The organism is Shewanella cyperi, assembly GCF_017354985.1.
Lineage (GTDB): Bacteria > Pseudomonadota > Gammaproteobacteria > Enterobacterales > Shewanellaceae > Shewanella > Shewanella cyperi.
In genome coordinates, this window is record NZ_CP071501.1 from 3,762,654 (window position 1) to 3,820,324 (window position 57,671).

The 57,671-nt window shown below is 58.2% G+C and carries 48 protein-coding genes (2 of these 48 cut by a window edge); 29 read left to right on the top strand and 19 right to left on the bottom strand.

From position 1 onward, the window contains the following. Positions 1 to 957 carry the 3' portion of a diguanylate cyclase domain-containing protein gene (locus JYB84_RS16655; RefSeq protein WP_207321127.1) on the top strand. The gene continues 1,662 nt to the left of window position 1, outside the view, so only the last 957 of its 2,619 coding nucleotides appear in the window; its start codon lies off the left edge, out of view; the stop codon is at positions 955 to 957. 3 nt (positions 958 to 960) lie between these two features. Here JYB84_RS16655 and rep read toward each other — a convergent pair whose 3' ends face one another. Both rep and JYB84_RS16665 read right to left on the bottom strand, forming a co-directional pair. After that, entirely contained in the window at positions 961 to 2,973 is a 2,013-nt protein-coding gene (gene rep, locus JYB84_RS16660; protein WP_207321128.1) for a DNA helicase Rep, read from the bottom strand. 168 nt (positions 2,974 to 3,141) lie between these two features. Further along, positions 3,142 to 3,453 (bottom strand): hypothetical protein, encoded by a 312-nt coding sequence (locus JYB84_RS16665; protein WP_207321129.1) that lies wholly within the window; start codon positions 3,451 to 3,453, stop codon positions 3,142 to 3,144. Between the two features lie 196 nt (positions 3,454 to 3,649). Between JYB84_RS16665 and ubiK the strand changes: the two genes are divergently transcribed. The 9 genes from ubiK (at position 3,650) to JYB84_RS16710 (ending at position 9,859) form a co-directional block, all read left to right on the top strand. After that, positions 3,650 to 3,901 (top strand): ubiquinone biosynthesis accessory factor UbiK, encoded by a 252-nt coding sequence (ubiK, locus tag JYB84_RS16670; RefSeq protein ID WP_207323277.1) that lies wholly within the window; start codon positions 3,650 to 3,652, stop codon positions 3,899 to 3,901. Between the two features lie 148 nt (positions 3,902 to 4,049). After that, entirely contained in the window at positions 4,050 to 4,454 is a 405-nt protein-coding gene (locus tag JYB84_RS16675) for a GFA family protein (RefSeq protein ID WP_207321130.1), read from the top strand. 1,530 nt (positions 4,455 to 5,984) lie between these two features. Then, positions 5,985 to 6,542, top strand: a complete 558-nt coding sequence (locus JYB84_RS16680) for a hypothetical protein (protein WP_207321131.1) — start codon at positions 5,985 to 5,987, stop codon at positions 6,540 to 6,542. Between the two features lie 18 nt (positions 6,543 to 6,560). Beyond that, positions 6,561 to 7,010, top strand: a complete 450-nt coding sequence (locus tag JYB84_RS16685) for a GNAT family N-acetyltransferase (RefSeq protein ID WP_207321132.1) — start codon at positions 6,561 to 6,563, stop codon at positions 7,008 to 7,010. Positions 7,011 to 7,075: 65 nt separating this feature from the next. Continuing rightward, the gene (locus JYB84_RS16690; protein WP_207321133.1) at positions 7,076 to 7,552 is read left to right on the top strand and encodes a hypothetical protein; all 477 of its coding nucleotides are present in this window, start codon (positions 7,076 to 7,078) and stop codon (positions 7,550 to 7,552) included. Further along, positions 7,542 to 8,387 (top strand): PhzF family phenazine biosynthesis protein, encoded by an 846-nt coding sequence (locus tag JYB84_RS16695; protein ID WP_207321134.1) that lies wholly within the window; start codon positions 7,542 to 7,544, stop codon positions 8,385 to 8,387. Before JYB84_RS16690 ends, JYB84_RS16695 begins: the two co-directional genes overlap by 11 nt. A 131-nt stretch (positions 8,388 to 8,518) precedes the next feature. Further along, positions 8,519 to 8,722: a hypothetical protein gene (locus JYB84_RS16700; RefSeq protein WP_207321135.1), complete on the top strand. Its 204-nt coding sequence runs from the start codon at positions 8,519 to 8,521 to the stop codon at positions 8,720 to 8,722. A 119-nt stretch (positions 8,723 to 8,841) separates the two neighbouring features. Continuing rightward, a complete protein-coding gene (locus tag JYB84_RS16705; protein ID WP_207321136.1) occupies positions 8,842 to 9,384 on the top strand; it encodes a DUF4256 domain-containing protein in 543 nt (180 codons plus the stop codon). Between the two features lie 169 nt (positions 9,385 to 9,553). Then, positions 9,554 to 9,859 carry a panthothenate synthetase gene (locus JYB84_RS16710; RefSeq protein WP_207321137.1) on the top strand — a complete coding sequence of 102 codons (306 nt, stop codon included), beginning with the start codon at positions 9,554 to 9,556 and terminating at the stop codon, positions 9,857 to 9,859. 72 nt (positions 9,860 to 9,931) lie between these two features. Here JYB84_RS16710 and JYB84_RS16715 read toward each other — a convergent pair whose 3' ends face one another. From JYB84_RS16715 to ilvC, 7 genes are all read right to left on the bottom strand, one after another. After that, the gene (locus tag JYB84_RS16715; protein ID WP_207321138.1) at positions 9,932 to 10,651 is read right to left on the bottom strand and encodes a substrate-binding periplasmic protein; all 720 of its coding nucleotides are present in this window, start codon (positions 10,649 to 10,651) and stop codon (positions 9,932 to 9,934) included. A gap of 68 nt (positions 10,652 to 10,719) precedes the next feature. Further along, on the bottom strand, positions 10,720 to 11,850 hold the full coding sequence (locus tag JYB84_RS16720) for a pyridoxal-phosphate-dependent aminotransferase family protein (protein ID WP_207321139.1): 1,131 nt from the start codon (positions 11,848 to 11,850) through the stop codon (positions 10,720 to 10,722). 155 nt (positions 11,851 to 12,005) lie between these two features. Continuing rightward, positions 12,006 to 13,580 (bottom strand): threonine ammonia-lyase, biosynthetic, encoded by a 1,575-nt coding sequence (ilvA, locus tag JYB84_RS16725; protein WP_207321140.1) that lies wholly within the window; start codon positions 13,578 to 13,580, stop codon positions 12,006 to 12,008. Between the two features lies 1 nt (position 13,581). Next, positions 13,582 to 15,438, bottom strand: a complete 1,857-nt coding sequence (gene ilvD / locus JYB84_RS16730; protein WP_207321141.1) for a dihydroxy-acid dehydratase — start codon at positions 15,436 to 15,438, stop codon at positions 13,582 to 13,584. 45 nt (positions 15,439 to 15,483) lie between these two features. Then, positions 15,484 to 15,738: an acetolactate synthase 2 small subunit gene (ilvM, locus tag JYB84_RS16735; RefSeq protein WP_207321142.1), complete on the bottom strand. Its 255-nt coding sequence runs from the start codon at positions 15,736 to 15,738 to the stop codon at positions 15,484 to 15,486. A gap of 154 nt (positions 15,739 to 15,892) precedes the next feature. Further along, positions 15,893 to 17,563 (bottom strand): acetolactate synthase 2 catalytic subunit, encoded by a 1,671-nt coding sequence (gene ilvG, locus JYB84_RS16740; protein WP_207321143.1) that lies wholly within the window; start codon positions 17,561 to 17,563, stop codon positions 15,893 to 15,895. Between the two features lie 742 nt (positions 17,564 to 18,305). Continuing rightward, positions 18,306 to 19,787, bottom strand: coding sequence for a ketol-acid reductoisomerase (gene ilvC, locus JYB84_RS16745; RefSeq protein ID WP_207321144.1), 1,482 nt, complete (start codon positions 19,785 to 19,787; stop codon positions 18,306 to 18,308). Between the two features lie 194 nt (positions 19,788 to 19,981). On the opposite strand from ilvC, the gene ilvY reads away from it, so the two are divergent. Continuing rightward, a complete protein-coding gene (ilvY, locus tag JYB84_RS16750; RefSeq protein WP_207321145.1) occupies positions 19,982 to 20,866 on the top strand; it encodes an HTH-type transcriptional activator IlvY in 885 nt (294 codons plus the stop codon). A 13-nt stretch (positions 20,867 to 20,879) separates the two neighbouring features. Here ilvY and JYB84_RS16755 read toward each other — a convergent pair whose 3' ends face one another. Then, on the bottom strand, positions 20,880 to 22,178 hold the full coding sequence (locus JYB84_RS16755; protein WP_207321146.1) for a hemolysin family protein: 1,299 nt from the start codon (positions 22,176 to 22,178) through the stop codon (positions 20,880 to 20,882). 423 nt (positions 22,179 to 22,601) lie between these two features. Beyond that, positions 22,602 to 22,991, bottom strand: a complete 390-nt coding sequence (locus JYB84_RS16760; protein ID WP_207321147.1) for a YkgJ family cysteine cluster protein — start codon at positions 22,989 to 22,991, stop codon at positions 22,602 to 22,604. A 126-nt stretch (positions 22,992 to 23,117) separates the two neighbouring features. Between JYB84_RS16760 and JYB84_RS16765 the strand changes: the two genes are divergently transcribed. Then, positions 23,118 to 23,960: a GGDEF domain-containing protein gene (locus tag JYB84_RS16765; RefSeq protein WP_207321148.1), complete on the top strand. Its 843-nt coding sequence runs from the start codon at positions 23,118 to 23,120 to the stop codon at positions 23,958 to 23,960. Here JYB84_RS16765 and JYB84_RS16770 read toward each other — a convergent pair. Both JYB84_RS16770 and JYB84_RS16775 read right to left on the bottom strand, forming a co-directional pair. Next, positions 23,957 to 25,750 carry a diguanylate cyclase domain-containing protein gene (locus JYB84_RS16770; RefSeq protein WP_207321149.1) on the bottom strand — a complete coding sequence of 598 codons (1,794 nt, stop codon included), beginning with the start codon at positions 25,748 to 25,750 and terminating at the stop codon, positions 23,957 to 23,959. The genes JYB84_RS16765 and JYB84_RS16770 overlap by 4 nt on opposite strands. After that, on the bottom strand, positions 25,747 to 26,745 hold the full coding sequence (locus JYB84_RS16775; protein WP_207321150.1) for an ABC transporter substrate-binding protein: 999 nt from the start codon (positions 26,743 to 26,745) through the stop codon (positions 25,747 to 25,749). The genes JYB84_RS16770 and JYB84_RS16775 overlap by 4 nt, the downstream gene beginning before the upstream one ends. 89 nt (positions 26,746 to 26,834) lie before the next feature. On the opposite strand from JYB84_RS16775, the gene JYB84_RS16780 reads away from it, so the two are divergent. The 6 genes from JYB84_RS16780 (at position 26,835) to JYB84_RS16805 (ending at position 35,045) form a co-directional block, all read left to right on the top strand. Continuing rightward, positions 26,835 to 28,355, top strand: coding sequence for a YifB family Mg chelatase-like AAA ATPase (locus JYB84_RS16780; protein ID WP_207321151.1), 1,521 nt, complete (start codon positions 26,835 to 26,837; stop codon positions 28,353 to 28,355). A 170-nt stretch (positions 28,356 to 28,525) separates the two neighbouring features. After that, positions 28,526 to 31,219: a cytochrome c peroxidase gene (locus tag JYB84_RS16785; RefSeq protein WP_228290820.1), complete on the top strand. Its 2,694-nt coding sequence runs from the start codon at positions 28,526 to 28,528 to the stop codon at positions 31,217 to 31,219. A 13-nt stretch (positions 31,220 to 31,232) separates the two neighbouring features. Beyond that, entirely contained in the window at positions 31,233 to 31,760 is a 528-nt protein-coding gene (locus JYB84_RS16790; protein ID WP_207321152.1) for an O-acetyl-ADP-ribose deacetylase, read from the top strand. Between the two features lie 210 nt (positions 31,761 to 31,970). Continuing rightward, positions 31,971 to 33,074: a hypothetical protein gene (locus tag JYB84_RS16795; RefSeq protein WP_207321153.1), complete on the top strand. Its 1,104-nt coding sequence runs from the start codon at positions 31,971 to 31,973 to the stop codon at positions 33,072 to 33,074. A gap of 134 nt (positions 33,075 to 33,208) precedes the next feature. Next, on the top strand, positions 33,209 to 34,114 hold the full coding sequence (locus JYB84_RS16800; RefSeq protein ID WP_207321154.1) for an acyltransferase: 906 nt from the start codon (positions 33,209 to 33,211) through the stop codon (positions 34,112 to 34,114). Next, positions 34,107 to 35,045 carry an acyltransferase gene (locus JYB84_RS16805; protein WP_207321155.1) on the top strand — a complete coding sequence of 313 codons (939 nt, stop codon included), beginning with the start codon at positions 34,107 to 34,109 and terminating at the stop codon, positions 35,043 to 35,045. Before JYB84_RS16800 ends, JYB84_RS16805 begins: the two co-directional genes overlap by 8 nt. 100 nt (positions 35,046 to 35,145) lie before the next feature. On the opposite strand, the gene JYB84_RS16810 is transcribed toward JYB84_RS16805, so the two are convergent. After that, entirely contained in the window at positions 35,146 to 35,610 is a 465-nt protein-coding gene (locus tag JYB84_RS16810) for a DUF523 domain-containing protein (protein WP_207321156.1), read from the bottom strand. Positions 35,611 to 35,909: 299 nt separating this feature from the next. Between JYB84_RS16810 and JYB84_RS16815 the strand changes: the two genes are divergently transcribed. From JYB84_RS16815 to JYB84_RS16845, 7 genes are all read left to right on the top strand, one after another. Continuing rightward, positions 35,910 to 36,662: a GntR family transcriptional regulator gene (locus JYB84_RS16815; protein WP_228290821.1), complete on the top strand. Its 753-nt coding sequence runs from the start codon at positions 35,910 to 35,912 to the stop codon at positions 36,660 to 36,662. Further along, entirely contained in the window at positions 36,659 to 37,537 is an 879-nt protein-coding gene (prpB, locus tag JYB84_RS16820) for a methylisocitrate lyase (protein ID WP_207321158.1), read from the top strand. Before JYB84_RS16815 ends, prpB begins: the two co-directional genes overlap by 4 nt. 115 nt (positions 37,538 to 37,652) lie before the next feature. Then, positions 37,653 to 38,786 (top strand): bifunctional 2-methylcitrate synthase/citrate synthase, encoded by a 1,134-nt coding sequence (prpC, locus tag JYB84_RS16825; protein ID WP_207321159.1) that lies wholly within the window; start codon positions 37,653 to 37,655, stop codon positions 38,784 to 38,786. Between the two features lie 72 nt (positions 38,787 to 38,858). After that, entirely contained in the window at positions 38,859 to 41,462 is a 2,604-nt protein-coding gene (gene acnD / locus JYB84_RS16830) for a Fe/S-dependent 2-methylisocitrate dehydratase AcnD (RefSeq protein ID WP_207321160.1), read from the top strand. A 412-nt stretch (positions 41,463 to 41,874) separates the two neighbouring features. Next, positions 41,875 to 43,068: a 2-methylaconitate cis-trans isomerase PrpF gene (prpF, locus tag JYB84_RS16835; protein ID WP_207321161.1), complete on the top strand. Its 1,194-nt coding sequence runs from the start codon at positions 41,875 to 41,877 to the stop codon at positions 43,066 to 43,068. Between the two features lie 160 nt (positions 43,069 to 43,228). Beyond that, positions 43,229 to 43,834, top strand: coding sequence for a LysE family translocator (locus JYB84_RS16840; RefSeq protein ID WP_207321162.1), 606 nt, complete (start codon positions 43,229 to 43,231; stop codon positions 43,832 to 43,834). 298 nt (positions 43,835 to 44,132) lie between these two features. Continuing rightward, positions 44,133 to 48,623 carry an EAL domain-containing protein gene (locus tag JYB84_RS16845; RefSeq protein ID WP_207323279.1) on the top strand — a complete coding sequence of 1,497 codons (4,491 nt, stop codon included), beginning with the start codon at positions 44,133 to 44,135 and terminating at the stop codon, positions 48,621 to 48,623. Between the two features lie 64 nt (positions 48,624 to 48,687). On the opposite strand, the gene JYB84_RS16850 is transcribed toward JYB84_RS16845, so the two are convergent. Continuing rightward, positions 48,688 to 49,776: a branched-chain amino acid aminotransferase gene (locus JYB84_RS16850; protein WP_207321163.1), complete on the bottom strand. Its 1,089-nt coding sequence runs from the start codon at positions 49,774 to 49,776 to the stop codon at positions 48,688 to 48,690. Between the two features lie 137 nt (positions 49,777 to 49,913). Further along, positions 49,914 to 50,708: a choice-of-anchor H family protein gene (locus tag JYB84_RS16855; RefSeq protein ID WP_207321164.1), complete on the bottom strand. Its 795-nt coding sequence runs from the start codon at positions 50,706 to 50,708 to the stop codon at positions 49,914 to 49,916. A 219-nt stretch (positions 50,709 to 50,927) separates the two neighbouring features. Between JYB84_RS16855 and JYB84_RS16860 the strand changes: the two genes are divergently transcribed. From JYB84_RS16860 to JYB84_RS16870, 3 genes are read left to right on the top strand one after another with little or no spacing between them, the layout of a single operon-like run. After that, positions 50,928 to 51,236 carry a PepSY domain-containing protein gene (locus tag JYB84_RS16860; protein WP_207321165.1) on the top strand — a complete coding sequence of 103 codons (309 nt, stop codon included), beginning with the start codon at positions 50,928 to 50,930 and terminating at the stop codon, positions 51,234 to 51,236. Position 51,237: 1 nt separating this feature from the next. After that, a complete protein-coding gene (locus JYB84_RS16865) occupies positions 51,238 to 51,927 on the top strand; it encodes a response regulator transcription factor (protein ID WP_207321166.1) in 690 nt (229 codons plus the stop codon). Further along, complete coding sequence (locus JYB84_RS16870; protein ID WP_228290824.1) at positions 51,920 to 53,269, top strand: ATP-binding protein; 1,350 nt, start codon at positions 51,920 to 51,922, stop codon at positions 53,267 to 53,269. The genes JYB84_RS16865 and JYB84_RS16870 overlap by 8 nt, the downstream gene beginning before the upstream one ends. A gap of 737 nt (positions 53,270 to 54,006) precedes the next feature. Here JYB84_RS16870 and JYB84_RS16875 read toward each other — a convergent pair. Genes JYB84_RS16875 through JYB84_RS16885 form a run of 3 tightly spaced genes read right to left on the bottom strand, consistent with a single transcriptional unit; the run spans position 54,007 to position 57,228 of the window. Further along, on the bottom strand, positions 54,007 to 54,708 hold the full coding sequence (locus JYB84_RS16875) for a LytR/AlgR family response regulator transcription factor (RefSeq protein ID WP_228290826.1): 702 nt from the start codon (positions 54,706 to 54,708) through the stop codon (positions 54,007 to 54,009). A gap of 1 nt (position 54,709) precedes the next feature. Continuing rightward, positions 54,710 to 55,789 (bottom strand): sensor histidine kinase, encoded by a 1,080-nt coding sequence (locus tag JYB84_RS16880; protein WP_207321169.1) that lies wholly within the window; start codon positions 55,787 to 55,789, stop codon positions 54,710 to 54,712. Further along, positions 55,786 to 57,228, bottom strand: a complete 1,443-nt coding sequence (locus JYB84_RS16885; RefSeq protein ID WP_207321170.1) for an alpha/beta hydrolase family protein — start codon at positions 57,226 to 57,228, stop codon at positions 55,786 to 55,788. The genes JYB84_RS16880 and JYB84_RS16885 overlap by 4 nt, the downstream gene beginning before the upstream one ends. A gap of 388 nt (positions 57,229 to 57,616) precedes the next feature. Between JYB84_RS16885 and JYB84_RS16890 the strand changes: the two genes are divergently transcribed. Continuing rightward, positions 57,617 to 57,671 carry the start of a helix-turn-helix domain-containing protein gene (locus tag JYB84_RS16890; RefSeq protein WP_207321171.1) on the top strand. Its footprint extends 926 nt past the window's final position, so 55 of the gene's 981 nt are visible here — the first part of the coding sequence; it begins with the start codon at positions 57,617 to 57,619; its stop codon lies off the right edge, out of view.

Below are 57,671 nucleotides of genomic sequence, written 5' to 3' on the forward strand. Positions count from 1 at the left end.
GAAGTGAGTGAGCGCATACTCTCGGAGCTCAGCCGCCCGTTTTTGCTCGGTAATCAGGAGTTCCAGTCTGGCGCCAGCATAGGCATAGCCATCAGCAATCAGCAGCGAGTAGCCACCGCGGAATCCCTGCTGCGGGATGCCGATGCGGCCATGTATCAGGCCAAATTCCGTGGCAAGGGCTGCTATGTGAAGTTCGATGACAAGGCCCGTGAGGCCCTGACCCACGAGTTGGAGTTGGAAAACGAACTGCGCCAGGCCATGGGCTCCAACGCATTGCAACTGCAGTTCAGCCCCGTCAGCAGCAATGCAGATGAAGCCGCTTCGGCACTGGCCCTGTCATTGACCTGGGAGCACAGGGATTTTGGTCATATGGGCGCCAACGAGCTGAGAAAGCTGGCGCGTTGCTGCAATCTGGAACTGGAACTGGACAAGCACCTGATTGCCAATTTAAGTCAACACGCGGCCGCGCTGGAACTGCCCTGCCATGTACAGCTTGCCAGCGGTCACCTTAAACACAAACACGCGCTGCGCAGCCTGAAGAACAGTCTCAAAACCCTGCCGCTAAGCAAGCTGGACCTGTGGTTGTTTTTTGATGAGAAGGCCATGGTCCAGGATACCAAAAACCACATCAGTGGCCTGGCCTTGTTGCACAAACTGGGGGTCAAGCTGGGACTGTCCGGCTTTGGGACCGGCGTCAGCCCGCTTAACAACCTGACGTTGCTGCCCGTCTCCAGCCTGAAGTTGGCCGAGTCTTTGGGCCAGAGTGGTGGAAATCCGGAGCAGGAGCGGCTGCTGCAAGCCATGGTGGCGGCGGCCAATGCCCTGGGTCTGACGCTGATCGCCAGCGGCGTGGAGGATGCCAGACGCTGGCACAGGCTGCAGAAATTGGGGATCGTTCTTGGCCAAGGCAAGCTGTTCGGCACGCACCCCGAGGGCAGGATCCCGAACTGCGCCTGAGCGCTACTTCTTCAGCATGGCCCTCAGGTTGGCGATATTGCTCTTACCCGTTTCCTGACGCTGCTCGGCGCTTTGGGGCGGTTTGCGGTGTTCCCACAGCAAATCGTCCTGGGGCAGCTCGTCGAGGAAGCGGCTGGGTTCACAGCGCATGGTTTCACCAAACTGGCGCCGTTCCCGGCACAGGGTAAACCAGAGTTCGCGCTGGGCCCGGGTGATGCCCACATAGGCCAGACGCCGCTCTTCCTCGACATTGTCCTCATCTATGCTGGTCTGGTGCGGCAGGATGCGCTCCTCCGTTCCCACCATAAATACATAGGGAAACTCCAGGCCCTTGGAGGCATGCAGGGTCATCAGCTGAACCTGATCGCCGCCCTCTTCCTCGTTGTTGCGCTCCATCATGTCCCTCAGGGTCAGACGGGTCACCACCTCGGGCAGGGTCATGGGCTCATCCAGCTCGTCGCCCTGGAGCATTTCTGTCACCCAGCGGTACAGCTCGGAGATGTTTTTCATCCGCATCTCGGCCGCCTTGGCACTGGGGCTGGTCTCGTACAGGTAATCTTCGTAGTTGATCTTGCGGATCAATTGCTTGATCGCGTCCACCCCTTCACCACGCTCGGCAATTTCCCCTGTGTCGACGATAAAGCGGCCGAACTCATACAGGGTCGCCATGGCGGTCGCCCCCAGATGGTGGTTGAGGTCTGGCTCAAAAATGGCGGCAAACATGGAAATATGCTTTTCGTTGGCAAAGTTGCCAAGCCGCTCCAGGGTCGCCGGACCTATGCCGCGCTTGGGCAGGTTGATGATCCGTAGCAGCGCATTATCGTCATCGGGATTCACCACCAGCCGCAGGTAGGCCATGATGTCCTTGATCTCCGCGCGGGCGAAGAAGGAAGTGCCACCGCTGAGCTTGTAGGGAATGCGGTTGGTCATCAGTGCCCGCTCCAACAGCCGTGACTGATGGTTACCGCGGTAGAGAATGGCGTAATCACCAAACTGGGTGCGGCCGACAAACTTGTGGCGCACTATCTCCGCCACCACCCGCTCGGCCTCCTGTTCCTCGTTGGCGGCGATCAGCACCCGCATGGGCTCGCCGTAGGGCAGCTCGGAAAACAGCGCCTTGTCGTACACGTGTGGATTGTTGGCAATCAGTATGTTGGCGGCCCGCAAGATGCGCTGGCTGGAGCGGTAGTTTTGCTCCAGCTTGATAAGCTTGAGGCTGGGAAAATCCTTGCCCAGCAACACCAGGTTCTGTGGCTTGGCGCCACGCCAGGAATAGATGGATTGGTCGTCGTCACCCACCACGGTAAAGCGGGCCCGTTCACCCACCAGCAGCTTCACCAGTTCGTACTGACTGGTGTTGGTATCCTGGTATTCGTCCACCAACAGGTACTGGATGCGCGCCTGCCAGCGACTGCGCACTTCGGCATTGTGGCGCAGCAACAGGGTTGGCAGCAGGATCAGGTCGTCAAAATCGAGGGCATTGTAGGCCTTCATATGCTGGGCATAACGCTGGTACAAGAGGGCAAACAATTGCTCCCGTTCGTCCCTGGCCAGCTTACGGGCCTGCTCGGGGATCACCAGCGCCCCCTTCCAGTTGGAAATGGCGGTCGCCAGCAGCTTGAGCAGATCCTTGTCTTCCTGCAGTTCCTTTTCGGTCAGTTCCTTGAGCAGCGCCAGGGTGTCCTGATCGTCAAACAGGGAAAAACCGGCCTTAAGCCCCACCACCTTGTGCTCGCGCTTGATGATCTCCAACCCCAGGGTATGGAAGGTGGAAATCCACAGCCCCCTGGCCTCCTTGCGTCCCATGGACTGGGCCACCCGCTCCTTCATCTCCCGCGCCGCCTTGTTGGTAAAGGTCACGGCGGCAATATTGCGCGCCTGGTAACCGCATTTCTGCACCAGGTAGGCAATCTTGTTGATGATTACCCGCGTCTTGCCACTGCCCGCTCCCGCCAGTACCAGGCAGGGACCAGAGACATAATGGACGGCATCGTTTTGAGCGGGGTTGAGCTTCATGGGTGTTGGGGATCTCGGCAACCAATATCAAAGGCCGGGATCATAACAGACCGGGCGCCGCAGAGGCGATAGCAAGAGCGAAAGGAAACCGCAGAGTGAAGGGCAATACAGGAACAAAAGAAACCACAGCCCCGCTCGCTGGCGGGACTGACATCAGCGGGTCAGCCGCTAACCGGCTGCCAATTCGTATATCTTGCCTGCGCCCTGCCAGCCATTGTCCTTGGCGGCCTGCACCAGATAATCCAGCCCCAAACGACAGGCGGCCGGCATTTCGGCCTCATGGGCGTCGATATGACACTGAAAACTCTGGCTGACTTCGTCCCAGGCCACAGAGACCACGGGTTCGCTGGCACCATTGGCCTGTGCCAGGCGCAAACCGATAAAGGGCACAAAGGGCAGGCTCATCTGCCTCGACAGAAAGGCTGCGGCTTTACCGTCGAAACTTCTTATGGTTAATGAAAAATGTACCTGGTAATCCATATCCTTATCCTCCGGCTAATTTCCTTGGCTACTCCTCTTTGAACAATAGACCAAGGGCTGTCGCAGCGACTTGATCCAGGTCGAAAATTTGCACAAATTGCCTCTGACTACCGTCCCGGAAGCAAGCCCGGCGGTTTGTTTTGGCGCCGACTCCTGAGTTACAATCCGGTAATAGAAGACAAAGGTGGAACACGTGATGATCAACCCGAAAAAAATCGAAGAACTGGCCAAGCAATTGAGCGATAACCTGCCGGCCGGGCTGAAGCAATTTGCCGGTGAGTTCGAGGAGCGCAGCAAGCAGGTATTGCAAAATCAGCTGCTTAAGCTGGATCTTGTCTCCCGGGAAGAGTTTGAGGTCCAGCAGCACGTACTGCTGCGTACCCGCGAGAAACTTGAAGCCCTGCAGGCCCAGGTCAACGAACTGGAAAAGCGCCTCTCAGGTGAATAATCCTCAGGCCGGCCCAAGGGCCGGCCTTGTTTTTCCGGCTCGGACCAGCCGTTTTAGGTTACATTTATTCCCTTTCAATGACGTCACTCTGTGTTAGTTTTGGCAAATCCTTTGCCTATATTCGGCCCAACCAGAACAAGGAATTGCCATGAAAGGAAGCTGCCTCTGCAAACGGGTGAGTTACGAGATCCAGCATTTTTCTCCCCATCTGTCCCACTGTCACTGCTCCATGTGCCGCAAGTTCCACGGCGCCGCCTTCGCCACCTATGGCACAGTATTGCAGCAGGATATTCAATTCCATGTGCTTGAAGACGCCCTGAAAACCTTCCGCTCCTCCGAGATAGCCCAGCGCGGCTTTTGCCAACATTGCGGTTCCAGCCTGTTTTACCAGTTCCTCGATGGCCGCGGCACCTTCGACATCGCCCTCGGCACCCTGGATGATGAGCCCAACCTGCCGGTTGAGGCGCACATTTTCTACGGCAGCAAACCCCAATGGTCGGGCGAGTTTGCCGACGCCCTGCCCAAGTATGACAAGGAACACGATCTCCCCTGATTGGGCCATTTTCGGGCAAAAGTGAGCTTGCCCAGGCGGCAATCTTTCGTTCACGAAGCAACTTTCGACATCGGATGCAATTAATCACTTGCAGTGCCAAGTTCATGGAGTTCCGCTTCGATAAGATTGCTTTATTGGAAAGCAGAGGCCTGAATGTTGCACCGTTTCCCCCTTCGGAGCCGCCGAGGGTGTTGGGCAAGAAACGGCAACAACCGAGGCAGGGTGAATGCTCGTCTACGACGAGCGAGCTTATGAACGCGAACCATGGATGGTGAGCTGGCTGTTATCCACGGATGGATTTGGACGCCGAAGCAGCGACAGTCGAGCTGGGTGAGTGTCGCGCAGCGACAAGCCCACGAACGCGAGGCATGGAGCCGAGCTGGGGTGGATTTACATGGACGTAAATCCGAGAGTCTGTCGCGTTGGCCGTTTCGCCCATAAACCCGAGGAGCTTTCGGCTCCGGCTGGGGGCATCCTTTGGGATGCAAGGGCGAAGCTCGCAAGAGCGCTATGAGCGCAAGCCATGGATGGCGAGCTGGTCATTAAACAAGGAAGTTGTTCGTGGATAAGCAAAGCCCCTTGCCCAGGTGTGAGTTGGAGACCCACGACTTTCTGCTGCTTGAAAAGCGGCTATCTCTTTACTTTTATGCAACTTCCAGCACGAGAAGTACTAAATCACCTGCGGTGCGCTTTCGCACTGCCACTCCAGTGACACGGCGTGAATATATCCCTATAGCCTCCCCTCGCCATCCATGGCTCGGACGGTCACTGGTGCGGCAGTGCTATCAATTGGTGTTCCCCTTTGGTTATTAGAGTTCATCCAATACCAATTTGAGAAACCGAAGCCTGACGGTTGCACCCGAATGCTCCCCCTTCGGAGCCGCCGAGGACGTTGCTGAAAATGGCGTGGCGAGGCATGGATGCCGAAGCAGCGCCAGTCGAATCAGGGATGAGCGTCTGGCGCGTTAGCCAATTTTCAGCATAAGGCCGAGGAGCTTTCGGCTCCGGCTGGGGGCATCCTTTGGGTTGCAAGGGGCTTTGGATGAGCAAAGCCCCTTGCCCGGGTGTGGGTTGGAGACCCACGACTTTCTGCTGCTTGAAAAGCAACTATCTCTTTGCTTTTATGCAACTTCCAGCACGAGAAGTACTAAATCACCTGCGGTGCGCTTTCGCACTGCCACTCCAGTGACACGGCGTGAATATGTCCCTATAGCCTCCCCTCGCCATCCATGGCTCGGACGGTCACTGGTGCGGCAGTGCTATTAATTGGTGTTCCCCTCTGGCTTTAAAGGCAACCAGATAATTCAATTGAATCAATATATTGACCATCTAGTGAGCCTCAAGGATTATCGGAACAGAACGACTGGATCAAACCAAGCTGATCTATTAAGAAGGATGATGGGAACTAAGAATAAGGAGATTGTGTTTGCAAAAAAGACTTTAATTTGATTGCCTTAGAGGATAGTTATTAACCTATCAAACCAAAAATGTATTGTGGTTCTGCTTATTACTGCATTTAGAGAACATAGGATGAAGTTTGCTCAATTATTTCTGATATTAGCTATTGCCAGCACTGTCAATGCACAAGAGGCAGCAGATCCTGTTACCGAGCGGACAAGTATCATTTCTGAGTGGGCGCTTACATTGCTTGAAATCGAGCGCTGCCTTCCCGAAAGTGATGTTTGTGGTATTGAACTTTACATACAAGGCCCTAAGGAAAAACACCAACTGGGCGCGAACCTCACTGGACCATTCTTTCCTTTGCTGAAAGCAAAGAAAATATTCGCCTGCGAAAACAATGACGTCATGGAGACTAAAGGCCCAGAACTGATAGATTTGAATGGCAATCAGACATTACTCCAACCCCATCCCGGCTATTTGCGAGATTGCAGCTTGGTTGGTACTGGAGAGGAAGTCTTAATGCATTACAGCCTGGTTGATACGAAACCCTTTAACCTAATTCGTATCTTCAGTTCCAATGGTGAAATACTGCTCGAAAAGCGCATGGACTCAGAAGGCGTTGTTGAGTTTACTTTGCTGGGTCAATCATACCAAGTTCTAGTTCCAGCACCGGAATGGCCGGGCTAATGCTAGGAAAATAAGACTATGAATCCCATGCAAGAAGTCTTCATCAGAGTCGCCACCAGCGAGGATGCAGCGGCGATTGCGCTGCTGAGCAATGAGCTGGGTTACCCGGCTTCGGCGGAGGCGATACAGGAACGGTTGGCAAGACTGCTCAACAACAGCAGTCACAAGATCTATGTGGCGACGCAGGAGGACAATATCCTGGGTTGGATCGCCTGCGAGCAGCGTCTGTTACTGGAGTCCGGTGAGGTGTTTGAAATAGTGGGTCTGGTGGTGGGCAAAGCCGCCAGACGTAAGAATGTTGGCCGGCAACTGGTGAGGGCAGCAGAGCAGTGGGCCGAGGCTTTGTCGGCCAGGGCTTTAAGGGTGCGCTCCAATGTTCAGCGGCAAGAATCGCATCCCTTTTACCGGGCCCTGGGCTTTGAAAAGAGCAAGACGCAGCATACCTATGTGAAAAGCCTGCTCAGCTGAGAACGGTGCTAAGCACGCAGCCAAGTTCCCAGCCGGATAACCGGCTCAACAACAGGATCTGACGTATGAACTGGTATGCCTTTGCCGTGGGGATAATCACGGCCATGCTTATCATGGGGCACTTCAAACGAACCGGTCTGGAACGCGGCCGCCTCGCTTATCCCCTGCTGCTGGCCTCCTTCCCCTGCTACTATTTTGCCTTTGCCCTCTATGGCCTGGATATGTCCGCCTTGGGCCTGGAGCTGCTCACCAGCCTGGTGTTTCTGGCCTTGGTCTGGTGGGCCATCCGCGCCAGCCGCAGACTGGCAGCGAGCCTGATTGCGCTTGGCTGCCTGCTGCACGGCGGCTACGATGCCTTGCACCAATTCCTGTTTCTGAATCCGGGAACACCAGCTTGGTGGCCGGAGTTTTGCGGTGCCGTCGATATGATTCTCGGTGGCTATCTTGTTTATTTGGCTATCAGGGCACCCGCCCTTAAGGCTGCGCAAACAGGCCATGGAGCCCTTTTGCCCTCAAACGGAGAACGGGATTGTGAAATGTGAACTGGTGGACGTATTTGCCAAGGAAAAACTGCAGGGTAACGGCCTGACCATATTCTCCGATTGCGACGCCTTAACAACAGAGGAGATGCAGGCCTGGACCCGGGAGATGCGCCAGTTCGAGTCCATTTTCCTGCAGCGCAGGCAGGATGGGTTCCATGTGCGGATTTTTACCGTCGAGGAAGAGCTGGACTTTGCCGGTCATCCCCTGCTGGGGCTCGCCTTGCATCTGCATCAGCAATACGGCACAACCCATGCTCATGATTGGCTGGTGCATACCAAAAGCCGTCCCATCCACCTCAGCAGCCGAGAAGAGGGTGGCGAGTTTATCGCCACCATGGATCAGGGCAAGCCCGAGTACCTGCGCACCTTAACGGACGCGGAATCCGAACCTCTTTACGCCGCACTCAGCCTGTCGCCACCCGGCAATCCGGCACTGCGGGCAGAAGTCATATCTACCGGCTTGCCCTATGTCATTTTGCCGGTTGAATCCGGGCTGGATAAGGTCAGCTTCCAGGTCCGGGATCTCACGCCGCTGCTTGCCCCTCTGGGCGCCAAGTTTCTTTACCTGCTGGATGTGGTAAATCTGGAGGGCCGCACCTGGGATAACCAAGGTCTGGCCGAGGACGTGGCGACCGGCAGTGCCGCCGGTCCGGTAGCTGCCTTCCTGTATAAGCAGGGGCGGCTTGATACACCAGACCTCGTCATCAAACAGGGGCGCTTTTTAGGACGCCCCAGTGAAATCAAGGTGCAGCTTGAACTCAGTGGCCCGGACATAGCGACCATCCTGGTCAGCGCCAAGGTGGTCAAGGTCGCCGATATCCAGCTGCTGAGCTAGAGCTCGTCCAAGCCGGGCGGGAAGCCCACCTGGTATTGGGCCAGCTCAGTCCCGACTGTAGCCGCGAATAACTTTCGCCATCATGACTTTTTCGGTCCCCTCGGGAAAGGCAAAGGCGTTGGGAAACACCTGTGGCATGGCTTGTCACAGGTGTGCTTCTATGGCGGCACCTGCCCCATGCCTTGCTGGCAAGGGATCTCGCCCGGGACACCCTGGTGGATTGGGGCCGTTTGCCGGGACGACCGGTGGATATGCGGGCCCTGCTGGATTTTCTCGGCGAGCAGTCTACTCCGGCGCTCCAGACCGCCGCCCTATGCGGGCGGCAATCGGCTTGACTTACAACAGGGTATTTTTGAATATGGGCAACCTGGCTGAATTTTAAACAAGCCGCAATTCACCTCCAACCGTAAAAGCAGCCAGTAACTATCAGTAAATGGCAACAGGGAGCAAAGACATGGACGCCACACACCAAGCACTGATCCAAACCCTCAAGACCCGCTTCGAGCAACATCCCCGGCGCCATCCGGATATCGACTGGATGCGGGTGCAGGACAGGTTGGAGACCTGTCCGGACAAGCTTGACGCCCTGCAGTACATGGAACAGAGCGGCGGCGAGCCCGATGTTATCGGCTTTGATGCAACCCGCTTTGAGTTCATCTTCTGTGATTGTGCGCCGGAAAGCCCCACGGACAGACGCAGCCTCTGTTACGACGCCCAAGCGCTGGAAGCGCGCAAGCAAAACAAGCCCGCCGGCAGCGCCGTGGCCATGGCCGCCGCCATGGGCATTGAGCTGCTAACCGAAGCCCAGTACCAGGAGTTGCAGACCCTGGGTGAGTTCGATCTGAAAACCTCCAGCTGGCTGGCGACCACCGCAGACATTCGCGATCGCGGTGGTGCCATCTTTGGCGATCGCCGCTTTGGCCGGGTGTTTGTCTACCACAATGGCGCCGAGTCCTATTACTCTGCCCGAGGTTTTCGGGGCCGTCTGTTGGTCTGAACCTGGCAGAAGATCTTGAGCAACAGGGATTGAATTTCCCGCCGCAACTGGACAAAGCCGCCTTGGACTACAACTGTTAAGAGACTGAACCGCGCCGGTATTGAGCAATTGCCAGCGCATTTTTGTTTCCTGTGACCCGTTCAGGGTCGCTGACAATTGGAGTCCCGCGATGAAAATGTTGCTTACCGTCGAGTTTCCCCATGAGCCCTTCAATACCCTGGTACGCACGGGTCAGGTGGGTGAGTTGATCGGCAATATCATGGACAGTATCAAGCCCGAGGCGGCCTACTTTACCGAGCAGAATGGCTGCCGCTGCGGTGTGTTTGTGGTGGAGGTGGCCGAGCCCTGGTCGGTACCCGCCATTGCCGAGCCCTTCTTTCTCAACTTCAAGGCCAACTGTCAATTCCGCATCCTGATGACGCCGGATGATTTACAGCGCGCCGGTCTGGCAGAACTGGGGCGTCGTTGGGGCTGAGCGCCCGTCTGAAAAAATGAAAGCCGGGCATCTGCCCGGCTTTTCAACATGCTAATGTCGTTTAAAAACTGTTTAGTTTAAAAACTGCTTCACCAAGCGGTCGTATTCGCCGTTTTTGCGAATTTCCGCCAAGCCACGGTTAAAGGCATCGCGTACCACTGAGTTGTGGAACATCACCCGGTAGGGGGTACGCGGAAACACCTCGTGAAATTGCAACGGTTGGGTACTGTCGATATCCGGGCCGACGAACTTGTTGTTGGCGAGAAACACATACTTGTCGGCCACGGCCACATCAATGCGCCCCAGATACAGCATGCGATTTTGCAGCTCCTGGGGATCCACCTCACGGTAGATGGTCTTGTTGCTCAGGCGTTGGAACGTCTCACCCAGCATGTACTGGGCTCCCTCATAGGCCACCAGGCTGTAGCCCTGCAATTGATTGAGTTCACTGAACGTGAGCTGCCGTGATGCCAGGGTCACGGCAACGTCCTGGTAATAGATGTAGTAATCGGAAGGATAACCTGAGAGACCGGCAGCGGCATTGACCGACATGGCCGCCTCAATCCTGTCTTTCATATAGTAAAGTTGCAGCCGCTTCTGGGAATAGAATTTGAATCTGGCATCAAACCCCGATGCCTTGAGCGCCGCCCGCACTATCTCCAGCTCCAGTCCCGACTCACTGTCTTCGAGTATGTAGGGGGGGCGGTTAAGGGCGCTGCCAATCACCACTTCGGTGGCAGCATGCCCGGACAGCGTCACCAACAAGGCGCAGACGCAAACAATAAAGCGCATAGTAACCCTTCGAAATATCGTTGTTTTTACTATAAACGCTGACATCAGAAGGGGGCAAATCCTCACCCCTATCTCAGCACTTCCTCCATAGCCTTTAGGCACAGTGCCACATTTTCCCGTCGGGCGCCATAGCCCATCAAGCCGATGCGCCAAGCCTTGCCCGCCAAAGCCCCCAAACCGGCACCTATCTCCAGATTATAGTTTTGTAACAGACGGTTACGTACCGCAGCATCCTCTACGCCTGTCGGGATATAAACCGCATTCAGCTGCGGCAGCCTATGGGCCTCATCCACCACAAACTCGAGCCCCAGGCGTTCCAGCCCGGCCCTGAGTTCCTGATGCATGGCGGCATGGCGCTGCCAGGCATTTTCCAGGCCTTCATTGGCCAGCAGCCGCAGCGATTCATGCAGGGCATAGAGGGCATTGACCGGCGCCGTGTGATGGTAGGCACGCTTGCCGGCGCCACTCCAATAGCCCATCACCAGAGTCTGATCGAGGAACCAGCTTTGCACCTCAGTGCCGCGGGCCTTGAGCTTGGCCACGGCCCGTGGCCCGAAGGACACCGGCGACAAACCGGGCACACAGGAGAGACACTTCTGACTGCCGGAATAGATGGCGTCTATGCCCCAATCATCGACCCTGAGTTCGACGCCACCGAGGGAGGTGACAGCATCCACTATCGACAGGCAATCATGTTCCCGCGCCAGACGGCACAGGGTTTGGGCATCGGACAGGGCACCGGTGCTGGTTTCGGCATGGACAAAAGCCAGGAAGCGGGCATCGGGATGTTCCTTCAGCGCCGCCTCCACCACGGCGGGATCCACCGGCTTGCCCCAGTCAAAATCCAGCACCACGGCCTCACCGCGGCAACGCACCACATTTTGACGCATGCGCTCGCCAAAGACCCCGTTGCGGCAGACTATGACCTTGTCTCCGGGTTCCACCAGGTTGACGAAACAGGTCTCCATGCCGGCGCTGCCGGGGGCGGACACAGCCATGGTCATCTCGTTTTGGGTCTGGAAAGCGTATTGCAGCAGGGCCTTGAGCTCATCCATCATGGCCACAAACAGGGGATCCAGGTGACCGACCGTGGGACGGGCCTGGGCCAGCAGCACCTCGGGATACACATCGGAAGGCCCCGGGCCCATCAGGGTTCGACGCGGCGGGGTGAAGGGCGAAACTTGGGGTGCGGCTATCATGGGCTCTCCTTATGCTGACTGGGCCAAAAGTGCAAATTGGGCCAAAAGTGCAATCTGGGCCAAAGTGCAAACTGGGCCAAATTGGAATATTTACCCTAACACAAAGCCGCGCTGAAAAACGCCCCTGCCTTGGTCTAAGGACTGACTTTCACTCCTCAGCCGGGCCTATTGCCGAGAAACAGCCGGTAGGCCGGACTCTGGGTTTCTTCCTGCCACACAAAACCCAGCTCGGTCAGGAAACGGCCAAAGGCCTGGTGATCCGCCTCCGGCACCTCGAAGCCCGCCAGCACCCGCCCGAAGGCGGCGCCATGGTTACGGTAGTGAAACAGGCTGATGTTCCACTTGCTCTGCAAGGTGGTGAGAAACTTCAGCAGTGCCCCCGGGTATTCGGGAAACTCGAAGCTGAACAGGCGCTCGTTAAGTGGCTCCGGCGGGTGGCCGCCCACCATGTAGCGCACATGCAGCTTGGCGGTCTCGTCGGCGGACAGGTCCTGCACCGCAAAACCGGCACTTTCCAACCTGTCTATGATGTCGGTCAGCTCCTGCTGGCCCTGGCTGAGTCGAATACCGGCAAACACCACGGCACTGTCGCGGCTGCTGAAGCGGTAGTTGAACTCAGTCATCACCCGCCGCTCCAGCAGTTCGCAAAAACGCAGGAAGCTGCCGGGTTGCTCCGGTACCCGCACCGCCAGCACGGCTTCCTTTTGCTCACCCAGCTCACAGCGCTCGGACACGTAACGCAGGCTGTGGAAATTGACATTGGCGCCGCTGAGGATGGCGGCCACCTTTTGCCCCGCGCCCCTGTGACTGCCTTCGGCCAGTCCCGGGCCGCTGAGGCCGAAATACTTTTTCAATCCCGCCAGCGACAGAGCCCCGGCAGGTTCGGCGATGGCGCGGGTATCCTCGAAGATATCCTTGACCGCAGCGCAGATTTCATCCGAGCTGACGGTCACCACTTCGTCCACATAGGCCTTCGCCAGACGGAAGGGCTCGCTACCGATACGCTTGACCGCCACCCCGTCGGCAAACAGGCCCACCTGGGGCAGGGTCACGGGCTCCCCGGCCGCCAGCGCGGCCTTGAGACAGGCGGCATCCTCGGGCTCAACCCCGATGATCTTCACTCCGGGTTTGACCGCTTTGTAGTAGGCGGCAATGCCCGCCACCAGACCACCACCGCCCACCGGCACAAACACCAGCTCCAGATCCCGCTGCTGTTGCAACATTTCCTGGGCGACAGTACCTTGCCCGGCGATCACCGCCTCATCATCGAAGGGGGCTATGTACACCCGGCCCTCGCTGCGGGCCAGATGCTGGGCATGCTCGTTGGCCTGATCGAAGGACTGACCGTGCAGCAGCACTGTGCCACCGAGGCGGCGCACCGCATCAATTTTGATGTCCGGCGTGGTGGTGGGCATGACAATGACGGCATCCACGCCCCGGCTTGAGGCCGACAGCGCCACCCCCTGGGCATGGTTGCCGGCGGAGGCGCACACCACCCCCAGGCGACACTCGTCGGCCGACAACTGGGCGATGCGGTTATAGGCGCCGCGCAGCTTGAAGGAGTGCACCGGCTGCATGTCCTCGCGCTTGAGGAACACCTGGCAGCCCAAACGGGCCGACAGCTTGTTCATGCTCGACAGGGGCGTGACCTTGGCCACGTCATACACGGACGAGAGCAGGATTTTTTGCAGATAACTGTGGGCCAAATCCACGGTGGCAACGTCGGGCATATCAGGCCTCCAGTTTTGACTTGTCACGCACAGCGCCCTTGTCGGCACTGGTGGCGAGCATGGCATAGGCTTTCAGTGCCAGGGACACGGGGCGTACCCGTGCCAGCGGTTTCCAGGCCAGCGGCCCCTTGGCCTCCATGGCGGCGCGGCGCTCGGCCAGCTCGACCTCGGAGACCCGCAATTGGATACTGCGCTTGGGGATATCTATGTCTATGGCATCGCCGTTTTCAATCAGGGCTATGGTGCCACCGGCCGCGGCTTCCGGAGATACGTGGCCTATAGACAGGCCCGAGGTGCCGCCGGAGAAGCGACCGTCGGTGATAAGAGCGCAGGCCTTGCCCAGACCGCGGGACTTGAGGTAACTGGTTGGATAGAGCATTTCCTGCATACCGGGACCGCCCTTGGGCCCTTCGTAGCGGATCACCACCACGTCGCCGGCCACCACCTCGCCGCCGAGGATCCCGGCCACCGCCTCGTCCTGGCTTTCGTACACCCGGGCAACGCCGCTGAACACCAGATTGGACTCGTCCACCCCGGCGGTTTTTACTATGCAGCCGTTTTCCGCCAGGTTGCCATGTAACACCGCCAGCCCGCCTTCCTGACTGAAGGCAAATTCGCGGCTGCGGATACAGCCCTCGCGGCGATCCGTATCCAGGGTGTCCCAACGGCAGGATTGACTGAAGGCGCGGGTGGTGGGGATGCCGGCGGGGCCGGCGCGGAAGAACTCCTGCACCTGGGCGTCATCGCTCAGGGCCACATCATAACGGGCCAGCACTGACTTGAGGCTGCCATCTTCCGAAGCCACATGGTTGACGTCCGTGTGCAGCAGGCCGGCGCGGTCCAACTCGCCAAAGATGGCCATCACGCCACCGGCGCGATGCACGTCTTCCATATGGTACTTGGGCGTCGACGGCGCCACCTTGCACAGGTGCGGCACCTTGCGGCTGATGCGGTCAATATCGGCCATGGTGAAATCCAGCTCAGCCTCCTGGGCCGCGGCCAGCAGATGCAGCACTGTATTGGAGGAGCCGCCCATGGCCACGTCCAGTGCCATGGCGTTTTCAAAGGCCTTGAAGTTGGCTATGGCCCGTGGCAGCACCGACGCATCGTCCTCGAAATAGTGACGTTTGGTCAGCTGCATTACCCTGCGCCCGGCTTCCAAAAACAGTTCGCGGCGATCGCTGTGGGTCGCCAGCAGGGAGCCGTTGCCGGGCAGCGACAGACCCAGGGCCTCGGTCAGGCAGTTCATAGAATTGGCGGTAAACATGCCGGAGCAACTGCCGCAGGTGGGACAGGCGCTGCGCTCGATGCGCTCGCTGTCGGCATCCGACACGCTGGCATCGGCGGCGGCCACCATGGCATCCACCAGGTCGAGCTTGATGAGCTTGTCCGACAACCGGGTCTTGCCCGCTTCCATGGGGCCGCCGGAGACGAATACCACGGGGATATTGAGCCTCAGGGCCGCCATCAGCATGCCGGGGGTGATCTTGTCGCAGTTGCTGATACACACCAGGGCATCGGCGCAGTGGGCATTGACCATGTACTCGACGCTGTCGGCGATAAGCTCCCGCGACGGCAGCGAATACAGCATGCCGCCGTGGCCCATGGCGATACCGTCGTCCACGGCTATGGTGTTGAATTCCTTGGCCAGCCCGCCCGCCTCTTCGATGGCCGAGGCCACCAGGGCGCCCATGTCCTTCAGGTGTACGTGACCGGGCACAAACTGGGTGAAAGAGTTGGCAATGGCAATAATGGGTTTGCCGAAATCTGAGTCTTTCACACCTGTTGCACGCCACAGGGCGCGGGCGCCGGCCATGTTGCGGCCTTCGGTACTGGTGGCGGAGCGTAATTTAGCCATGGGGATTCCTTCACTGTTAATTCAATTGGGTTTATCGGGCACGAGTCAGGCGCTGGCCACCTTGGATAATGCCACAGGACTCAGCACCCGGCAGCCGGTGACGTCCACCAGCTTATTGAGCTGGTTTGACAGCAGTTCGATGGCACGCTCGCTGTCGACCTCCATATCGAGGGCCACGCTGTTGTCGGTCAGGCGCATATTCATGCCTGTGACGCGAAAACCGCGGTGACGGGTGACACGCAATACCCGCTCAACCACCTCGGGACTGTGTTGTAAGGTTACTTCCAGATGCTGGATCATGTGCGTTTCTCCATCTCTTCCATCAAGTCACTGTTGGCGGCTCAGAGCGTTACCGCGGTAAAGAGCCAAAGGTTATTGCTGTCATTCATTGCCACACTGAAAATCTGCTCACCTAGTTCGGGGCTCTGCCCTGAACATGCTGGCAGACGCCGGATCATGTACTTTTCTCCATCTCTTCCATCATGTCGCTGTTGGAGGCGCCGGGCGGAACCAGAGGCCAAACGTTATAGCTGTCGTCTATCGCCACGTGCAGCAGGAAGGGGCCGGGGCTGGACAGCATGTCGTCCAGGGCCTGCTCCACCTCATCGGCGGCGAATATGGTCTTGCCGGGGATATCAAAGGCCGAGGCCAGGGTGACGAAATCCGGGTTATCGGACAGGTCGGTTTCGCTGTAGCGCTGCTCAAAGAACAGCTGCTGCCACTGCTTGACCATGCCGAGCTTCTGGTTGTCTATCAGCAGGATCTTCACCGGCAGGCCGCGACGTTTAATGGTGGTCAGCTCCTGCACGTTCATCATAAAAGAGCCGTCACCTGAGACTGTCACCACGGTCGCGCCTGGGCGGGCCATCTGAGCGCCTATGGCCGCCGGCAGGCCAAAGCCCATGGTGCCGAGGCCCGCGCTCGACAGATGATCTTCGGGGCGGCGGAAATACATGTGCTGGGCCACCCACATCTGGTGCTGGCCCACATCGCAGCTGACCACACTGTCCTGGGGCAGTTTGGATGCCAGGCGCCTGAGCAACGCCGGGGCATAGATAAGATTGCCATCCTGGCGATACTGCCATTGATGATCCCGGGCCAGTTCGGCCACCTCCGCCTGCCAGGAGCCTATGTCCAGCGCTTTTGCCAGCTTGGGCAACAGGGAGCGCAGCTCTCCGGCTATGGCCACATCGGGGCGGCGCAGCTTACCGAGTTCGGCGGCATCTATGTCCAGGTGGATCACCTTGGCCTTGCTGGCAAAGCTGTCGAGACGGCCGGTCACCCTGTCATCGAAGCGGGCTCCCACCACCAGCAGCAGGTCACATTCCTGCACCGCCAGGTTGGCGGCCTTGCCGCCGTGCATGCCGAGCATGCCCAGATAACCCGGGGTGTCGTGGGCTATGGCACCCAGCCCCTTGAGGGTGGCCACCGAGGGCATGCCGGTCACCCGGATAAAGTCCCGCAGCGGCTCGACGGCGCCGGCCATGCCCACCCCGCCGCCCACATACAGCATGGGCTTGCGGGACTGCGAGAGCAGCTGCCTGGCGGCCTGGATATCGGCCTCGGCGGCCTTGGGCTCGGGGCTCAGGGCCAACAGCGGCGCGCGGTATTCCAATCGTCCCAGCTGTATGTCTTTAGGGATGTCCACCAGCACGGGGCCGGGGCGGCCGGAGGCGGCGATGTCAAAGGCGCGGTACAGGGTCGGCACCAGATCTTCCAGGCGCTGCACCATAAAGCTGTGTTTGGTGCAGGACAGGCTCATGCCCAGCAGATCCACCTCCTGGAAGGCATCGGTGCCTATGACGGCGGTGGATACCTGACCGGTAATGGCCACCAGGGGCACAGAGTCCAACATGGCATCGGCCAGGGCGGTGATCAGGTTGGTGGCACCCGGGCCGGAGGTGGCGAAGCAGACCCCGGTCTTGCCACTGGCGCGGGCATAGCCCACAGCGGCAAAGCCGGCGCCCTGCTCGTGGCGACAGAGTATGTGTTCCAGCTCGTGGCCCACCAGGGCGTCGTAGATGGGCATGATGGCGCCACCGGGATAACCGAATACCGTGGTGACTCCATGGGCGGCCAACACCTTGATAACCGCATCCGCTCCCCGCATCGTCTGTACTTCCATCGTCCTGTCCTGCCTTGTGGGCCGAGCCCTGATTTATCAGCGAATTTTTATTGGTTCTTAAACGAGAAACCCCCCGGTCCTTTCGGAGCGGGGGGTCTCTTGCAACTTCTTTCCTGGTTAAGGTCTGTCAGTTTGCCATGGGCCGCCCCCGCTGTGATTTAATAATCACGACGGTAATAATCACGAGAATGAGCTTGGCAGCCAGGTTCAACACTATTGACACTTTCCTTAAATTCTTGGGCCGGTAATTCTTGCAGCCTTTGGGGCGAGCCTTAAGCTTTAGCACAAGATCCCAGCGGATCACAACAGCAAAGTTTCATCTTAAAAAAGATTCAGCTTCCCTGCCGAGACAATGCAAGCAACACAAACTAGGGCGTGTTCACGTTTCACGGTTGTTTTTGCAGCTGCCTGGCCGGGCTTAATACCAGGCAGCGGCTGCGCCGTGTAGTCACACTACATAAGCAGGCGCTAACGCAGTAGTAAGACCGGCCAAGCGCTGCCCTTCGGGTTCGTCTTGGCGATGCCCTGCTCATTGTCACTCGTCACTTATTTAGAATAACTAAACTTCGTTCCTCGTTTCGCGATCAAAGCATCGCCAAGGCGAACAAAATCTAATCTCGAAACGTAAACACGCCCTACAACATCTGAAATTTTCCGCAATCTTTTCAATTGCCTTTCGTTGGCAGCCTCACCTTGAAAGCGGGCTGCCGGTGACTGCAATGCCGGCCGGGGCTGGCGAAATTTATTGGGCCGCGCTGATGCGCTTCATGTCTTTCATGTAACCGCGCAGCTCGGCGCCTATGTATTCCACCGCTGTGTTGCGGATGGCATCGTTGACCTCGATCAGGCGGCGATTGTCGACGCCGTTGCCCTGGTCCTTGAGGCCGGCACCCAAAAATTCCGGCGACATGGCGTTCACATAGTCGCGCAGCAAGGGCACGGCGGCGTGATTGAACAGGTAGCAACCGTATTCGGCGGTATCCGAAATCACCACGTTCATCTCGTACAGACGCTTGCGCGCTATGGTGTTGGCGATGAGCGGGGTCTCGTGCAGCGACTCATAATAGGCCGACTCTTCAATGATGCCTGCGGCCACCATGGTATCGAACGCCAGCTCAACCCCGGCCTTGATCATGGCCACCAGGAAGATGCCCTTGTCGAAATAGGTCTGCTCGTCGATGGCTTCGCTGCAGGTCGGTGCCCGTTCAAACCCGGTTTCGGCGGTCTCGGCGCGCCAGCGCAGCAGGTTGGCGTCGTCGTTGGCCCAGTCCGCCATCATGGTGCGGGAGAATTCGCCGCTGATGATGTCGTCCATGTGCTTTTCAAACAAGGGCGCCAGTATTTCTTTCAATTCTTCTGCCATATCAAAGGCTTTAATCTTGGCTGGGTTGGACAGGCGATCCATCATATTGGTGATACCACCGTGCTTGAGCGCCTCGGTGACCGTCTCCCAACCCTGCTGGATCAGCTTGGCGGCATAGCCAGGTTCGACACCGTCGGCCACCATCTTGTCATAGCCGAGGATGGCACCGGTCTGCAGCATGCCGCAGAGTATGGTCTGCTCGCCCATCAGATCCGACTTCACCTCGGCGATAAAGGAAGAGTGCAGTACCCCGGCGCGATCGCCACCGGTGGCGCTGGCATAGGCCTTGGCGATCTCCAGACCATCCCCCTTGGGATCGTTTTCAGGATGCACGGCTACCAGTGTCGGCACCCCGAAGCCGCGCTTGTACTCCTCACGCACCTCGGTACCGGGGCACTTGGGCGCCACCATGATGACGGTAATGTCGGGACGCACCTGCATGCCTTCCTCGACTATGTTGAAGCCGTGGGAATAGGACAGGGTCGCGCCCTGTTTCATCAGCGGCATCACCGCCTTGACCACATTGGTGTGCTGCTTGTCCGGGGTCAGGTTCAGCACCAGATCGGCATCAGGGATCAGTTCCTCGAAGCTGCCAACCTTGAAGCCGTTATCTGTGGCTTTTTTCCAGGAGGCGCGTTTCTCGGCAATGGCTTCGGCACGCAGGGCATAGGAGATGTTCAGCCCTGAGTCGCGCATGTTCAGCCCCTGGTTCAGACCCTGGGCACCGCAACCGAGAATGACTATGTTCCAGTCTTTGATGTAATCGCAGCCATTGGCAAATTCACTGCGATCCATAAAACGACATTGGCTCAGCTGGGCCAGCTGTTGGCGCAAATTCAAGGAGTTAAAGTAATTGGCCATAGTGAATTTTCCATCTTTCAATTCTGTGACGACAGCGCGGCCTTGACCGCCTGTGATTGCAAAACACTATAGTCCAGAGTTAGCATTGCCTAAAATGATATAATCGAAACTTGTTGTTGCACTTTTCGCAACATTAAGAGTCACAACACAAACAATGGCAACATAAGAGTGGTCAGCCAAGGGGAGTTCAGGCCATGGATATCCGCGAAATCCAGCTATACCTGCATTTGTGTGACACCCTGCATTTCGCCCGCACCGCAGAGCAGATGCATGTGAGCCCCTCCACCCTGAGCCGGGCCCTGCAACGGTTGGAGCAACAGGCCGGTTGTCGCCTGCTGGAGCGGGATAATCGCAGCGTGCGCCTGACCCGGGGCGGCGAGGAGTTTCGCCGCTTTGCCGCCGACACACTGGCGGGCTGGCAGCAACTCAGGAGCCGGCTCGATCCCAATCAGCAGCAGCTGCGGGGCTTGCTCAATCTCTATTGCTCTGTGACCGCCGCCTACAGCCACCTGCCGGCGCTGCTGGACAGGTTCCGCCGCGAACACCCCCTGGTGGAGATAGTGCTCAATACAGGGGATGCGGCCAATGCCATGGCCGAGGTGCAGCAGAATCGCGCCGACATTGCCATCGCGGCTTTGCAGGATCCCTTCCCCGACAGCCTGCATTTTGCCCCCATGGACACCATACCCCTGACCGTCATAGGGCCGCAGATCCCCTGCCGGGTGCGAGAGTTACTGGAAGAGAAGGAAATCCCCTGGGACAGGTTGCCCTTTATCGTGCCCGAGCACGGCCCGGGCCGGAAGCGCATCGACAATTGGTTCAAGGCCATGGGCATAGGGGCGAATATTTACGCCAAGGTATCGGGCCACGAGGCCATAGTGTCCATGGTGGCGCTGGGATGTGGGGTCAGCGTCAGCCCCGAGGTGGTGGTGCAGCACAGTCCGATGCGCGACCGGATTGCACTGCTGCCAAGCCCGGTGGCCATACCGCCCTTTGAGCTCGGCTGTTGCTGCAAGGCAAAACGCCGGGACGACCCCCTGATAGCCGCCTTTCTGGCGGCCATTGGCTCAGCGAAATAACTCAGGCAGGAGCTTAATCCTCGACCGGCTCGATGCGAGTTACCAGCAGCTGGTCGACCTTGTAGGAGTCTATGTCGACCACCTCAAACTTGTAGCCGTTATAGACCACGAAGTCGGTACGCTTGGGGATCTTGCGCAGCATGTACATCATGAAGCCGGCTATGGTCTCGTAGTTCTGACTGTTGGGGAAATGGTCTATGTTGAAGGCCCGCATCACGTCTGTGATTGGCGTGACCCCGTCCACCAGCCAGGAGGAGGCGTCGCGGGCCACTATCTGCTCTTCCCCTTCCGCCAGCACCCAGGTACCCATCACGGCGCTTTGCAGATCGTTGGTGGTCACTATCCCCACCACCAGGGCGTATTCGTTCATCACCACGGCAAAATCGGCGCGGTTGTTCTTGAAGTAATCCAGGGCCTCGGACAGGCTCAGGGTGTCGGGAATGATGGGGCAGGAATGCACCAGGGAAGTATCCTTAAGGCTCATGCTCTGACCGTTGATCACCCGGATCAGCAGCTCCTTGGCATCCACATAACCCTTGATGGCATCCAGCTGACCATCACAGACCAGAAACTTGTTGTGGGGATCGTTGGCTATCTTCTGCTTGATGTCGTCCTCTGAATCGCTGAGCAGGAAGTACACCAGGCTCTCCCGGGCCGTCATGGCGGAGGTTACGGGCACAGTCTGCATCTCGAACACGTTTTCCATCATCTGCTGCTCGCCCTTGTCGAGCACCCCGGCCTCGGCTCCGGCATCCATCACGGCGTAAATATCATCGGAGGTGATTTCATCGTTGCGCACCGTCGGGATCTGCAGCAGACGGAACAGACCATTGGCCAGGCTGTTGAACAGCCATACCAGGGGCCGCAGCACAGTGATACAAAACGCGATGGGCGTCACCAAAGTCACGGCCACTCTTTCCGGCAGGGCCATGGCGATGCGCTTGGGCATCAGATCCGCCAGCAAAATAAACAAGCTGGTCACCAGCAGGAAGGACAGCAGGAAGCTCAGCTGATTGACCCAGACCGCCGACACCCAGGGGGTCAGCAGCTTGTTGATATGGGGCGTGAAGGCCGACTCACCGACGATACCGCCCATGATGGCCACGGCATTGAGGCCAATCTGCACCACGGTGAAAAAACTGCCCGGGTGGGCCTGCAGCGCCAGCACCCGCTCGGCCCTGGCGTCGCCCTCGTCGGCCATTTGCCGCAGGCGGATTTTGCGCGACGCCGCCAGGGCAATCTCGGACATGGAAAAGAAACTGCTGACGCCAATCAGCAGCAGAATAATCACAGCGTTATCGAAAAAGCTCATGTTTCACCTTGCCAAAGCCCCGGGCCCTCCCGGGGCGTGTGCCCATCCGGCCGCGCCTGCAGTCTGCCCGGGAAGCATGACGCTTGTGTGTCCGGGCGGCCAAATTTTTGCCACCCGGTCATTTTGCCTGTGCCCGGGTGTAAAAAGCCAGCCCCAAGGCTCTGAGTCCTGAGGAATTATGTCTGTTTAGCCGTGGTAACAACAATAATTGAGATTGAGACCCAGCTTGTGAAGGTTGCGGTTGAGCCGTCTGAGCAGGCGCTGTTCAGAAAGTCAGAGCGAAAGCATTGAAGGCAGGCAAGCGCTCAGCTTCTGGGGCGATAGGGGCAATAATTGGGTTTGGGGCCTTTCTGGGGATGGTTGCGACTGAGCCGTCAAAGTGGGCGCTGTACTTGCGGGAACGCATTCCATCCCCGCAAGCGCTCAACCCCTGGGACGATAGGGGCAATAATTGGGTTTGGGACCTATTTGCGGATGATTACGACAGGTATCGGGGCGCTTGTCATAGATGGTGCAGCGACGGCTGTGCCTGTCCAGATACAGGCAATCATCATTGGCCATCCGCGCCAGGGTAAAGATACCGGTTTTGTGGCTGAAACTGTCTATGATGCGGGCCTTTTGCAATCTTTTGGCTATGCCCTTGAGGTCATCGGCCTCGAAGGGATCCACCAGCTCCATCCGCACCAAATCGCTGACCTTCACCTCCACCGGCAGGGTGCAACAGGTGGCATGACAATCATTGCAAAGATTTTTGCGGTACTTCTGCCAGGTGGACAGATCGTCAATATTGAATGTCATAGGGGCTTTGGCCATGGGAACTCCTGGTGCTGCGGCCGGCCATTATAATGGTCGCTTTCGGCCCTCACCAGCCCCTTGTATGCCCTTGTGCGCCGCAGAGACTATACTCAAGTCACCTGCGGCCTCCTCCCTTTGGTGGATATGAATACTCTCGCTTTTATTCTGGTGCTCGCCGGCCTGCTGGGATTGCTGTTTGCCCTGCCGCGCATCTATCAGATATGTCGGGTGCCCGAGTGCAGCCAGCAGGGCTGGTATGTGCTGCTGGCCTTGGTATGCCTGTTTGTGTTGGGCTATATCGGCTTTTTGTGGCTGCTGAGCGCCCAGAATACCGGCCAGCTGGAGATGATAGTCGCCTTTATCTTTTTTGGCGGTGGCGGCTTTGTGTTCCTGGTCAGCGAGCTGAGCGGCCAAACCATGAAGCAACTGCTGTGGACCCTGGAAGAAAAAGACTATCAGGCCAATCACGATCACCTCACCGGCCTGCCCAACCGCCACGCTTTTTATGCCGCCATTACCGCACTGTTGGCCAGCAAGCCGGGGCAATTTGCCTGCCTGATGATGGATCTTGATGATTTCAAGGTGATCAACGATACCTGCGGTCACCACGTGGGGGATTTGGTACTGGTGGAAGTGGCAGAGCGAGTCAGCAGCCATTTACCAGAGGGCGCCCTGGTGGCACGTTTGGGGGGGGATGAACTGGCCATTCTCTTGCCCAAGGGTGAAGCCGTGGATGCCATAGCCCTGGCTGAGATGCTGCAAGACTTGCTCAAGCAGGACATCATCATTGGCAGTCACAGACTGGCGGTCAGTACCAGCGTCGGCATCGCACTTTTCCCAGAGCATGGTGAGGACAAGAAATACCTGCTCAAGCATGCCGATATCGCCATGTACTATGCCAAACGCAACGACAAGCGTTGGCAAATGTACGAACCGCACCAAAAACTGCACCCGCTGCCATCCGGATCCAACTGGTCGGATACCTAATGCTCTTCCCATTCGGCGCGATTACGCCCCAGCGCCTTGGCCCGGTACAGGCAGGCATCGGCGCGGCCCATGGCATCGCGCACCGAATCCACCCCAAGTAAATTCACCACCCCCAGACTCAGGCTGACCCGACCATGGGGTGAAGCACCGTGGGGAATATTCAGCTCCCGCACGGCATCAAGCAGCCGCTGCGGCAGTTGCCGGCACACCTCGGGCGCCTGCCCGGGACAGACGGCGGCAAACTCCTCACCACCGATACGGGCCAACAGGGCATCTTCCGGCAGCGCCTGTTTCAGGGCCTGGGCCAGCCGTCTGAGCACCTCATCCCCGGCCGGATGGCCATAGCTGTCGTTGTAATGTTTGAAAAAGTCCACATCCATCATCAACAGCAGCGCCTCGGTTCCGAGCGCCTGCTCCAGACGCGCACTGAAGGGCCGCCGGTTCACCAGTCCGGTCAGTTCATCTGTGGCCGCCTGCTTCGCCAGCCGGGCATTGGCCCTGAGCAATTGCCTTTGCAATAACAGCATCTGCCCTTCCCTGCGCCTGCGGATCAGCAGGGCATTGAGGGTGGCGGCAAATTGGGTCAGCAACTGGGATTTGTCATCATTCCACTCCAGGTGGCCACTGACCTGAGCCAGGGCCAGCACCCCCACCAAAGCATCGCCGTCCATGATGGCAAATCCGGCTATTCCCCGGATCCCCAAGCTTGACAGTTCCCGATACTCTTCGGGCCAGCGCCCGGATATGGACTCCACATCTTCGATGATAATCATGCTGTTATTGGTAAATCGCCGTTTCAGACGCGCCACATCCGTCAGCTGCTCATCGGCGGATTGGGCATTGGGAATACAGGACCAAAAGGCCCGGTAGTGCAAGCGGTCATCCTCAAACTCCACCACACTGACCCGCTCCACCTGCAGCAATTCACCGATTTGTCGCACCACCTGTGCCAGCAAAGATGCAATATCGTCCACAGACACATTGAGGAAGCCGAGGGAAATCTGCGCCAACTGCCGATTGGCGTCCGTCTGCCAGCGCAACCTGGCGGTGCGCTCCTCCACTGTCTGGCTCAGCTCCTGCTGGTGCCGGGTCAGGGCCCGCTGCTGACGCCGCACCAGGGCATAATCGTGACGCATCCTCTGGTACATTCGGCTAAATGCTTGAGCCACCAAGCCTATCTCATCCCGGGATTCGGCCACTTTGGGATCCAGCCGCAGCTTGGTCAGCTCGCTCAGGTTTATCCCATCGGCAAAGTTCGCCAGCGCCTCAACCCGGCGCACTATCAGACGATTGGCCAGAGTGAGGATGATATAGATGACCAACAGCATCTTGAGGCCGTTACCCAGCACTATCACCATCACCTCACGCCCCAGTTGCAGGTAAATCTGCTGGCGGTCGAGGGCCACTGTCAGCTCGGCTATGGCTTGCTCCTGAATGCTGAGCGGGTAATGCAGCAGCAGATATCTATGCCCGGGATCGACGGGCACGCCCTGCCCAAGGTTGAGATAAACCCCGTCGCGGCTGCTGAGCTCAAGGCCACTGACCGAGGGCAAGACGCCAACCCCGGAGACCAAATCCTTGAGTAAGGGCTGGTCCACATCCCACAGGGCGTGGGACATGCTGGGCAAGAGCGAGCGGGTATACCTGTCGATATCGGCTACCGCATTGTCGAGTGCCGAATGATAATTCCACCACAGCTGGACCATGATGGTCAGCAGGGCAAACAGGCTGCTGACCCCCACTATGGTGAAGGTCATCTTTGAGCCTATGCTGTTATGGCTCCGCCTCATGATGGCGTCTCCATGGTCAATGTCAGCGCCAGCAGCGTTTGCCAATCTCTCTGCTCCAGGGCATTGAACATGGGAGTATCGGGCTCCAGCAACCAGAACAACTGCGGCAAGTCCGCGGGGTAAATACCAGTGTCCCTGTGGCGCTTCAATCTGGCGAGCGCCACGGCCGCGGTCAGCAGATGGCCTCCGGCAAGCACGCTGAGTTTACCCTGGCGCCTCAGGGCCAGAACTCTGGCCGAGGTATTGAAGCTGCTGAAAAAGATATCTTTTCCGGGTACTTTTCCCGCTTCCTGCGCGGCCCTCAAGGCGCCAAACAACATATGGTCATTGGCTGTCCACACCAGTGCCAATGCCGGATAGCGCACCAACAACACCTTGAACTGTTGATAACTGCGCTCCTCCTGCCACAGACCGTAAATAGTCTGGGTCACCGCGGCCCCCTGCTGCAGTACCGCCTCGGCGCCGCGGGTTCGCTCCACCGAGGCCGGGGTCAGCCTGTCACCGGAGATCAGCAGCGCCAGGGGGCGGGACAGTGCGGCACGCGCCAGCAAGGCTGTCGCCGTCTGCCTGCCTATGGCCTCATTGTCCGGCACCAATCCAGGCAATAGAAACCTTTGCCAATGGGGATCCTTGAGCAATTCACTGCGCTGCCCCAGGCTGATGTCGTTGAGCACAAACTGCACGTACACCGGCTTGCCATATAGAGCCTCCAACATGCTCAGGCCGGTGCTCTTTTCGTTCACCAGGATGACGTAACGGGGCAACTCCCGAGCGGCAGCCAGTCGCTGCACCTGATTGATCATCTGGAAATGATTGCGTTCGGCGTGCTCGGTCAGCAACTGCAGTTGCAGCTCAGCGGCGGCTTCCTGCAACAGGCTGTCCACATCGCCCCAAAAGCTTTCATCTGCCCGCCCCGGATTGAAAAACACCACATCCGGCGCGCACCATGCCGGCGTCATAAAGACTAAGCAACAGAACAACCAGAGTTTTTGCATACTGACCTCCCGCCTAAGAAGCATAGTGCACCACGGCGTCGAGGGCCTGCTACACTCATGCCAATGTCGACTGACAAAAGGACTTGTTAATGGGGATCGCCTGTGTTGCTACCCGGGCCAGTTTGGGCGTCGAGGCGCCGGCCGTGATGGTGGAGGTGCATTTGGGCAATGGCTTGCCCGCATTCAATCTGGTGGGCCTGCCTGAGGCCTCGGTCAAGGAAGCCCGCGAACGGGTGCGCAGCGCCCTGGTCAATGCCGGCTTCGAGTTCCCGATGCGCCGCATCACTGTCAATCTGGCGCCGGCAGACTTGCCCAAGCAAGGTGGCCGCTACGATCTGCCCATAGCCCTTGGCATACTCGCCGCCTCGGGCCAGATCCCGCTCAACAGCCTCAAGGACCGGGAGTTTGTCGGCGAGCTGGCCCTCACAGGTGAAATCCGTCCCTGCCAGGGGCTGTTGCCTGTGATCATCGCCGCCCGCCAGGCGGGTCGCAGCCTGATATTGCCCCAGGATAACCGCCTCGATGCCGAGCTGGTGGGCTATCCCCATATTCACCTGTGTTGCCAATTGCCACAGCTGACGGCCTTTCTCCATGGCCAGCAGCAGCTGCCGGGACTGAGTGTCGGCACCGAATGGCTGGATGAGGCGCCGCCACACCCGGGCCCGTGTCTCAGCGAAGTCATAGGCCAGTATCAGGCCAAACAGGCGCTGGAAATTGCCGCCGCTGGCAATCACAATTTATTGATGCTGGGTCCCCCGGGTACGGGCAAGACCATGTTGGCCAGCAGGATCATGTCGCTGCTGCCACCACTTAACTACGAGGAAGCGCTGGAGGTGGCGGCCCTGCATTCGGTGGCGGGCATGAGCATAGCGCCGCAGAAATTCCAGCAGCGGCCATTCCGAGCACCGCACCACACCAGTTCGGCCGTGTCCCTGGTGGGTGGCGGCAGTATTCCCAGACCCGGTGAAATATCCCTCGCCCACCGCGGTGTGTTGTTTCTCGACGAGTTGCCGGAATTTCCCCGCCGGGTACTGGATTGTCTGCGCGAACCCATGGAGACCGGCGAGGTGGTCATTTCCCGCGCCGCAGCCAAACTCACCTTTGCCAGCCGCTTTCAGCTCATCGCCGCCATGAACCCCAGCCCCTGTGGCAGCAGCGATGCAGACAGCCGCGCCAGCATTGAGCAGATAAACCGTTATCTGGCGCGTCTGTCGGGCCCCTTTCTCGACAGATTCGATCTGTCCATCGAGGTGCCGCGCCTGCCGCCGGGGACCTTGAGCAACCAGACAATGACCGGCGCCACTTCGGCCGAACTGGCCCAGCGGGTGCGCCGCGCCCGGGAGACCCAACTGGCCCGGGCCGGTGTGCTCAACAGTGACCTGTCCGGCAAGCAGTTGCAGCAGGCGGGCTTTACGGCCGCGGATCTGCAATTCCTGGAGCAGAGCGTCAATCGCCTCGGGCTGTCGGTGCGCAGCTTTCACCGCCTGCAGCGGGTGGCGCGCACCATAGCCGACCTGGACCAGAGTATTCAGGTGGAGCGCCGCCATCTGGCCCAGGCCCTGGGCTACCGCGCCATGGACCGATTGCTGGCGGGCTTGAGGCAACATTAATCCACCCAAGAATGTCAATTTATCTGCCGCGAAAGCCAACTTGGGTAACGCGAACGCCAACCGGGGTAAAGAGATGTAAAGCTGTGTAAACCGGGCAGCCAAGGGCAATTTCGGCGTCTAACATTCCGACAACAATGGTCGCAATCAGGTCGTATTGTTAGGTGAATATCATGAAACTAAAAATAACCGTTCAAACCCTGCTGGTTGCCCTGCCAGCGCTGACCAGCCTGGCCTCCCAGGCTGCCAATATCCCCCTGAGCCAGATGCCGGTCCCAGTTCCGGCAGACAATCCCATCACAGAATCCAAACGCCAGTTGGGCAAGATCCTGTTCTGGGACGAGCAGTTGTCCAGCGACGATACCGTCGCCTGCGGCTCCTGCCACAAGGCGGCCGCCGGCGGCGCCGATCCCAATCCCGCCGCCCATCCGGGCCCAGATGGGCTGTTTGGTACCGAGGACGACACCCTCGGTTCCCATGGCATACGTCACTATGACGCCAACCTCAACCTGGTGGCCGATGCCAGCTTTGGTTTTCAACCCCAGGTGACGGGTCGGGCTACGCCCTCCTTTATCAATGCCGCCTTTGCCAATGAGTTGTTTTGGGATGGCCGCGCCTCGGCCAGCTTCAGCGACCCCCTCAATCCGTCGCTGGAACTCTTGCCTAACCGGGCGGCGCTGGAAAGTCAGGCCGTGGGACCGATACTCAGCAGTGTTGAAATGGCGGCCAGCGATCGCAGCTGGAACGATGTCACCACCAAGCTGGCCCGGGTAACCCCGCTGGCGCTGGCGAGCAATATTCCCGCCGACATAGCCCCGGCGATCGCCGCCGGCCAGGGCTATCCCGGGTTATTTGCCGCCGCCTTTGGCGACAGCAATATTACCCCGGCCAGGATCGCCATGGCCATTGCCACCTATGAACGCACCCTGGTAGCAGATCAGACCCCTTGGGATCGCTTTATCGCCGGCGACGCAACGGCCATGACCCAGAGGCAAATTGCCGGTTGGGAATTGTTTGATGGCCAGAGCCTGTGCGGTCGCTGCCACGTGCCGCCGCTGTTCAGCGACAACCGCTTCTACAATCTCGGCCTGCGCCCGGCGGCTGAGGACATAGGCCATATGCTGGTCACGGACAACAGCCGTGATTATGGCCGCTTCAAGGTGCCGTCGCTGCGCAATCTGGGGCTCAGGCCGGCACTGATGCATGTGGGTTGGGTAACCGATGCCCGCGATGCCATCGCCTTTTATAACAGCAATGCCGATGCCGCCAATGGCATTGCCAACCGCCATCAGCAGTTTCACGAAGATCAGTCCGGTATTCCCACGACCACCCCGGGTGTCACTGTGCCCTACAGCAACCTGTCGTTGGCGTCCGGCAATGAGCGGCCCCAGGAAAACGTAGCCGATTTCCTTGCCAATGCCCTGACCGACCCCAGGGTGGCGGCCGAGACCTTCCCCTTCGACCGGCCTACTCTCGGCAGCGAGCGGCGCCACAATATGTCGTCGGCGCTGGCCTTTATGAGCTACAACATAGGCGGCGCCGATTGGCAAAGCAGCCGGGCGGAAGCCATTGCCAACGTTATCAACAGCAGCCTGGCCGATCTGGTGGCACTGCAGGAGGCCGGCGCAACCCCACTGCAACAGCTGCAGCCCTTGCTGAATTCAAGCTACGCCCTGGCCGATGTGGGCAGCAACGGCATGCCCTTGCTGTACAACAGCCAAAAGCTGCATCTGCTGCAATCCGGCAGCAGCGCTCCCGGCGACATGCTGTTCTGCACCGCAGAGCGCTTTATCAACTATGCCCTGTTCCAGGATAAGCAAAGCGGCAGCCAGTTTTTAATCTTCAACACCCACTTCTGCGCCCCGCAGGCCACTGAGCTGCCCAGCGGCTACAGCGCCGCCGAGGTCAATTTGCAGCACGCCGGAGCGCTGGCGAACTTTGTCGCCAAAATCGGTGCCAGTTGGCAAGTGCCTGCCGTGGTTGCCGGGGATCTCAATGCCACGGAAAACTCGGCCACCATGGAGTACCTGCTCGGCACTGGGCAGATTGACGGCAATCCGACCCCAGCGCCGCTGGCCGACAGCTGGAGCCAGGCCCAAGGGTCCAATCACAGTGGCGTGGACTGGCTGCTTTACCTTGAAAACGGACAACAACTGCTGGGAGCCCAACGCCTGATCAACAGCACCACGGAAGCGGCATCGGATCACTTCCCCATGACAGCCGCCCTGATATTTAACAGTAAGGTCTTTAACAGCCAGGGCAATGGCAGTGACGACACGGATGCCGATGGCGCGCCTGATGATGAAGATGCTTTTCCCTTCAATCCGGCCGAGTGGCTCGACACAGACAACGATGGCATAGGCAACAATGGCGACAGCGACGATGACAATGACGGAGTACCGGACGCAACGGATGCCTTTCCACTCAATGCCGCCGAGTGGCTCGACACAGACAACGACGGCATAGGCAACAATGGCGACAGCGACGATGACAATGACGGAGTAACGGACAACGAGGATGCCTTCCCACTCAATGCCGCCGAGTGGCTCGACACAGACAACGATGGCATAGGCAACAATGGCGACAGCGACGATGACAATGACGGAGTAACGGACAACGAGGATGCCTTCCCACTCAATGCCGCCGAGTGGCTCGACACTGACAACGATGGCATAGGCAACAATGGCGACAGTGACGATGATAACGACGGGGTACCGGACGCGACCGATGCCTTTCCCCTGGACCCGAGTCGCAGTCAGGCTGCCGGCAGCACCGGCGGCAGTGATGCATCGAGCAGCGGCGGCGCCTTCAGCCCCTGGCTGCTACTCTTGAGCTTAATTGCCACGGGACGTCGGCGACTGGAATAAGGGGAGACAGCAGATGCCGGGGATTCAGATCATCGAGGGCGACATCACTGGGGCCAGGGTCGATGCCATAGTCAATGCCGCCAACAGCCGTCTGCTGGGTGGCGGTGGTGTCGATGGCGCCATCCACAGGGCCGCAGGACCGGCACTGCTGGAGTCCTGCCGCCAGCTGCCCGAACACAATGGCATCCGCTGTCCCGTGGGCGAGGCCAGGATCACGGCGGCGGGAAAACTGGCCGCCCGCTATGTGATCCACACAGTGGGCCCCATTTACTCCGCCGATGCAGACCCTGCCGGGCATCTGGCCGCGGCCTACCGCAGCTCGCTGCGATTGGCCCTGGCCCATGGCTGTGTGAGTGTTGCCCTGCCCGCCATCTCCTGTGGCGTCTATGGCTATCCCCACCAAGACGCCGCCACCATTGCCCTTGGCGTCTGCCTGGAGCCCGAATTCAGCGCTTTGACATTGACCTTTTACCTGTTTGACCAAGAGCTGGCTGGCCTTTGGCGTCTGACCCTGGCAGATCTCGCCAAAAAGCCCGTTTGAAGCTGCTGGTAGTAGCCAAATCAACACACCCGGTCAAGGCTAAAAGATTATTTTTTAACCAACCATTAACATTAGAAACCGCTGGCTACACTTAGTCCAAGGATTGCGCAGCCTCAGGGCCTGCCTCGCTGAACAGGGACGTCGACAACACCGGCCCAAGGGCCGATATCCCACTGCTTTCAGCATGGGCACCATGCAGGCGGAACAAAAATGAACAGTTCATGCAAATACCTTCTACTCCTTGTGGCCCTGACCTGTGGCAGTGCCCTGGCAGATAAGCCAATACCAGCCAGCGTGACGGTCGGGATCAACGGCCATGCTGCCAGCAACAGTGGCGCGCCGGCAGACAATACCGGCTATGGGGTCAATATCAAGTATGCCTACACCCTCAATGCGGGCGGCGCCATCAGCGATAACTTACCCATCGAATTTTGCCTGACCGCGGAAACTGACACAGACACAACACCAGCTTCAAGTTCCAGTTGGACCTCCTTCAGCTACGATATCTCGCTGCAAAGTGCCAGCCTGCCCGGTGCCAGTGCGCCCGTGACCACAGTGGTATTCAACAATGGCGCTCTGGGCACCCTGCCGGCGTGCCAAACAATAGAGCTCAACCTCAGCACAGGTCCTCTGACCGAAGGCACCTTTGATGCCAATTTCAAAATCAATCGCAGCGAAGTTACCCAAGACGGTGACAAGCTGAAGGTGAACGACGATCATAACAACATCAAAATCGATGTCGAAGTGCTGGCCAGCGACAATAACATCAGTTGCTTTATGACAGATGGCAGCGGCCTGCTGCTTGCCGATTGCCAGGGGCAGGCGGTAACGGATTCGGCCAGTGACGCCGGGCGTTTTGCGGTTGTGACCAATAAAAAGGGGATTGGCGTCTCCACCAATCCCGGTCAGTTTTACTACAACCTGGTGCTTCACAATCCAAGTCAGGATGAGCAAAACGTTGATGTCAGTTTTGCCCTCAGTGAATTGGTCCCACAGGGCGCCCAGGCCATACACGCCGCCGTGTTCCCCCCCTCATTTTCCGGTATCACTCAGGAAAACTTCGAAACCGTCAATGCTTCCCTGCCCGGCGGCTCGGATGACCTGATTGAGGGGCTGGTGATCCCTCCCGGTTGGACCTTGTGGGTGGATTATCACCTGGAATGGTCCGGCAAGGGCGAACTTTTGGACAGCAACTGCACCAACAACTGTGCTGACGCCAACAACCTCGGGGTGCCCGTGGAAGTGACCGCCAACCTCAGCGGTGATGTCACCGGTGTCTGCAGCAGTGGTGCCTGGGGCTTTCGCAAGAAATAAACTCTGATACAAACCAGGGTATTGGGGCTGCACTGAATGAGCAGCCCCATGCTTTTGGTGCCACACCAGCTTAAGATTGAGCCCTCCGGCAACTGCGGTTAACATAGGCCTCCGAATTTCGTACGGAGGACGCAATGGGCGCCATATTGACGCTGCTGAGAGGTTGCCTGGCATTTTTATGCTACGTGGCCAATACCCTGTTCTGGTTTGTGCCTATTTTGCTGCTGGGCCTGGTGAAACTGCTGCCGATAGATGCGCTGCGCACCTCGCTGTCCCACGGCATTGATGGCTGTGCCTCCGGCTGGATCAGTGTCAACGGCTTGATTGCCCGCCTGTGGCACCCCATCAGGATCAAGGTCAGTGGCGACGCTGTGCTGGACACCAGGGAATGGTACATGGTAATCGCCAACCACCAGTCCTGGGTCGATATTCTGGTGTTGCAGGGCGTACTGAACCGCAAGATCCCCTTCCTCAAGTTCTTTCTCAAGCAGCAGCTGTTGTATGTGCCTGTGCTGGGACTGGCCTGGTGGGCGCTGGATTTTCCCTTTATGCGCCGCTACAGCACGGCGGAGCTCAAGCGCAATCCCAAACTCAGGGGCAAGGATATAGAGATCACCCGTCGCGCCTGTGCCAAGTTCAAGCACAAGCCGGTGAGTGTGATGAATTTTGTCGAGGGCACCCGCTTTCGCCCCGAAAAGCACCAGAAACAGGGCTCTCCCTTCAAACACCTGCTCAGACCCAAAGCAGGAGGCATGGCCTTTGCGCTGTCGGCCATGGGCAGCCAGATCCACAAGCTGGTGGATGTGACTATTCACTACCCCGGCAAGGTGCCCAGCTTCTGGGACTATATTTCGGGCCAGGTCTATGAAGTGCGGGTGCACATTCAGGTCACCAATATTGATGACGGTTTGCGCGGCGACTATATGAACGACCGGGCCTTCAAGCAGCAATTCCAGGAGCGCCTCAACGCCATCTGGGTCGAGAAAGACAAGATCTTCGAACAATTGGCCACACAGGAGGCAAGGCAGCAAGATGTTTAATTTTTTACCCGGCCCAGTGCTGTTTCTGCTCAGTGCCTCGCTGCTTATCATCAATACCGCCCTGTGGGGCAGCCTGGTGTGCCTCGGCGGCCTGCTGAAGCTGGTGACCCCGGGCGAAACCGGCCGTAAATGGGTGTCGGCACTGATGAACCGCTTTATGTGGGCCTGGGCCAGCTGCAATGGCGGCATACTGTTTCTGATCGCCAAGATAGAATGGGACGTGCGGGGGCTGGAAAACCTGCAGCCCGATGGCTGGTATCTGCTTATCAGCAACCACCTGAGTGGTTTTGATATCGCCGCCCAGACCTATATCCTGCGCAACCACATTCCCATGCTGAAGTTCTTTCTCAAGAAGGAACTGATCTACGTGCCCATCATGGGCCTGGGCTGCTGGGCGCTGGACATGCCCTTTATGAACCGCACCAGTCCGGAAAAACTGAAAAAGAATCCCAAGCTCAAGGGCAAGGATCTGGAAACCACCCGCAAGTCCTGCGAGAAGTTCCGCCATATTCCCACGTCCATCATCAATTACGTGGAAGGCACTCGGGTGACAGATGAGAAGCGTGCGCGACAGAATTCCCCCTACCGCCACCTGCTCAAACCCAAGGCCGGCGGCATCGCCTTCGCCCTGTCGGCCATGGGCGAGCAGTTCAATCAGCTGCTGAACATCACTTTGGTGTATCCCGACGCCCCCAAGGACATACTTATGGGTGTGATGCAGGGCAAGGTCAGCAAGGTGGTGATGCATATCGAGGCCTTGCCTGTGCCCCAGGTGGACGATAAAAGGTATTTTTCCGAGCCCGAATACCGCGCCGAGTTCCAGCGCTGGCTCAACGGCCTGTGGGAAGCCAAGGATGCACAAATCGACGCCATCATGCTTGAGCATGGCGCCCACAATGCTGAAGCGGCTGAGCACAGAAGCGCGCACTGAGGCCCGGATACCCGTTTAGCCCAGGAAAGTGGGGACAAAAAAACGCAGCCAGGCTGCGTTTTTTATTTTGGGCTTAAGCTTTGCCGGCGTCAGGGCGCGGTTAATTGCTTTCCAGGCGCGCCAGCTCGGCTGCGGCCTCATCCAGTTGCGCCTCGGTGAACACCTTGATGCCGTGGGCCTTGAGCAGGGCTGCGGTGACGCCATCGCCGTCGACAAGTTTTTTGCTGAAGCTGCCATCGTAAATTTGGCCGCTGCCACAGGAAGGGCTGCGGGCCTTGAGGATCGCCATGGCGACCTTTTCCCCCTGGGCCAGTGCCAGGGCCCACTCGGCCCCCAGGGCAAACTCCTCGCTGACATCTATACCGCCCCGGGTGATGACCCTGTCGCCGACACGCTCGGCGGCGGCCCTGGGGGTCGACAGCCCCCCGGCGCATTCAGGACACAGGGGCAACAAACGCCCCTCCCGTTGCCAGCCGAGCCAACGTTCATCCTGTAACAGATTATCACCACCGTCGTAGCGCACTTTTTCGCCCAGCAGACAGGCGCTCACCAGAATTTTCTGCATACTTAGCTGTTCAATCCAGTCCCGTACTCAATTGGGATCCAGCATAACTGCTGTTGCCGCCACAGAAAAGCATCGGCGACAAAGGACTGAAAACAACAAGGATTGTCGACAATATTGATATAGAGCAATTTTTAAATCGAATTAAGCAAACCCAATAGCGCCAGCAATAATCAATATATATCAACATATTACAAATAATTGATTTCATAATTAGACTTACGTCTACGTCAACACATTGTTGACAAAAACCCCGCCAGCAACTAACTTTTAGCCATTCAATGTCAACAATGGCAGCACAGATGTCAGTCAAAGACCTTGCCGAAATGCAGGAAAAGCCCGCCACCACCCTGGCAGATCAGGTGCTGGTCAGCATCCAGAACGCCATCATCAAGGGTGAGCTGGCCCCCGGCAGCAAGATCAATGAACAGGCACTGGCCGCCCGCTACGGCATCAGTCGCGGTCCGACCCGCGAGGCCCTGCAAACCCTGGAGCGGCAACGCCTGGTGGTACGCCTGCCACACGTGGGTGCCCGGGTCGCCCAGTTGTCGGTGGAAGAGCTCAATGACCTCTACGCCCTGCGCAGCACCCTCGAGGCCATGGCCTGCGAGCTGGCGGCCCAGAGGATCACCGACGAGCAGCTGACCCGGCTCAGAGCGTTGTTGGCATCCCAGGAAGCGGCCCTCAAGGAAGGCGACACCTATTTCCAGGAACAGGGCGACGTCGACTTCCACTACCAAATCATCCAGGCCAGCGGCAACAAACACCTGCAGGAGACCCTGATTGGTGGTCTCTACCATCTGCTGCGCATGTACCGTTACCAGTGCAGCAACCGTGCCCGCCCCGTGCGAGCCATCGCCGAACACAAACGCATAGTCGAAGCCATCGCCGCCCGCGATGGTGAGCTGGCGGCGCTGCTGATGCGCCGTCATATCGAAAAGGGCCGCCAGAATACCGAGGCGCGCCTGTTGGAACTCAAGGCCGAAGCCGAAGCATCGTTCAACGCGATGGGGCCAGGTCGCAGCAACAAACACCCAGAGGGAGAGACAGCATGACCCACAGCGCAGGAAAACGTTTCCGCGAGGCCCTGGCCCGCTCCAAGCCACTGCAAATTGTTGGCACCACCAACGCCTACTTCGCCCTGATGGCCGAACGTACCGGCTTCCAGGCCCTGTACCTGTCCGGTGCCGGTGTGGCCAACGCCTCATACGGTCTGCCGGATCTGGGCATGACCTCAATGAATGACGTGCTGATCGATGCCGGTCGCATCACCTCGGCCACCGAACTGCCACTGCTGGTGGACATAGACACAGGTTGGGGCGGCGCCTTCAACATCGCCCGCACCATCAAGGAATTTGAAAAGGTGGGTGTGGCCGCCGTGCACATGGAAGACCAGGTGTCCCAGAAGCGCTGTGGTCACAGACCCAACAAGGCCGTGGTCAGCACCGAAGAAATGGTTGACCGCATCAAGGCCGCCGTCGATGCCCGCACCGACGAGAACTTCGTGATCATGGCCCGTACCGACGCCGTGGCGGTGGAAGGTCTGGAAGCCGGTATCGAACGCGCCCAGGCTTACCTGGCGGCCGGTGCCGACATGATCTTCGCCGAGGCCCTGACCGAGCTGGATCAGTACCGCCGTTTCCGCGCCGCGGTGAATGCCCCAATACTCGCCAACATGACCGAATTCGGTCAGACCGAGCTGTTCAACAAGGAACAACTGGCCGAGGCCGGCGCCGACATGGTGCTTTATCCGCTGGGTACCTTCCGCGCCGCCAACCAGGCCGCGCTCAAGGTCATGCAGGCACTGATGAACGATGGCCACCAGCGCAATGTGCTCGACACCATGCAGACCCGCAAGGAGCTGTATGACTTCCTGAACTATCACGCCTTCGAGGACAAACTCGATCGCCTGTTCAACGAGCAGAAATAACAACAGTGAAATTACCGGTTGCGCCACGGGCGCGACCGACACCGGCCTCTGTACTCTCTACTCTGTAACTTGGCCGGACTCGAATCAAACGAATCAAAGAACGAGGGAATGCAAGATGGCAGAAACAACTGAGAAGAAACTGAGCGGCGCCGGCCTCCGTGGTCAAAGCGCAGGTGAAACCGCCCTGAGCACAGTGGGCAAGTCCGGTTCCGGCCTGACCTACCGTGGCTACGATGTGAAAGACCTGGCCGAGAACGCCAGCTTCGAGGAAGTGGCCTTCCTGATCCTTTACGGCGAACTGCCCACCGAGGCCGAACTGAGCGCCTACCGCGCCAAGCTCAAGGGCCTGCGCGGCCTGCCTCAGGCACTGAAAGAAGTGCTGGAGCGTATCCCAGCCAGCGCCCACCCCATGGACGTGCTGCGTACCGGTTGCTCCATGCTGGGTAACCTGGAGCCGGAAGAAGGTTTCGACGAGCAGTTCGACGTGGCCAACCGCATGCTGGCGGCCTTCCCCTCCATCATCTGTTACTGGTATCGCTTCAGCCACGACGGCGTGCGCATCGAAGTTGAGACAGATGACGAGCAGATCGGAGCCCACTTCCTGCACCTGCTGCACGGCAAGGCCCCTTCCGAGCTGCACGCCCGGGTAATGGACGTGTCGCTGATCCTCTATGCCGAGCATGAGTTCAACGCTTCCACCTTTACCGCCCGCGTTTGCGCCTCCACCCTGTCCGACATGCACTCCTGCGTGACCGGTGCCATTGGCTCACTGCGTGGTCCACTGCACGGTGGCGCCAACGAGGCTGCCATGGAACTCATTCAGGACATGCGCGACGAAGAGCACGCCCGCGAAGTGCTGATGGGCATGCTGGAGCGCAAGGAAAAGATCATGGGCTTCGGTCACGCCATCTACCGCGAGTCCGACCCACGCAACGCCATCATCAAGCAATGGTCCGAGAAGCTGTCCAAGGAATACGGCGATGACCGCCTGTACCGCGTTTCCGTGGCCTGTGAGTCGCTGATGTGGGAACAGAAGAAGCTGTTCTGTAACGCCGACTTCTTCCACGCCAGCGCCTATCACTTCATGGGCATACCCACCAAGCTGTTCACGCCGATCTTCGTCTGCTCACGGACCAGCGGCTGGACCGCACACGTGATGGAGCAGCGCAGCAACAACCGCATCATCCGTCCAAGCGCCGATTATGTGGGCGTGGGTCTGCGCCAGGTCACGCCGATAGCCCAGCGCTGATAGCGGCAAAAAATGACACAGGCAGGACGCTAAGGCGCCTGCCTTTTTTCCCTGTATTTTGTGGACAAGCCTATGAACACTGCACACCGCAAAAACCTGCCGGGCACGGCACTGGACTATTTTGATGTCCGGGAAGCCGTCGATGCCCTGAGCCCCGGCGCCTATGCCAAGCTGCCCTACACCTCCAAGGTACTGGCCGAAAACCTGCTGCGCCGCGCTGAGCCGGCCCAGCTGAATGCCTTCCTGGGTCAATTGATCGAGCGCAAACAGGATCTCGACTTCCCCTGGTTCCCTGCCCGCGTGGTTTGCCACGACATCCTCGGCCAGACCGCCCTGGTGGATCTCGCCGGTCTGCGTGACGCCATTGCCGCCAAGGGTGGCGATCCTGCCAAGGTAAACCCTGTGGTGCCAACCCAGCTGATCGTCGATCACTCTTTGGCGGTGGAACACGGCGGCTTCGAGAAGGATGCCTTCGAGAAGAACCGCGCCATCGAAGACAGACGCAACGACGATCGCTTCCACTTCATCAACTGGACCAAGAAAGCCTTCAAAAACGTGGATGTGATCCCCCCAGGCAACGGCATCATGCACCAGATTAACCTGGAGAAGATGTCGCCCGTGATCCAGACCAGTCTGGATGCCAATGGCAAGGGTGTGGCCTTCCCCGACACCTGCGTCGGTACCGACAGCCACACGCCACACGTGGATGCCCTGGGCGTAATCGCCATAGGTGTGGGTGGTCTGGAAGCCGAAAGCGTCATGCTCGGCCGCGCCTCCTGGATGCGCCTGCCGGACATAGTCGGCGTCAAGCTGACCGGCAAGGCCAATCCTGGCATCACAGCCACCGACATAGTGCTGGCCCTGACCGAGTTCCTGCGCAAGGAAAGGGTTGTGGGTGCCTACCTGGAGTTCTTCGGTGAAGGTGCCGCCAGCCTGACCCTGGGCGATCGTGCCACCATCTCCAACATGACCCCGGAATACGGCGCCACCGCCGCCATGTTCTATATCGACAGCCAGACCATAGACTATCTGCGTCTGACCGGCCGCGATGAGCAGCAGGTGCAACTGGTTGAAACCTATGCCAAGACCACAGGTCTGTGGGCCGACGCCATGACAGGCGCGGAATACGGCCGGGTACTGGAATTTGACCTGTCCACAGTGGTGCGCAACATGGCCGGGCCATCGAACCCACACGCCCGCCTGGCCACCAGCGATCTCGCCGCCAAGGGTATCGCCGCCAAGTGGCAACAGGTGCCCGGTGAAATGCCCGACGGCGCAGTGATCATCGCCGCCATCACCAGCTGCACCAACACCAGTAACCCCCGCAACGTGATTGCCGCCGGTCTGCTGGCCCGCAACGCGGTGCAGAAAGGTCTGGTGCGTCAGCCCTGGGTCAAGACCTCGCTGGCCCCAGGCTCCAAGACGGTAGAACTCTACCTCAAGGAAGCCGGTCTGTTGCCTTACCTGGAGCAGTTGGGCTTTGGCATTGTGGCCTTCGCCTGTACCACCTGTAACGGCATGAGTGGCGCCCTGGATCCCAAGATCCAGCAGGAAGTGATCGACCGCGACCTGTACGCTACCGCCGTACTGTCAGGTAACCGCAACTTCGATGGCCGCATCCATCCCTATGCCAAGCAGGCCTTCCTGGCCTCGCCCCCGCTGGTGGTGGCCTACGCCATAGCCGGTACAGTACGCTTCGACATTGAGAAAGACGTGCTGGGCCTGGATGCCGACGGCAAGCCCGTGACCCTCAAGGACATCTGGCCCACCGATGCCGAGATTGACGACATAGTCAAATCCAGCGTCAAGCCCGAGCAGTTCCGCAAGGTGTACGAGCCCATGTTCAACCTGACGGTGGAATACGGCAACAGCCTGAGCCCTCTGTATGACTGGCGCCCACAGAGCACCTATATCCGTCGTCCGCCCTACTGGGAAGGCGCCCTGGCAGGCGAGCGCAGCCTGAGCGGCATGCTGCCGCTGGCGGTACTGGGTGACAACATCACCACAGATCACCTGTCGCCTTCCAATGCCATTCTCGCCAGCTCAGCCGCCGGTGAGTACCTGGCCAAGATGGGCCTGCCGGAGGAAGACTTTAACTCCTACGCCACCCACAGGGGCGATCACCTGACCGCCCAGCGCGCCACCTTTGCCAACCCCAAACTGTTCAACGAAATGGTGAAGGACGAAAGCGGCAAGGTGAAGCAGGGTTCCTTGGCCCGTATCGAACCCGAGGGCAAGGTCACCCGCATGTGGGAAGCCATTGAGACCTACATGGAGCGCAAGCAGCCGCTGATCATCATCGCCGGTAAGGACTATGGTCAGGGTTCCAGCCGTGACTGGGCCGCCAAGGGCGTGCGTCTGGCCGGGGTTGAGGCCATTGTCGCCGAGGGCTTCGAGCGTATCCATCGCACCAACCTGGTGGGCATGGGCGTGCTGCCGCTGGAATTCCTGCCGGGTAACGACAGAAACAGCTATGGCATAGACGGCACCGAAAGCTTTGACGTCAAGGGTGAACGCACCCCCGGCGCCGAGCTGACTCTGGTGATCCATCGCCGTAACGGTGAAACGCTGGAAGTGCCGGTGCGCTGCCGCCTTGATACCGCCGAGGAAGTGTCCATCTATGACGCAGGCGGGGTGTTGCAGCGTTTTGCCCAGGACTTTTTAGCCAATTCATAACGCGACCTGTTGCACCCGGGTCTTTGTTGCCCGTGCTCATGTAGGAGCCCTACACTGCGCGCGGCCGCCTAAACCCGGGTCCAATATATCTGCGTCTGAAATGACCAGAGTTTTTAAAAACAGGGGCTTGACCCGACTTGGTCTTAAGGCTGCAGTCGAAACAGTCTTGAATAAATGTGGTTGCATTCAAGCGCCCCTTGGAGACGAATGGATGAAATTTTTGCATCGCTTTCTTTTGTTAACCGCACTCATGTTGACTGCACTTGTTTGCTACATGTTCGGTAGTGCAACGGGAGCCTGGAGCCTCTTTATCCTGGGTGTCGCGATGGAAATCTTGTTCTGGCTGCAGCTTATCCCGACGAAAAAGCAGAGTAAGTGACAATGTTTAGCCACGGCGCTAAAGGAAAACATTATGGCATTTAAACCACAGATAAAAATTCCCGCCACCTATATGCGTGGCGGCACCAGCAAGGGCGTATTCTTCCGCCTGGAAGACCTGCCGGAAGCGGCCCGGGTACCGGGCGCGGCCCGCGATGCCCTGCTGATGCGGGTCATAGGCAGCCCCGATCCCTATGCCAAACACACCGACGGCATGGGCGGCGCCACCTCCAGCACCAGCAAGTGCGTGATCCTGAACAAGAGCAGCATCGCTAATCACGATGTGGACTACCTCTACGGCCAGGTGGCCATAGACTCGGCCTTCGTGGACTGGAGCGGCAACTGCGGCAACCTGTCCACCGCCGCCGGAGCCTTCGCCATCCACGCCGGTCTGGTGGATCCTGCCCGCATTCCCGCCAACGGCATCTGCTCTGTGCGTATTTGGCAGGCCAACATCAACAAGACCATTATCGCCCACGTGCCCATCAGCAATGGCGAGGTGCAGGAAACCGGCGACTTTGAACTGGACGGCGTGACCTTCCCCGCCGCCGAAATCGTGCTGGAGTTTATCGACCCCGCCGACGAGGGCGAAGGTGATGGTCCGGCCTCCATGTTCCCCACAGGTAATCTGGTGGACAGCCTGGAAGTGCCGGGTGTCGGCACCTTGCAGGCGACCATGATCACCGCCGGTATCCCGACCGTGTTCGTCAACGCCGCCGACATAGGCTACCAGGGCACGGAATTGCAGGAGGCCATCAACGGCAACCCGCAAGCGCTGGCGATGTTTGAAGCCATCCGCGTGGCGGGCGCCCTGCGCATGGGTTTGATCAAAACCGTCGCCGAAGCAGCCACCCGTCAGCACACCCCCAAGATTGCCTTTGTGGCACCGGCCAAGTCCTACACGGCCTCAAGTGGTAAGCAGATTGCGGCCGAGGATGTCGACCTGCTGGTGCGGGCCCTGTCCATGGGCAAGTTGCACCACGCCATGATGGGCACCTGCGCCGTGGCCATAGGCACGGCCGCGGCCGTCCCCGGCACCCTGGTCAACCTGGCCGCCGGTGGCGGCGAGCCCCAGGCGGTGCGTTTCGGTCATCCCTCCGGCACCCTGCGTGTCGGCGCCGAAGCCAAACTGCAGGATGGCGAGTGGACTGTGACCAAGGCCATCATGAGCCGCTCGGCGCGGATCTTGATGGAAGGCGCGGTCCGGGTTCCCGGCGACAGCTTCTGATATTCAAGGGACCGCAAGGTCCCTTTTCTTTTGCTTGAACGGCCTTTTCTTTTGCTTGAACGGATTGCCCTTAAAACCGATAGCCCTTAAAACCGACAGTCCTTAAAACCGATTGCTTTGGGCAGTCGCGGGCTGCTATTAGCTGAATTTGGAGAAAATCATGTTTGAATCCCTGATGTTGCTGGTGGGCGCCACAGTGCTGCTGCTCGGTTCCCCCGGACCGGCCCCTCTGGCATTGGCCGCCAGCAGCGCCACCTTTGGTGTGCGCAACAGTCTGCCCTTTCTCGGCGGCATACTCGCAGGTCTGCTGGCCGCCATAGCCGGGGCCCTGTTCGGCGTCGCGGCCCTGCTGAAGACGGCGCCACAACTGGCGCTGGCTTTGCAAATCATCGCCGCCCTCTATATCGCCCGCATAGCCTGGCGCATTGCCACGGCGCCAGTGCTGTCCACGGCAGAACAACGCCAGGACAAGCCAGGCTTGCTGGACGGCTTCATTCTCAATCTGCTCAATCCCAAGGCCTATATGGCGTTTCTGGCCCTGTTCTCGCAATTCCTGCTGCCCGGAGAGCAGGAATACCTGCGTTATGGCCTGACGGCCCTGGTGTGTTTTGGCTGCGCCATAGTGGTGGATTTGGGCTGGTTGCTGGCAGGCGGCGCTCTGCGGCGAGTCTTCAGCCATCCCAAATGGGCCAGAACTGTACGCTGCCTGCTGGCATTGGCGATGCTGGCTACTGTACTGCTGGGACTCCTGCTGTGGCACTCTTAGTCAGCTGCGGCAGGCCATGTTGACCGCCGAGCAGCAGTACCCACAACTGCCGATACCGCAGGCAAATTTTGACCCAGGCGCCAGGACATATTAAGGTCTCAGAGTTGGATTTTATTCGCACCAACACCGGCTCATGCAGTGTGACTATCGACCCCGAACAGGGGCCGGTATAAAAACCATCCATATCTCTGCAAAAACGGCCACAAAACATCAACACGCCCTATACAAATAACTATATTGGTATCATGATGTTGGTCATAACAAAGCCGCTTAAGGCACTTAGAAAAAGGGGACGCGGATTTTGCGCTTATTGATTGCTGCCCTGTTGATCGTCTTGATCCCATGGAAAAGCTCGGCCGACCTGGCCCATGTGACTGTGCCCCAATACCAGCACAGCCTCAAGTTTGAGCATTTCAGCAGCAGCGATGGCCTGAATCAAAATACCGTCACCCGCCTGTTCACCGACAGCGCCGGCATGCTGTGGATTGGCACCCAGGACGGGCTGCACTATTACAACGGCCAAAAGTTCAACGTCTTCCTGCACGACCCCCAAGACCCAGACAGCATTTCCGAAGGCTATATCACAGATATTATTCAGGACAGGGAAGGCCATTTGTGGATAGGCACCTTCACCCAGGGCCTGAATAAGCTCGATCTCAGTACCGGCAAATTCAGCCGCTTTGGCGAGGCCCAGGGCCTCACCGAGATGGGTATCACACGTTTGGCGGTCATTTCCGAAACCCTGTGGATAGGCACCCGCAGCGGCCTGTTTTCCATGAACCTCAAAAATGGCCAAATCCGTCCCATTCCCCTTGGCAACGCCCTTAACCCGCAGATCACCGCCCTGGCCAGTGCCGGTGATGACTTTCTGTTGGTGGGCACCAGGAACGATGGTGGCTATGCGGTCAGCAGCAACAGCATCACCCGCCTGAAGCTGCCCGGTAAAGACAGCATCAATCAGATCCGCGCCTTGGATAACAGCAACGCCTGGATTGCCGCCGGCAAAAAACTGTGGCGTTATCACCTCGACAAGACAGCGGCAGAACTGCTGTTTGAAAGCCGGCAGGAAAGCTTCTTTCAAGGGGACATACGTGATTTCGACATGGACGACCCGGGCGAGATATGGGCAATTGCCCCGGGAGCTGGCCTGATTGAACTTAAAGCCAAATATGGCTGGCAACCCCAATACCACAGAAACGATAGCCGCAGCATCCGCGACATCAGCGACAATAACCTGATGAGTATTCTGCTCGATCCCAACGGCAACCTCTGGCTCGGTGGCAGCTATTCAGGGCTGGACAGAATCAATGTCCAGCGACAATTTTTCGAGCACCTGTTTGATAACAGCTCCGCCAGACCCAAGCAGATCAACATGGTGCGGGCCCTGCACCAAACTGCCGATGGCACCCTGTGGATAGGTACCGAGGGCGCCGGCTTAAAGACACTGAAACCCGGCGCTGTCAGTTATCAATATCGCACCTCCCTGTTTACCCAGGCCATGGGACTGGATGACAACGCCATTTCCCTGATAGTCCGGGATATCAAGGAAGACAGCCAGGGCACTCTCTGGTTTGCCTCCAACTATGGTCTGGGGCGGCTGTCGGTCGAGGGGGCATTCAGCCTGCTGGGACAAGAGTTCTTCAGCAACAATATGCTGCGTAACCTCGACATAGACAGCAAGGGACGTCTGTGGCTGGCAGCCGATGACGGCGTGTACCTGAAACAAACGGACGGCGATACGCTCACCAAAGTAGTGATGCACAATGCCCAGGGCAAAAAAGTTTCATTGCGTCAGGTGCTGGTGGTACAGCACATAGACGATGACCTGTGGATAGGGACCCTTGAGGGACTGCATCGACTGGAAATGGACAGTGGCGTAGTGCAGTCCTTCCTCCACCAGGCCAATAATCCCTACAGCCTCGGCAATAACCGTATCCGTGACATAGTGCAGTTGAGCAATGGCGAAATCTGGCTCGGCACCCACGGCGGCATAGACATAGTCACCCAGCGCGAGGGGCAGTGGCAATTCCGCCATTTGGGCGATTCGGTGCCCCTGCCCAGCGAAACCATTTACGGTTTGCTGGAAGACTCACGCCAGCGCATCTGGTTCAGCAGCAACGCCGGTGTCAGCCGCTATGACCCCAGAGACAACAGCCTGCTGACCTTCAATGAGTATGAGGGCCTGCAGGAGCAGGAATACAACGGTGCCACCAAGCACAGGGACAGGTATGGTTTCTTCTGGTTTGGTGGCATTAATGGCATTACCCGCTTTGATCCCTTGGGGATCCCTGAGCAACGCACAGACGCCAGGCTGGCGCTGACGGGTTACGCCGTGGGCACAGTCTCCCATCAGGTGCTGGATCTCAGTCACCCGCCGGCCATAGTCATGGACTATTCCGACAAGGTGGTCAACTTCGAGGTCAGCTCCCTGGACTTCAGTTACCCCGGGCGGGATCGCTTTGGTTTCTATCTGCAGGGCTTTGATAACAAGTGGCACAGCGATCGTGCCAGTCCCAATATCACCTATACCAATCTCAATCCCGGAGAATATATTCTGCGGGTGAGACACGGGCTTGACCACAACGCCCTGGGACATCAAATTCTCAGTATTCCACTGACGGTAAAAGCGCCTTTGTATCGCACCACCCCGGCCTTTGCCAGCTATGCGCTAACTTTGTTTGTCCTTTTGGGCTGGCTGGTGCACGCCCGCAGGCAAAAACTCAAACAAAGACGGGAATTTGAAACCAGCATCCGCACCTCGGAAGAACGGCTGAAGCTGGCCCTGTGGGCCTCGGGTGACGGTATGTGGGACTGGGACTTGACTGCCGGCAAGGTATTCCGCACCCGCATGTATCCCCATGACTCGCAGCAGCACGAAGGCCCCGTCTTGCTGGACAAGATCCACCCGGAAGACAAGGGGCGGGTGTTGATGGCGCTGCAGGCCCACATAGATGGTAAAAAGCCCTTTTACGAAGCCGAATACCGAATTGAAAACCGCCCCGGCGAATGGATCTGGCTGCTTGATCGCGGTCAGGTGGTGGAAAGGGATAAGGACAATAAGCCGCTGCGTATGGTGGGAACCCATAAGGACATCACCAGCCGCAAGGTGACCGAGAACGAGTTGCGCCTGTCGGCCCAGGTACTCGCCAGTATGAACGAGGCCGTGGTGGTGGGCAGCCTCGATTACCGCATCGCTTCGGTGAACCCGGCCTTCAGTTTGATCACCGGCTACAGCGGCGAACAGGCCCAGGGCAAGCACTTCCTGTTTATCGCCAAAGACAGACGGCATCGCCAGCAATTTGAAGCCATAGAGCAAAAGCTGCTGCGACAAAAACATTGGTCCGGGGAACTCAAGATCCGCACCAAGCAACGCCAAACCCTGCTCATCTGGCTGGAAATCAATCAGGTGATCGATGCCAAGGGCGAAGCCAGCCACTTTGTGGCCGTGTTTACCGACATCACAGACCGCAAACGGGCCGAAGAAGATCTGCGCCTACTCGCAAGTTTCGATCCGCTCACCAAGCTGCCCAACCGCACCCTGTTCCAGGACAGGCTTAACCATGCCATCAGTCAGGCCCACCGCAACGAGACCATGGTGGCGCTGCTGTTCCTCGACCTCGACCGCTTCAAGCACATCAATGACTCCCTGGGGCACCATGTGGGCGATTTGCTGCTCAAATCCGTGGCCCACAGGTTGCAAACCTGTATCCGCGATGGGGATACGGTTGCCCGCCTCGGCGGTGATGAATTCACCATCATCCTTGAGGGCATGACCAAACCCAAGGCGGCCACCCTGATTGCCGAGAAACTGATCCGCGCCTTCCAAACCCCCTTTATTCTGGAAGACAAGGTGCTGACCATTTCCACCTCCATAGGCATCAGCCTTTACCCGCTCGACACCCAGGATGCGGACTCCCTGCTCAAGTATGCCGATACCGCTATGTATCACGCCAAGTCATTGGGCAGAAACAACTTCCAGTTCTATACCGCCAAACTCAATGAATACGCCATGCGCCATGTGGAACTGGAGGCAGGGTTAAAGCAGGCCATCAGCCGCCAGGAATTCCGCCTGGTGTATCAGCCCAAGTTCAAGGTGGACACGGGAGAACTCACAGGCTTCGAGGCGCTGCTGCGCTGGCACTCGGCTGAGCTGGGCAACATCTCCCCGGCTGAATTTATCCCCCTGGCAGAGGAAATAGGCATAATCAATCAGGTGGGTCACTGGGTGATCAACGAGGCCTGCCAGCAGATGGCCAAATGGCAACAGCAGGGCTGCCAGGCGATGCACGTGGCGGTCAACCTGTCCGCCCGCCAGCTCAAGGCCGATATACTGTCCACCATAGAGGTCGCCCTGGCCGTGGCTGGGCTGCCGGCCCACTTCCTGCAACTGGAGCTGACCGAGTCGATGATCATGAAAAACCCCCAGGAGTCGGTGGCAGTGCTGTCCAAGCTCAAGGCCCTGGGACTGACCCTGGCGGTGGATGACTTCGGCACCGGCTACTCCAGCTTGAGTTACCTCAAGCGTTTCCCGATTGATGTTCTAAAGATCGACCGGGAATTCGTGCGCGATATCAGCAATGACCCGGAAGATGCCGCCATCACCAGCGCCATTATCGCCCTGGCACACAGCCTGGATTTGACCGTGGTGGCCGAAGGGGTGGAAACCGAGGAGCAGTTGCACTTCCTGGCACAACAAGAGTGTGACGAGGTACAGGGCTTCCTGCTTGGCAAGCCCATGAGCGCCGAAGAGTGCAGCAAACTGCTGCTGTCGATGCCGGAAACCAGCTGAATCCGCTAATAAAAAAGGCTCCCTCGGGAGCCTTTTTTATTGCCGTCACTTTTTGAGCGCGGCGTCAGCCGACCCGACGTTCGACCTTTTTGACCCAGCCATCGGGACCGGGGCGCAGGCCCTTTTGGATCTCGGTAAAGACCTTGTAGATGCGGCTGATATGGGGGCCTACCTGGCCATCCCCAACGGTCACCACCCTGCCGTCCTCAAAAATGTAGGAGCCGACGGGCGACACCACGGCGGCGGTACCAAAACCGCCGGCCTCAATGATTTCACCGGACTCGATATCGGCAATAAACTTCTCCAGCAACACGGGTTCCTGACGCACCTTGCAACCCAGCTCCTCGCTCAGGGCCAGAATCGACTCCGAGGTGATGGAACGCAGGATAGTGTCGGTGAACTCGGGGATCACTATGGTGCCGTCCTTGAGGATGTGGAAATGGTTCATGGCACCCACTTCCTCTATGTATTTGTTGCTGGCATCCAGATACAGCACCTGGGCGGCGCCGTATTCGGCAGCGGCCTTGCCGGCCCGCAGCGAGGCCGCATAGTTACCGGCGGCCTTCGACGCACCGGTACCGCCGGACACGGCCCTGTGGTACTTGGTGCTGATCAGCAGGCGGATGGCGTTGAGGTTCTTGCCATAATAGGCACCGCTGGGACTCAGCACCACGCAGAAGCAGTACTTGCTGCTGGGGCTGACCGACAGCCGGTCTTCGGTGGCGAAGATAAAGGGACGAATATAGAGGCAGGCCCCTTCCTGGCGCGGGAACCACAGCCTGTCCACATCGATCAGCGCATTGATGGCTTCCAGCTGCATCGCCTCGGGCAGATTGGGAATGCAGACTATGTCGGCGGAACGATTCATGCGCTCGGCATTCTTGTTGAGGCGGAAGGTGTAGATTTCCCCATCCTCGTGCATAAAGGCCTTGGCACCTTCGAAGATGGACTGGCCGTAGTGCAGCGCCATGGCGCCGGGAGCCATTTCGAACGGGCCGTAGGGCACAATCCGTGGATTGCGCCACTCACCGTCCTGATAATCCATCATAAACATGTGATCGGTTCTGAGTCGGCCAAAGCCTACTTCACCCTGAGGGACAAAAGGCTCAGTGCGGCGCTCTGACGCAGGTTTTAAATTAAATTTTATGTCCATTGCATACCACCTTGATTACTGATCAAGCAGACTAGGGAGCGGCAGGGATAAAGTCAAGTGAGCGGGGGATAAGGTAAAGCCGGTGCTGTAAAGCCAAAAAACAAAGGGGACGGTCATCCGTCCCCTGATAATTCGCCTCAGGCGCGTCTGCGGCGCCAGGCCAACCAAGCCAGAGGCGTCAGGGCGAGCCAACCCAGAGCGCCGCCACCGTGACCGTCACTGACGGCGACATACTCCAGATCCGTGGCTGCGGCCTCCAGTGGCAAGGCATACAGGCCATCGGTGTCGTCTGAGCTGATGGTGGCCACCACATCGCCGTAACCCACCTCATAGAGATCGATCAGCACATCGTAATGACCCAGCCGATAGCCCTGTGCCAGGGTGGTCACCACTTCGTAGTCATCCAAATCCGTTTGTCCCTGGATGATGAAATTTTCTGTGGTGAAGTAGCGGATCCAGTCGCCCCCCTCATAGCTTAAATACAGCTCGGCGTACACGGGCACACTTTCACCGGCATAGCTGGAATAGACATCGGCATCAAAGGTAACCGAGAAGCTGCTGTAAAAGCCGTCGTAGTCCCTGTCTTCCAACAGGCGGGCAAAGGCGTCATAGAAGCTGAACTCGTGATAGACACCCGAATTCAGTTGGGCACTGCGTTGCAGCTTGGCGCCCTTGTGCTTCTCACTTTGCACCTGCTCCCGGGTCATGGGGGTGGCCGGCAGTGCCTGCACCTGATTCAGCTGCTTGAGCACAGGGCTCAGCTTGTCCAGGGTAGCGTCATCCACCAGGCGTTCGGCCGGCAGGCTGTGATCGGCAGCGCGGCCCAATGATGCCTGTGAAGGTTCGGCGGCTTGGCCCACCAGGGACAACAGCAGGGAAGGTAACAGTAACAATTGTCGCCAAGTTTGGCTGCGAGTGAATGTGTTCATCATCCTGACCTCATCTTCAACGGGTTGATGGGGCCATTAAAACCAGCGCCAGGTGAACATTGGCTGAACGCGTGCAAAAGTCCGCTTTCAGCCAATGTTCAGCTTAAGGCGGCTATAACTGCAACCAAGGGAATGCCGCAACAGCCTGTTTCTTATGGACAGGGGATCTTTTACACTGAGAGCAGAATCACTCCCTGCTTTCACTGTGCCGAGGACAAGAGAATGAAATTTGCCGCCACCCTGCTGGGCACCTGCCTGCTGCTGGTCACCGCCACAGGTGAGGCATACATGCAGCCATCCCTGAAGCCAAGCCACTTGATGGCACCGGACGGCAAACAGGTCCAACTCAGGGTCCGCAGTCCGGAACAGGCGGCGTCCATGGCCAGTGGACGCTATCCCGGCAAGGTGCTCAAGGTCGGCCGCAGCACGGTCAACGGCAATCCCGGTTATCGCATCAAAATGGTGACCAACGACGGCAAGGTGTTTTACGTGGCCGTGGATGCGGTCACGGGCTCGGTAGGGAGAGATTGATATGCGACTCTTGTTGGTGGAAGACGATGCCGCCCTGGCACAGAATCTCAGGGACCATCTGCAACAGCTGCTGTACAGCGTGGATCTGGCCACCGATGGCGAAATCGGCCTGTTCCAGGGCCAGGAATACGATTACGATGCGGCCATTATAGACGTGGGCCTGCCCAAGCTTGATGGCATCAGCCTTATTCGGGCGCTGCGTGGGGCCCAAAGGGACTTTCCCGTGATTATCCTCACCGCCAGGGACAGCTGGCAGGACAAGGTAGAAGGCCTGGATGCCGGTGCCGATGACTATCTGACCAAACCCTTCCACCCGGAAGAACTGAGCGCCAGGCTCAAGGCGCTGATCCGCCGCTCCGCCGGCAAGGCCAGCCCGGTGATCAACAATGGCCCCCTCAGCCTCAACAGTGCCAGCGGCGAGGTGCTGCTGCACGGTCAATCCGTCAACCTGTCGGGATCGGAATACAAGCTGCTGCAATTCCTGATGCTGCACCGGGGCGAGGTCAAATCCAAGACAGTGCTGACCGAGCATATCTACGACCAGGATTTCGATCTGGACTCCAACGTCATCGAGGTCTTTATCCGCCGCCTGCGCAAAAAACTCGATCCGGACAACAGCCTGGGCCTGATAGAAACCCTCCGCGGCCAGGGTTACCGGCTCAACAAACTGGATGACGCCCAAGGTGGCTGATAATCCCCGCCCCATGTCACTGAAAACCCGGCTGCGGCTCAGCGCCCTGTTGCTGCTGTTGCTGTTGCTGCCGGCCATTGGCATGGCACTGCACAATGCCTTCGAGCGCCAGGCCAGCAGCGGCACCCGCGACGAACTCAATGCCCTGCTGTATTCGGTGCTGACCCTGGCGGAAGTGGACAGCGACGGGTTGCAGATGCCGGACTCCCTGGCCCAACCCCAGTTCAATATCGACAAATCCGGGCTGTACGCCATCATCAGCGGCGCCGACGGTGCCGTACTGTGGCGCTCGGGCTCCCTGGTGAGTCAGGCGCTGCCCGCAACCCTGCCCCGTCCGGCCCGGGGCGAGCGCCGCTTTGGCGAACTGAGCCTCGACGATGAGCGGCAGTTTATTCTCAGCTTCAGCGCCAGCTTCGAGACCCGCAACGCCCAAGGCCAGCTGCAGGACTTCCCCCTGACGGTGCACATCATCAAATCCCGCGCCGCCCATGACAAGCTGATGCGCGACTTCAGGCACAGCCTGTGGCGCTATTTGGCACTGACCGCCATCTTGCTGGCGGCGGTTCAGGGCCTGTGGCTGCTGTGGACCCTGAAACCCTTGCAACATTTTCAGCGGGAGCTGGAAGCGGTGGAAAACGGCCGTCAGCAATTGATTGGCGATGCCTTTCCCCAGGAGCTGCAGCCCCTGGTGCGCCAGCTCAATTCACTGCTGACCACAGAACAAAACCAGCGCACCCGTTACCGCAATGCCCTGGCGGATCTGGCCCACAGCCTGAAAACCCCCTTGGCCGTGCTCAAGAGTCAGCCGCAGTTGCCGACGGCGGCACTTGAGCAAATCGACGCCATCAGCTATTCCATCAGTCACCAACTGAAGCGGGCCCAAAGTGCCGGCGCCGCCTCCTGGCATCAGGGGGTGGCCATTGCCGAGGTGACCGACAAGCTGCTGCGCACCCTTGGCAAACTCCATGCGGATACCCAGCTCCAGTTAACCCAATCGCTGGCACCGGATCTGATGTTCAAGGGGGATAGCGGCGATCTGACCGAACTGCTCGGCAACCTGCTGGACAATGCCTGCAAGGCCGCCAAAAGCCAGGTGCGTATCGCCGGGGTGATGGAAGGCAACACCCTGCATCTGGTGGTAGAAGATGATGGTCCCGGGATCCCAGATGAACTGAAAGAGCGCATCTTCGAGCGCGGCATGCGGGCCGACACCTACGAAAAAGGCCACGGCATAGGCCTGGCGATAGTGCGCGACCTGGTCGACAGCTACCAGGGACGACTTAACCTGGGCCGTAGCGAGGCCCTCGGCGGCGCCCGGTTTGAGCTGGTGTTCCGCCAGTAACTTGGGTGTCGCTTGACTTAGCGACAGGAAGTGAGTCGTGGGGTTTCACCCCACACCCGAGGAAAGGGGGCCGTTTTCGACAGGCCCCCTTGTCCAATCCCCCTGCGACCCCAGACGAAGCCGAGCGCTTTGGCCTTATGGGCTGGAAACGGCCACCGCGACCGACTCGCATCCTGCTCGACGGTCTCTTCCTCGGCATCCATGCCTCGGCTTACCCGTTTCTATCAGCCCAACAGCCAAAGCGGCTTCGATGGGGGGGGTATTCCTCAGCAAAGGTGTTTTGGATGTTCTGACTCTTTTGACACCCAATAAGTGAATAGATCTCAGATATGGCCTGAGTTAGTACAGGTCATCTTCCAAGCTGCTATTGCTCTTAAGAGATGTTCCTTTCCTGCGTCATCCGCTGCAATATTCCGATATCAAATCAAAATTGAATTGCGATCGGAATTGGCAACCTCAATTTGGTCGCTATGGGAGTATAAACATCCACATCTGTACTATCAGTTTCAATTGAAACAACCAAGCTATAGCGAGTTTCCCTGTTCCAAAAGCCAAGGTGTGACCGTTCTCGCCACCAACCAACTGTCGCTTGCCTGATAGGCACGCTTACCCCCTTTCCCCGGGTGTGGGTCGGAGACCCACGACTTTCGGCTGCTGCTAGCAGCCAATCCTGCCGCAACGGGTGTTGCGATAGAGCGTGCAGCCTAAGCATGGACGAGTATCGCGAAGCGATAAACTCAAAGGCTCATCAGATCCCGCAGTAAGCTCGTTTGGCGACGGGACACTTCTATGCGGGCACCGCTGGACAGGGTCAACTCCAGACCACCACTGCTACAGGCTTCTATATGACGGATATGCGCCAGCTGTACTATGTGCTGACGGCTGACCCGAAAGAAGTGTTGGCTGGGCAGGCGCGGCTCAATTTTATTGAGAGTGCGATAGATGAGTGGCTTGTTGTCGTCGAAATAGACCTGGGTGTAGTTTCCCTGGGCCTCGAAGCGCTCCACATCGCCAAGCCTGACCAGATAACAATTGCGCCCATCCTTGACGAAAAACTGGCTATCCAAGGTCATCTTTTCACTGCGATTGGCCGACTCTATGGCGAGCATGGCCCGCTCACAGGCTTGCTGCAGACGCTGGCTATTGATGGGTTTTAACAGATAGTCCAGCGCCTGTTTTTCAAAGGCTTGAAGGGCAAACTCCTCGAAAGCCGTAGTAAAAATCACCCGCGGCGCCTCATCAAGGCTCGCCAGTAGCTCAAAGCCGGAGCCGTCGGGCAGGTCGATATCCAAAAACAGCAGATCCGGGGCATGTGCTTCACAGGCGCTGATACCCTCCTGCACCGAAGCGGCTTCGGCCACCACGGTAATACCTTCTATGGCTGCAAGCTGCTGTTTCAGCTCCAACCTTGCCAGCCTTGAGTCTTCTACGATCAGCACCTTAAGCAATTTCCTTATCCTTTTTTTCCAGCGGCAACCGCAAACACGCCACCACATTTTCACCGTCGGCCCGAATGTCGAAGGCTGCCTTGCATGCAAACCTGTGGGCCGGTTCACCATAGTGCAGCTGCAAACGCTGGCGAATATTCTGAATGCCTATCCCCTCCCCCCGGGCACCTTCGGGCGCCAAGCTGCCGGGATTGACCACCTCCACCACCAGGCAACCAGTTTCGCAGCGAGCCGAGATATCTATCCTGCCGCCCTGCACGCGTTTACCAATGCCGTGCTTAATGGCGTTCTCAACCATGAGCTGCAACATCATCTTGGGAAACAGCACATCCAGGCAGTCCGGCGCTATGTCCAATTGGTAACTCAGGCGGGATTCGAATTGCAGCTCATTGATACTGAGGTACTGCTTAACGGTGCCAAGTTCCTGCTGAAACGGGATAAGTGCGCCGCTGTCGGCGTACATCACGTAGCGCATCACATCCGACAGCTCAGTTAACATTTGCCGCGCCTTGTCTTTATCCTCCAAGATAAGCGCCCTGATGTTATTGATTGCATTAAAAATAAAGTGCGGATTGATCTGACTTAGCAATAAATCCAGCTGTGCGGCCTGCAGAGACTGCTGCAGGGCTTCCTGTGCCTTCTCACGCTGGCTGAGCAGTCGCTGGCGCTTAATCACCAGATAAAACAGCGACCAGAGCAAAATAATGAACAGGGTATTGGGGATGGATATCAGCAGCTGAGACGGCGCCTCCGGGATGACCTTGCCAAACACCAGCTCCTGATTGGGAAGCAGCACCAGCGCCACTAAGGCGGTAGTTAACAGAGCTGCCAGCAAGGCGCCCAACAACACATGGGCAACCGCCCTGCCCAGTGACTTATCTTCAATAAAGCGATGAAAATACAGTCGCAGCAAGCCTGTCGACACCATCAATGCCGCAAACAGCGACATTGAGTTGACCAGCTCCCCCACGGCGTAATGGCTGAAGTAGCCCCGCACACTCAGGTTGAGCAGGGCAAAACTCCCCCATCCAAGCGTCTGGTAAAGCCAGAAACGCTTCAGATTCGAACTCATAGGGCCTTCACCCAGTTGGCGATATCCAGGCTTACCGCGTCGCTGAAGCTAATATCGCTGGTGACATATTCATTGGGCAGCCCGGTTTTGGCTGGCTGAAACAGATGGTTAAGGCCCGGGTAGATTCGGGTTGTCAGCAGCTCATGCTTCACGTTGTTTTTAAATCCTTTTATGTTGGGGTCCGCCAGTACCTGTACATCCAACTCACCATTCAGCGCCAGCACGGGCATGGTCAGCTTGGCCAGATTGGGGGCGGGATCGGCACTGACAAAGTACCTGAACCAGGGGCTGGAAAGCTGCTGGGCCTTGGCTCTGGCTTTATCCTGCTCGTCGCCGAGGGACACCATCAGCTCGGTCAGTTCGTCGCTCGATAAACCGCGGCGCACCGCACTTAATATTTGTTTTTGCGCCATATCATCTTTTTCGAGCGCCTCTTTGTCCATCCCCATCAGCTGAGAAATTCGAAAGGATTGATCAATCAGGATTTGCTCGCCGCTGGTTCCAAGCCCAGCCAGCGATACCAAAAAGCTGACCCTGGGCTCTTTCGCGGCGGCCAAGGTTCCTATCAAACCGCCCTCACTGTGGCCGACAAAACCGACCGGCAGCTTATCTGCCCAAGGCTGAGCGCGGATAAACTCGAACGCGGCCAGGGCATCGGTGGCGAAATCCAGACTGGTGGCACTGGCAAAATCACCACCTGATTTGCCCACGCCTCTATCATCGAAACGCAGCACGGCAATGTCTTCCCGGCTCAGCTGATGGGCGAGCACCATAAAGATTTTATGACCAAAGGCTTCGGCATCCCGGGTGCTGGGGCCCGAACCCGACAGCAAGATAGCGACTGCCTTGGGCGTCTTTGGCAGGCTCAGGGTACCGGCCAGGCTGATGCCAGCCTCGCTGCCAAAGCTCACATCCTGCACCTTATAATCCGCGCTGAACAGCTCCTGCTGCTTGGGTTTACGGCCCGCCAGCGCCTGCTGCTGACGCTCAAAGGTCACGGGTGCACTGAAACCGCCCTGCTGATACTGGCTGTGGATCTCGTCTCCCAGCCACTGGCCCTCGATATTGATGGCTGCAACGGGTAAACCCAACTTCAGTTCTTTGCCTGTCAGACTGGCCTCAGGAAAACAGATATCGAACTGCCCCTGCGCCGGCACATCCATACAGGCCTCAAAGCCCGAATCTGACTGCTTCAGCTTCAACACCAACCCAACCGACGTCTTAGCGTTGACCTTGAGCTCGGCGGTCCAGTTGCCGTATATGCTTTCGCTGGCAGCAGTACTCTCGTTGGCATGGGTTTCGGCCAGCGCCGGACCGCCTAGACTCACAGCCAGCAGGCTGACAGCTATCCAATGCAACTTACTCCGCCGAAAGTTGGGGAGGCTGGTTGTATTGCTGCTTCTGTTGCTGGTGTTGCTATAGCTGGTAAAGGTTTTCATGGCTGTGCTCCTGTTATCGTTCAGATGCAGTCATGCTAGCGAGACTCCCCCAGCCCTGGGGCAAGACTTATACGAGCGGCAGAAATTCTCTTTGAGTGGTTGCCTTCAGACCGAACAACACTATTGATATTGATAATGATCGAAAAGTGAGACGACACCCTCGACCATAAGCTGCCGCAAGCAGCCAATTCAGCCCAGAGACAGGCCATACTCCCCAATCAAGGAACAAACAGGGTTTACGCGCAGATGCACTGGATAAGTGATTTAAAATGCTCTGTTTTATGGTAATTGCAACTGTCAGTTGACAAAATGGCAATCAGGATTGGTGGTTGGCAACCCAGTGAATTTCTAAGATGAGTGCATCTAAAAGCAGCAAGGAACAGGCGCAATGATACTGGCAGACAAGATAGTGAATTTACGTAAGCAAGCCAACTGGTCTCAGG

Bases quoted from the DNA above. Each gene is read 5' to 3' on its own strand.
- rep (WP_207321128.1), bottom strand. From the start codon at position 2,973: ATGAAGCTCAACCCCGCTCAAAACGATGCCGTCCATTATGTCTCTGGT.
- JYB84_RS16665 (WP_207321129.1), bottom strand. From the start codon at position 3,453: ATGGATTACCAGGTACATTTTTCATTAACCATAAGAAGTTTCGACGGT.
- ubiK (WP_207323277.1), top strand. From the start codon at position 3,650: ATGATCAACCCGAAAAAAATCGAAGAACTGGCCAAGCAATTGAGCGAT.
- JYB84_RS16675 (WP_207321130.1), top strand. From the start codon at position 4,050: ATGAAAGGAAGCTGCCTCTGCAAACGGGTGAGTTACGAGATCCAGCAT.
- JYB84_RS16680 (WP_207321131.1), top strand. From the start codon at position 5,985: ATGAAGTTTGCTCAATTATTTCTGATATTAGCTATTGCCAGCACTGTC.
- JYB84_RS16685 (WP_207321132.1), top strand. From the start codon at position 6,561: ATGAATCCCATGCAAGAAGTCTTCATCAGAGTCGCCACCAGCGAGGAT.
- JYB84_RS16690 (WP_207321133.1), top strand. From the start codon at position 7,076: ATGAACTGGTATGCCTTTGCCGTGGGGATAATCACGGCCATGCTTATC.
- JYB84_RS16705 (WP_207321136.1), top strand. From the start codon at position 8,842: ATGGACGCCACACACCAAGCACTGATCCAAACCCTCAAGACCCGCTTC.
- JYB84_RS16710 (WP_207321137.1), top strand. From the start codon at position 9,554: ATGAAAATGTTGCTTACCGTCGAGTTTCCCCATGAGCCCTTCAATACC.
- JYB84_RS16715 (WP_207321138.1), bottom strand. From the start codon at position 10,651: ATGCGCTTTATTGTTTGCGTCTGCGCCTTGTTGGTGACGCTGTCCGGG.
- JYB84_RS16720 (WP_207321139.1), bottom strand. From the start codon at position 11,850: ATGATAGCCGCACCCCAAGTTTCGCCCTTCACCCCGCCGCGTCGAACC.
- ilvA (WP_207321140.1), bottom strand. From the start codon at position 13,580: ATGCCCGACGTTGCCACCGTGGATTTGGCCCACAGTTATCTGCAAAAA.
- ilvD (WP_207321141.1), bottom strand. From the start codon at position 15,438: ATGGCTAAATTACGCTCCGCCACCAGTACCGAAGGCCGCAACATGGCC.
- ilvM (WP_207321142.1), bottom strand. From the start codon at position 15,738: ATGATCCAGCATCTGGAAGTAACCTTACAACACAGTCCCGAGGTGGTT.
- ilvG (WP_207321143.1), bottom strand. From the start codon at position 17,563: ATGGAAGTACAGACGATGCGGGGAGCGGATGCGGTTATCAAGGTGTTG.
- ilvC (WP_207321144.1), bottom strand. From the start codon at position 19,787: ATGGCCAATTACTTTAACTCCTTGAATTTGCGCCAACAGCTGGCCCAG.
- ilvY (WP_207321145.1), top strand. From the start codon at position 19,982: ATGGATATCCGCGAAATCCAGCTATACCTGCATTTGTGTGACACCCTG.
- JYB84_RS16755 (WP_207321146.1), bottom strand. From the start codon at position 22,178: ATGAGCTTTTTCGATAACGCTGTGATTATTCTGCTGCTGATTGGCGTC.
- JYB84_RS16760 (WP_207321147.1), bottom strand. From the start codon at position 22,991: ATGGCCAAAGCCCCTATGACATTCAATATTGACGATCTGTCCACCTGG.
- JYB84_RS16765 (WP_207321148.1), top strand. From the start codon at position 23,118: ATGAATACTCTCGCTTTTATTCTGGTGCTCGCCGGCCTGCTGGGATTG.
- JYB84_RS16770 (WP_207321149.1), bottom strand. From the start codon at position 25,750: ATGAGGCGGAGCCATAACAGCATAGGCTCAAAGATGACCTTCACCATA.
- JYB84_RS16775 (WP_207321150.1), bottom strand. From the start codon at position 26,745: ATGCAAAAACTCTGGTTGTTCTGTTGCTTAGTCTTTATGACGCCGGCA.
- JYB84_RS16780 (WP_207321151.1), top strand. From the start codon at position 26,835: ATGGGGATCGCCTGTGTTGCTACCCGGGCCAGTTTGGGCGTCGAGGCG.
- JYB84_RS16785 (WP_228290820.1), top strand. From the start codon at position 28,526: ATGAAACTAAAAATAACCGTTCAAACCCTGCTGGTTGCCCTGCCAGCG.
- JYB84_RS16790 (WP_207321152.1), top strand. From the start codon at position 31,233: ATGCCGGGGATTCAGATCATCGAGGGCGACATCACTGGGGCCAGGGTC.
- JYB84_RS16795 (WP_207321153.1), top strand. From the start codon at position 31,971: ATGAACAGTTCATGCAAATACCTTCTACTCCTTGTGGCCCTGACCTGT.
- JYB84_RS16800 (WP_207321154.1), top strand. From the start codon at position 33,209: ATGGGCGCCATATTGACGCTGCTGAGAGGTTGCCTGGCATTTTTATGC.
- JYB84_RS16805 (WP_207321155.1), top strand. From the start codon at position 34,107: ATGTTTAATTTTTTACCCGGCCCAGTGCTGTTTCTGCTCAGTGCCTCG.
- JYB84_RS16810 (WP_207321156.1), bottom strand. From the start codon at position 35,610: ATGCAGAAAATTCTGGTGAGCGCCTGTCTGCTGGGCGAAAAAGTGCGC.
- JYB84_RS16815 (WP_228290821.1), top strand. From the start codon at position 35,910: ATGTCAGTCAAAGACCTTGCCGAAATGCAGGAAAAGCCCGCCACCACC.
- prpB (WP_207321158.1), top strand. From the start codon at position 36,659: ATGACCCACAGCGCAGGAAAACGTTTCCGCGAGGCCCTGGCCCGCTCC.
- prpC (WP_207321159.1), top strand. From the start codon at position 37,653: ATGGCAGAAACAACTGAGAAGAAACTGAGCGGCGCCGGCCTCCGTGGT.
- acnD (WP_207321160.1), top strand. From the start codon at position 38,859: ATGAACACTGCACACCGCAAAAACCTGCCGGGCACGGCACTGGACTAT.
- prpF (WP_207321161.1), top strand. From the start codon at position 41,875: ATGGCATTTAAACCACAGATAAAAATTCCCGCCACCTATATGCGTGGC.
- JYB84_RS16840 (WP_207321162.1), top strand. From the start codon at position 43,229: ATGTTTGAATCCCTGATGTTGCTGGTGGGCGCCACAGTGCTGCTGCTC.
- JYB84_RS16850 (WP_207321163.1), bottom strand. From the start codon at position 49,776: ATGGACATAAAATTTAATTTAAAACCTGCGTCAGAGCGCCGCACTGAG.
- JYB84_RS16855 (WP_207321164.1), bottom strand. From the start codon at position 50,708: ATGATGAACACATTCACTCGCAGCCAAACTTGGCGACAATTGTTACTG.
- JYB84_RS16860 (WP_207321165.1), top strand. From the start codon at position 50,928: ATGAAATTTGCCGCCACCCTGCTGGGCACCTGCCTGCTGCTGGTCACC.
- JYB84_RS16865 (WP_207321166.1), top strand. From the start codon at position 51,238: ATGCGACTCTTGTTGGTGGAAGACGATGCCGCCCTGGCACAGAATCTC.
- JYB84_RS16880 (WP_207321169.1), bottom strand. From the start codon at position 55,789: ATGAGTTCGAATCTGAAGCGTTTCTGGCTTTACCAGACGCTTGGATGG.
- JYB84_RS16885 (WP_207321170.1), bottom strand. From the start codon at position 57,228: ATGAAAACCTTTACCAGCTATAGCAACACCAGCAACAGAAGCAGCAAT.